Here is a 57,671-nt window from a genome sequence, read left to right on the forward strand (position 1 = left end):
ACAAGTGAAACACTCGGCGAATTCCACGCGCGGATGGAACGCCAGTCCGGCTGGCCAAGCCCGGAAAAAGGCAAAGGCGGCAAACGTTAGCATTCTGCCTCCGCAAACAATAGCCTTTTTTATTCCTTTTCGGGGTTGATTTGTTCGATGCTTTCCGCTTCCTCCGACATTGAAAGGCTTTTTTTTGAGGGCAGGGAAATTGTCCTGGTGGGCACGGCGCACATCAGCAGGAAAAGCGCGGAACTGGTTGCAAAAACCATTGAAGAGGAAAAGCCTGACGTGATTGGCGTCGAGCTTGACGCCGAAAGGTTTTTCCAGCTCAAATCCGGTGCCAAGTGGAGGGAAATGGACCTGTTCCAGCTCATAAAGGAAGGCAAAACCTACCTTCTGCTGCTGAACATACTGCTTTCAAACATGCAGCGCAAGCTGGGCCAGCAGATCGGAGTGACGCCCGGCGAGGAAATGATTGAAGCCATCGGCCTCGCTGAAAAAGGCGGCGTGCCCGTGCAATTGCTTGACCGCAGCGTGAAAATAACCCTGAAAAGGGCGATGGACCGGATGAGCCTGAAGGAAAAATTCAGGCTGGGCGTGTCGGTCATTTCCGGGATTTTTTCCGAGCACCCCGAAATAACCGCCGACACTGTTGAAGAACTCAAAAACGAGGACGTCATGAACAAGCTCATATCCGAGCTTTCAAGGGAACTGCCTTCGGTAAAGGAAGTGCTCGTGGACGAAAGGGATTTGTTCATTGCAAACCGCATTCTTGACGCGCCGGGAAAAAAAATTGTTGCGGTTGTCGGAAAGGGCCACATGGCGGGCATCAAAAGGCTTTTGGACAGGCGCAGGGACGTTTCAGGCATAAACCGCATTGAAGAGAAAAAAAGCCGGCTTGGATTCCTGAAATTCGCAATTCCCGCATTGTTCATCGCATTGCTCGGCGCCGGCTTTTTACTCAAGGGCCCTGGCACGACACTGCAGATACTTGCATACTGGATTCTCGTAACCGGCGGCTTTTCCGCGCTCGGAGTGATTCTGGCAAGAGGCCACCCCGCGTCAATCGCGACCGCGTTCCTGGCCTCGCCCATAACAACATTGCACCCGTTGCTCGCATCAGGATGGTTTGCCGGCGCAGTGGAAGCAAAATTCAACGCTCCGAAAGTCAGGGACTTCGAGGGCCTGAACAGCATCAACTCTTTCAGCGACTTCTATTCGAACAGGGTGACGCGCATACTCATCGTTACGGCTTACGCAAACATCGGCGCGACAATCGGAGTCATAATCGCATTGCCGGCGATTGTCTCGCTGTTCGGCTGAAAAAAACAGCCAAACCTGAAAACTCACTCAAGGAGAGTGCCGTTCGCAACGCTTGCATCAATCGTGGCAAGCATGTATTTTCCGTCATTGCCTTTCGCCGCCAAAAGCATGCCCTGGCTTTCGATGCCGCCGATTTTTGCGGGCGCAAGGTTTGCTACGACGATTATTTTCCTGCCCAGCAGTTCTTCCCCGGAATAAAACTGTTTGAGGCCCGCGACAAGCGTTATTTCGGTTCCGATGTCAACGCGCAGCTTGAACAGCCGGTCCTTGCCTTCAACGTCTTCAACTGAGAGTATCTGCCCAACCTTCAGCTCGATTTTCCCGAATTCGCCGAAAGAAACCACCAACAAAACCACCGGAATAAATGTGGGAAGCAAACTTTAAAACACGTCTGACAATCAAAAATGCTATGCGCATCGGCGTTGAAGCCTACTTCAACCTTGACAGGAAAACAGGAATAGCGAACTATGCTTTGAGGCTGATTGAAGAGCTCAAAAAAGCCGCGGCCGAAGACGAAGGCAGCGGCATTGAAATCGTCGAGTACCGGCCCAGGGAAAACTCGGTTTTCAATTTTTCAAAAATCAGGAACGGGTTGCTGAGGAAAATACTCTACTTCAAGTGGCTGAACGTTGTCCTGCCGTTCCTGGCCGCGAAAGACAAAATCGACGTGCTCATTTCGCCGAACTACGTGCGCCCGTATTTTTTGCCGTGCAAATCGGTCGCAGTGTTCCATGACGCGAACATGTTCGCCGCGCCGCAGTTCTTTGACTCGACAAACGCGCTGTTCCGCGGAATGATAAGGTATTCGGCGAAAAAGGCGGATGCCGTGATAACGCCGTCAGAATCGGCCAGGAAAGAGGCTGTTGGCCGCCTTGGCCTGCCGCCGCAAAAGGTTTTCTGCGTGCACCACGGCATCGACAAAAAATTTTTTGAAAAAATTCCTGAAAAACGCGTTGCGGAATTCAGGAAATCGAAAGGCTTTCCGGAAAACGCCTTTGTCTGCGTGGGCACGGTTGAAAAAAGGAAAAACCTTGAAAGCGTTTTCCGCGCAATGGAAATCCTTTCCGGGAACGGCATCGAATGTTTTCTGGCGGTTGTGGGCAAGGACGGCTTCGGCGCCGCGGAAATCAGGCGGAAGGCCCTGGCATCCGGCGTGCATGGAAAAGTGAAATTTTTCGGCTATGCAGACGATGAAGAGCTTCTGCTATTTTACCGTTCGGCGAAAGCGCTTGTTTACGTGAGCCATTACGAAGGGTTCGGCCTGCCTTTGCTTGAGGCAATGGCATCCGGAACGCCGGTCATTGCGGCAGACAACACTTCCATGCCGGAAGTCTGCGGGAACGCGGCGGTCTTTGTGAATGACGGCAGGCCTGAAGAGATTGCCTTTGCCATGAAAAAAATCCTTGCGGACGCAGGGCTGCGGAAACGCCTGTCGGAAAAAGGCGTTTCGCGCGCAAAAAAGTTCGGCTGGAAAGACTGCTGCCAAAAAACGATTGAAGCCGCGCGAAAAGCCCTTGCATCAGGGCAAAAATAGTTCTGCTGTTTCGCTGAAAATGCGTTCGGCTTCTTCCGCGCTTTCGGGCACGCGAAAGGCAATTTTGCCAAATGATTCCGCGAAAGCCATGCCCCGCCCCCGGAAAGCCCCCTGACGGGATGCCGCCTGCATAAGACGCTTTGGTTCAAGCAACACATCCCCGGTTTCGAGGAAAACCCTTGATGCAAGGGCCTCGAAGAAAAGCGTTGCCTCCTCCGCCGGGCGCTTCCTGAAAACCATTCTGATGAACGCGCGCGGCAGGATGAAAGTTTTGTGGAAGAAAAGGAATTCCCTGCATTTTGCCTTGACCCAGCCATCGGGCGGGCACAAAAAAACGAATTCCTTCGCTTCGCCTGAAACAAGAACGGCGTTTTCAATGAAATTCTGCAATGCAAACGGATCCGTGTGCGGCAGGAAGAAAAGCTCCCCGCAAAGCCAGCTTTCCGTCAGGACGGAAACCCCGGACTTCCGGAAAAGCGGGAAGTTTTCCTTCAGCGACAGGCAGAACCTTTCAAAGTCCGGCGCAGAAACTTTGTCGGGCAGAACGAAAACAACCGCCTGCTTTTCCGCATTGAATGCTTCAGGCACAACGAAAACCCTTGACCCGGCCGGCAGGAAAACTTTTCCGGCAAGACCGCCCCCTGCGGACGCAGGAAAAAAACTTTTTTTCACTTTTGCCGCTTTTCCGGCATGCCTTTTCAGCATCGCCGAATAAAAGGCGGTGTACGCCGAAGCAATGGAATGGAATGTTTTCGGCAGGAACTGCCCCGGCCGTTCGATCCAAAAACCGCTTTTTTCAATCGCCAGTGCGCTGTTTTCAGCTCCGGCAATTTCCGGCAGCCCGCCGGAAAGCCCTTCATAGCGGTGCAGGAAAGATGAAATGTTTTTGCAGATTTTGAAGTATTTCCTGGCAAAAATCTGCTTTGAAAAATCGTCGGCGAAAAAGTATTTGAGGAACAGCTTTTCGTGCCAGAACCCGAACTTGTGGCTGAAAGGCATGAAGGGCTTTTCCAGCTTTGCGATTGCGAAGCTTTTGCCGTGCACGCAATGCCACGTCGCGCCGGTATGTACGGCCGAGTCGAATACCCTTGAAAAGTTTTCCGTGTCAGAAAGCATTTTTGCGGAAGCGAAGGCCGGCACTTCGAGCATCGGGAAAAAAAACGAAAGGAGGCCGAACCTGAAAAAAAAGCCCTTCTGGAATTCTGCAAAAGCCTTTGCAGGCATTTCCTTCAGGACGACCAGGAAGTCGATGTCGCTGTCCCCGGGAAACCAGCCCCTGCCGCCCATGCCGTAATAGAGATAGACTGATTCGACCTGCGGCCCGGCGACCAGGAAAACGAAAAGGCGGGTGCACAGCGAATAATATTTTTTGTTCAGAAACGAGAACGGCCAGATGCCATTCGTTTTCACCAGGAACAGGCGGATGAAATCGTGCCATGCCGCAAAAATGCGTTTAAGAATCCAGAGCATGAAGGCACCATAAAACCAAACTAACTTTCAAACAGCGACTCGATTTTTTCAAGCGCCATCTTCCTGTCCGAGCCGGCGGAAAAAACAACGCATTTTCTGAACAGGCAGAGCCTGAGCGCAAGAAAGAAGCGGGAAACGTAAACTTTGAGCATGGAAATGCCTTGCCGCAGGCCCGGAAAATAAAAGTATGCGGGTTCCTGCACGAGCTCCGAGCCGAAAACGCTTTTCCTGAAAAGCCACCAGAAAACCGAAAGCTTTCCCGCGGGCTTCACAAAGGATTCCTGCGAAAGGTTGCGGCGCAGCAGGACGATTTTGGAGACTTTTGCCGGGCCTGAAACCTTTGCCTTGAATGCCAGCGCCGAAACAAGGATTTTCTGCGAGCCGTTCGGCAGGCTAATTCCGCGCAAAAACCGTTGTGGGAAATTGCCCGCAAAAGAATTCCTGCGAATTCCGATCCGTGTGAGGAACGGAAAGGCTTCAAGCCCCGGGCCGACAAAAACTATTTCGTCAGACAGAAGTTTCATGGACGGGCTTTCAAGGCAGTCCAGTGCAAGCGTGGTCTTGCCCATTCCTGCCTCGCCCAAAAAAAGGATTGCGTTTCCGTCCCGTGAAATGCCCGCACAGTGGATGCGGTGCATTCCCTTTTGGTCAAGCTCCCTGCCGAGGATTGCAAGAAGCGCAGTGTAAAACCTGGCGTAAGCCGTTTCCTGGCTTGCGGAAAAAAACGAGATTTCCTTTTTCCGGAAATCCCAGAAGGCGGATGCCTCGCCGAAAAAATCAATTGCCCTCATGCCGGGCGAATCGAAAACGCAGTATTCGGCGTTCGAAAAAACCGCTTCCGCCCCGGGAACGGTTTTTGCGCCCGGCGTTTCCCCGGATATTTTGAATGACAGGAAAACATTGTCGCGCGGTTTTGCAACAAACAGGCTGAAATCGTGCTTCAGCCAGGAAGCGAATTGTTCCGGGCATTCAACGGAAAAGGCGGTGCCGAAAAAATCCAGGAAAACGGTTTCTTGCGCAGACGCAGACTTCAATCCAACCGCCTTAAAGCTATTCTTGCAGACCTGCAAAAAAATCTTCGTATTGGCCGAGAATGTTCCGGGGGGAAAAGGCACGGCTTTTTTCCGCCGATTTTTGGCCAAGCGCTTTCCTTTCGCGCTCGTGCGAGAGCAGGAAAACGATTTTTCCGGCAAGGTCTATTGCATCCTTTTTGCACACCAGTTCCTTTTCGCCGACAAGCTCCTTTGCCGCGTTCAACGGCGAATCAAGCGTCAGTGCGGGAACCCCGAAATGCATTGCTTCCAGGCATGACATGCCGAAGCCTTCGCGTTCCGACGGCAAAACGAAAACCTTTGCGTTCGCGACTATTGAGAAGAGCAATTGCTCCGGCAGGTTTTCGAAGAAGGCGATGTTTTTTTGCATGCCCAGCATTTCGGCTGTTGCCTGGACGTTTTCCTTTTCCGGCCCGGAACCGATCATTGCAAGGCTTATGCCGGGCGCTTTCCTTGACGCGATTGCAATTGCTTCAATCAGCAGGCCCGGATTCTTGTGCGCTATGAGCCGGCCTGCGAAAACCACGTCAAAACTTGTCGCGGGGCGGGGAAAGCTTTCGGGCACGCAGACAGCCGGGGAAATTATCCTGATTTTTTCCGGCCTCAAGCCGAGCAGGGAGACAAGCCTGCGTTTTGTGTGCGCGGAATTCGCTAAGTTGTAAGGCGAAAGCCTTGTGCAGAATTTTTCCAGGGATTTGCCTAAAAAGCCGGCCGCGCCGAGGTATTCATTCCAATAATCCTGCCATGCCTCGACCCAGTAAACCACAAGGGTTTTGCGTTTCAATGCGCACGCAAGCTTGCAGGAAAGCAATGGCAGGAAAGGAAAAGACTGGCATTCCAAAACATCAAAGTCGTGCCTGAGCAAAGCGAAAAAGAGGCGGAAGGAAAATGCCATTGACGGCAGGATTTTCCGCCTGCCGTTTTCAGAGTAAAGGTTTTGCGGAGCGTCGGAAACGCCGTGCAAAAAAACCTTTCCCTGCATCCGTTCCGCGTTTCCATGCCAGGACTTCATTCCGAAAACGTGGACTTCATGCTTTTCCGACAATGCCTGTGCAATGCAATGCAAACGCTTTTCGTTCCCGCCCACGGAGAAAGGGTAAACCAAATCGTAAACGAAGGCTATTTTCACGTCGGACACATCAATTGCTTCAATTTTTCTTTTGCAGGTACGGCAGGATTGCGCCGTTTTTTTCGGCTTCAATTATGAGTTTGCGGGCGAAAAGCATTCTCTGCAGGAGACCTATGAACGAAATGATTGCAATAAGCCAAAGCGCGATTTCCATCGCGGCAAAACCTAGGAACGCAATGCCGAAAGCCGAGGCAAGCAGGCCCGCCAGCAGGAGCAGCAGCCTTTCCGCGTGCTCGCCGACTGCGGGCCAGTCGCGGTTATCCGTGATTATGACCAGGGCAACTCTCGGTTTGGCATAGCTTGCCAGGAGCGAAAGCGAAACCGCGCAAAACGCGGCGAGCGGAAATGACAGGGCGAACGGCGCGATGAGAATTATTTCCACGCCTTTGTCAACCATTGTCTCGAAATAGTTGCCGAAATTGGAGCGCTTTTTCAGCAGGGTTGCGACGCTGCCGTCAATCAGGTCGGTTGAAACCGCGAGCAAGGCGAAAAGAAATGCAAGAAAAAGGGACTGCTGCAAGGCAAAATAAGCCGAAACCACGGCAAGCGGAATGCCAAGAAAAGAGACAATGTTCGGATGAATGCCGAGCAAGGCGAAAGGCTTTGCCAGCAGGAGGGTAAGGCGGGAAACTTTCGGGCGCAGCTTGCCGAGCATGAAAGAATGAAGGTCGAAAGCATATTTTAATGTTAATTGCCGGCTTCTTTGCGCGCGCCCTTGCCGACAGGCTCTTTCAGGAAACCCCTTTTCGCAAACTGCGTTTTCACGTGCGGAGCCGAACGCCCGGCTGGTGCGAGTTGAGGGTTCTCGCTGCGCTCAAACCCTCTGTCTGCCAAACCAGTTCAATTCTTTTTCACGGGCTCTTTCAGAAAACCCCTTTTCGCAAACTGCGTTTTCACGTGCGGCCCCCAGCCCGTGATTTTGCCGTGCAAGGTCGCTTTCCCTTTGCGGACAAGCTTTTTGAACTCTTCCACGGAATCCGTGTCGGCTTGGGCGTAGGCCCTGCCGAACTCTTCCGGAAAGTGGGCGTCGCTGCCGGCCGTCATGGCAAGGCCATGCTTTTTTGCGAATGCCTGCGCCATTTCATTGAAGGATTGCGAGTGGACGCGCGAATTAAAGCCCTCTATGGCATCGATTTTCCGCGTTATTTGCTCCAAATAAGCTGTTTTGAAGGGTTTGCGCAACCCGTCGAACGGGTGGGAAACCGAAATGAGCGCATCCTGGCTTTTCAGCTCGTCCAAAACCCCGAAAAGCTGGTTGGATTTGACGGGTTCGAGCATGAACGAAGCGAGGATTTCGCCAAGAAAGGTTTTGCCCTCGAAAACCATTATTTCCTCGCCGGGCACGGCGGCAACGCCAAGCTTTTTGGCGTGCTCCGCAATGCTTTTCCACGCATCACAGCAGTCGTGGTCGGAAATTGCGAAGGCAATGCCCTTTTCCTTTGCCAATTCGACAAGCCGCTTTTCGTGCGTGCCGGCGTCAGGCGAATAGCGTGAATGCACGTGGAAGTCAAGCTTCATGCGAAAACCAAGTATAAAAGAAACAGAAAAAAAATATAAATGAAGCCGCAAGGGGTTTCCACAGGGGTTTCTGCAAAGCCTTATTTCCTGGCCTTTTTCGCCGGCTTCTTTTTAGGTTCTTTCTGCGTGGCTTCAGGTTCGGAAACCGGTTCTTCCGCCTTGGGCTTTGAAACCGGGGTCATGAAATAAATTCCGACTACACCCAAAACAACAAGCACAAGCAGGCCTATGAGAATCGCGGATTCGCCTGAAAACAGGCCTGACAGGCTGGACACGCCGCTCTTGTTCTCGTCTTCAGAGGAAAATCGTTCCCTGGCCGAACCCGGCACGGAATAATTCCTTGTGAAATTGCCGTCGCTTGTAACTATCCGCACTGGAATGTTGACGTCCGCCGCATCCGTTCCGGATGGAAGGGAAACGCGCATGTTCGAAGTGAAAACCGAGTCAGGCCCCACTATTGCAGGGGCATTGGCGTCAAAGTCGAAGTTTGCGTCAAAGCCGACTGCGCTGAGGCCGAAAACCGTTATGGCATCATTGGAGTCGTTCTGGAAGCTGACTTCGACGACTATTTCGCTGAGCCTTAAGCCCACATCGGCGCCGTTTTCCTCACGTTCATCCGCGCCTGACCCAAGCACATAAAGGCCGCCGGAAACATTGAAATCAGCCGACTTCCTGGCGGTAAAGCCGCTGTCGGAAGAAACAACGATCGCAGTGGAATAATTGCCGGGCCTTGTCTCGAAAGGCGGTGCCACGTAAACGAAAACGCTCTGCGATTTGAGCGGCAAAATTTCAAATGAGTCGGGAATGAAATAAACCCAGTCCGGCCCCCTCACAGAAACATTGACGCTCTGCGCCTTGGAGCCGAGATTCTTCACGATAACAGGATAGACGTTCTTTTCCTTTGCCTCGACCGAAGCCTTGTCCGGAACCCTTGAAAAGTCCACGTCCAGCTCAAGGCAGTTTTCAACGCTTACTCCAAGCCGTTCCTGAACGACAACACCGTCAGCTTCCGCCTTGAAGACAACGATTTTATTGCCTTTAACTTCCTGGCCCAAATCAAGGGAAACCGCAACTTCTTTCTGCGAATTGCTTGAAAGCGCAAATGTTTCCGGGTTGACTGTTGCTGCAATGCCTGAAACGCTTGCCTTGACATTCAGGTTTTGCGAGCCGTTGTTTGAAACCCTGAACCTCAATTCGCCGGGATTTCCGAGGCAGAAGCTTGACTGCGGTGAAACAGCCTCCGCTTTCAGGGAAAGGCAGTTTTCAAGCGCAATCGGCAAAGTGAAAATCTGGCTTGACGCGAACCTGGATGAAACAGCCTCGACTTTAAGGTCATAGCTGCCTTCGGCCTCGCCTGACGGGCTGAATTTGAGGGAAACGCTTTTGCTTTCGCCCGGAGCCAGGGAAAAAGGCGCATTGTCAACGCTCACCCAGCCAGGAGAAAGAACCCTGACCTTCACTTCGTCGGTCTTGGAGGAAACATTCCTTACAACAATCGTTTTCCCGGATTCCTTGTCATTGCATGCCGCAATCTTTCCGCCGGAAAGCGCCTGGCTGAAATCGATTGCGGTGGGCTGCGAGCCGACAATGTTGTAAAAGCCGAAAACGCTGGCCTGGATCGAGGATTCCCTGATCCTCGTGCTGACCATGAACTGCTTTTCGCCAATGCTTTCAGTGCAGGGCGCCTGGACCGAAAACTGCAGGGTCTTTGTTTCGCCCTGCTTCAACAGGAACGAGCTGGAGCTCAGGGAAAACCAGGACAAAGGCTGGCCTTCAACCAAAAATTCAATGAACTCGTCTTTTCCGGAATTGTTCGAAACTTCCGCAGAGTATTCCTTTCTTTCGCATTTTTCGGCATCCTGCCGGCCGGGTGAAAGGTTCAGGGAAATTCCGGCTTCCTCGAGAACCCGCACAGTGACGGTCTTTGAAACAGACTCCGTGCCCTTCACGGAAAGGGTTATGGCGTAGGCTCCTGCCTTGGTCTTGCAGCTTTGGGGGTGGACAAACGAGTACAATGTTTTTCCCTGCCCCGCGGCAAGCCTGACTTGCAACGGATTCGAGCCGATCCATTGGCCGTTGGAATTGACCCAGTTGGCATAAGGCCCTTCAGCATAAACCGCAAAAGTCTGCGCCGAAGAAGAATCATTTATCAGGTCCCATTCAACCGCTGCCGGCCTTGAACAGCTGGCTTCAAGGGAAAAGTTGCCGGTCAATTGCACTGCCTGTGCCTGCGAAAAAAGATTTAAGACAAAAAAGGAAAAAAAGAGAAAAGAAAAAGCTTTTTTCGGATAAGACAAAAAAATCACCTTTTGACCCAGACCTGCATTTCATCCCTGCCGGGCGACAAGGCGCCCGCCAGAAGAACAATCAATACTATCAGGGCAAGCAAAACTATTAAACCAATTACTGCATCCCTGCCCAAAGTGAAAAAGCCCGAAAAGGGGCCGTTTTGGCCGCCATTTCCGCCATTTTGGGCCGAAACAGCTTGTTCAACGTACAAAGTGAACGGTTTCGAGAAATTGAATTCCCTGTTCTTGACAAGCAATGTCCCATTGTAAGTGCCGGGCTTCACGTCCGATGAAACGCGCAAAACCGCTTCAACGTTTTTCGACTGGCCGGGCAGAACATCCACGGTGCCTGCAACCAGGGTTACGCCGTCAGGAAAGCCGATGAGCCTTGTTGAAACGCCTTCAACGGTTTCCTGGCGCGAGTTCCTGAAAGAAAACACCAACTTCTGCTCTTCGCCCTGCTTCAGCCTTGCCTGGCCGGGATAAGACGAAAGGGAAAAGCCTTCAGCGGACTCCGCGGATTCCACTACGACAAATGAAATGCTTGAAACAAACTCGTCCGCGCCAGTGACGCGCAAAGTGAGGCTTCTCCTGCCGAGTTCAGCGTCTGCAAGCGCAGAAACGCTGATGAACACGTCCCTTGACTCGTGCGCCCTCACGGTGAAACTCTGCGACAAAGTGTCAACTGAAATATCCCTGTACGGGTTTGAAATGCGCAGGTTGTAGCGCTCGTCGAAATCGCCGTCATTGGAAACGCGCAAGGTAAACACCCCATTCGTTTCACGCGCAATCCCGATGTCGTTTCCGAGCAGTTCGAACGCAGAATCGTGCACGCCCCTGACATTGACGCAGGTCGTGCGCTTCTGCTTGTAGTCGCCGGACCAGGCGAACAATGCTATGTCATGCGCCCCCGTCTTGTCTGATTTCCTTGCGACAACATTCAGGTCGAAAACCCTTGTCTCCTTGGCCGGCAAAAACACGGGTTCGGAAAGCCCGACCACAAGGCCGGATTCCGTTGCAAGGTCCACTGTCTGACTGGAATCTGACAGGCTTTCAAGCGAAAAACGGATTATCGCAGATTTGCCTTTCTGGACGGAAAAGCAGCCGGGCGACAATGAAAGATTGAATTTGGGGTTGGAGGCGACTGCGCAGTCAACCGCCCTGAAATAAACGCGTTTCTTGACCCTCAAAGAGCCGGAGTCAGCGAAAACATCGACAAAGTATTCGCCCTCGCTGATTGCGGAAGGCAAAGCCGCTTCGACTGTGACAAACCTTTCCTCGTTCGGGCCGAGCAAAAGCGATTTCGGCGAAACAACCGGCACGAAAAGCGAGCTGTCAGCGCTCAAATCGATTGACGCGAAAGAGCCAGACGTGTTCCGCACCAAAACGCTCAATTCGGCATTGTCGCCGAGGCAGACGTTCCTGTTGAAAGTGACAAGCTCAATCGAATTGCCCGTGCTTTCAACTTTCAATGAAAGGATTGCCCTGGACTCTCCGAAGTTGTGCCTGCCTACAACCTCGAAATCGTAAGTGCCTTGGGCGGCGTCAAGCGAAGTCGCAGTGACAGTGACTGTCGTCTGCTCGCCTGCATTGAGGCAGAAGCTTTCATTTGAAGCCGAAAACCTGAAAACCGGGCTGTAAGGCGAGACTGAAATCGTGATGCACGCCTGCGTGTCGGAATTGTTCTTGACAACATAGCCGAGGCCGAGCGAATCCCTTGAGCCGATTGAAGCCTGCCTGAAAGAAGGCTCGATTGAAACCCTCTGCTGGGAAAAGTTGAAGGAATCCGGAACGAAAACGCTTTTTTCGCCGGATGCAACGGAAACATTGCCTGCTCTGTCGACTGCCGCAACTTTGTAATAATATGTCGAGTTCCTGTCAACCGTGAAATCAGTGAAGGCGGTTGAGAAAACATTCGTTTTTGAAACGCGCGCAGCGCCAGTGTCAGAAATCGTGCTTGTGTCTTTGTACAAAATATAATGGTCAATTCCTGCCGTTTCGTCAAAGGCGGCGCTCCAGTAAAGCGAAACCTTTCCGTTGTCCGCATAAGCGGAAAAACCGTTCACTGCATTCGGCTGGACAAGGTCGATTGTGAAAGCCCAGCTCGAATTGTCGGAATTGCCGGCTGTGTCGGCGGAATAAACGGTTACATTGACAACCTGCTTGTCAGCGAAAGCAACCGTCGGAGTAAAAATGATGGTCCCCGCATTCCATGAAACATGCGAATCGCCGATTGCGTAATCGGTTCCCTCGACATTGATTCTGGTCTGGCCAGTGTTAATGTTCGAATCAGAGGTTATCCTGACCGAAACCTGCTGAAGCGCGTTGTTTGAATAGGCGTCAGCGACAGGCTGCCTGTCAAGGAAGTATGGCGCGGCAAACGCGGCGGAGCAGAACAAAAGCACGAAAACTATTCCGAGAATCCAGGCAAACCGTTTCATAATTTCACCTTGTCCAAAAACCAAATTTTCATCCTGTCCAAAAACCATTTTTTTCATCCGCTAAACCATTTATCCGTTTCCACGCCGTTTCATGCGACTCTGTTGGTGAACCTCGCAATGAAAGCGATAAGCAGCACTGCCGCTATGAGCACAAGCGCGAGGTTGACTGCAAGGTCTGAATCAGCCGTGAAAGCCGTGCCAAGCGAAAAAAGGCCGCTTGCAGGGCCCTGGCTGGCGGAACCGGAATCATTGGCTGTGACGGGCTTGCTGCCCGACACTGAAACCGTTCCGGAATCCTTTTCCTTGACTGCAATTGTTACGGGCACAACCTTTTTTTCGCCGCCGAGCCAGACCTCAAGCGAGGCGCTCTGGTAGGTGTTTTCAAGGCCGGGTGCGGGGTAAACGCGCAAAGTGAATTGCGCTGAACTCTGCGCTTTCACGGATTTCGGCGCGCCGATAACACTATAATTGAAGGGGGAGAAAAAGTTGGCTTCAAGGCCTTTTTCAGAAAAAGAGTCGTTGAAAACCTTTACGGAAACGTCCCGGGACTCGTTGAAAAGGGTAATCGAGCCGGGAACATTGACTGAAAATGCGAAAGCCGCGGATGCAAGGCAGACAAAGAAGAGCAGTGCAAGAAGCTTTTTCGCGAACAAAAAAAAACACCCGGTTAACTGGTTAACAATGCCCAGTTATTGCTATTATAACAATTAGGCCGCCGAAGTTTTTAAAGGTATCGTTTTAACGTAAATCAGTTATTAGCCGGTTTCGTCCGGCTGGTCCGACGACGGGTACTCTTCGCAAACCAATGGTTTGCGATGCGCCCAGAATCTTTGGATTCTGGTGCGTCGCTGCGCTCAGTACCCATCTGCCTAAATGTAATCCTGACCCACCCCACTAATGCAGATTGTAAAGGTGGTGACCTGCCAGTTAAGGCAATGATGCCAGTTGGCTTGTTTTTTGGCTTGAGCCAGGCAAGCCACCTTTGCCATCCTGCCTGAGCAAAGCCTTCAGCAAATCGGATTTAGAGACAATGCCGACAATCTGGCCTTTGCTTGAAACCAGGACTGCCGGAGAGTGGTCCAAAAGCGTGTTGATGATGTTGACGGGCGTGGACCCCAAAACCAGGGGCAGGGATTCCGCCATGACATCAGAAACTTTCAGCCTGCCAAGGTCGGCATTGCCAAGGTTGCCGAGCTTTGCAAGAACGCCTTTTTCCGAAATCGTGCCGATGCTTCTCCCGTCCAGAAGGACGGGCAGTTGCGACAGCGCCTTTGACTCCATGAGCCTGATCGCGTCCTTCACTTTTCCATCCGGCCCCACGAAAACGATTTTCTTTGTCATTACGTCCGCGGCCGACAAGGCATTCTTCGACTGCAGCTGTTCAAGGGAATCGAAAATGCGCTTTACCTTGTCATAGCTGGGCACAATCTGCCCCGATTCAAGCTTTGCCACAAGGCTCTGCGAAACATTTGCAAGCAAAGCAAGCCCTGACTGCGTGAGGCCGAGCTGCCTGCGCTTCATCTTTATCTCTGAAAGGGTGGGAAGCATAACCTACTCTGCGGGCAAAAGGCTTTTATTCCAATCCGAATAATCGCGGCAAAAAAAATTATTAAAATAGGCGGACAATTTCTTTATGACACTGGTTTATAATAATTAACCGGCATAATCGATGCGAAAATAATGCATGTTTGCTGACGCAATAAATTTCCATGGAGCGATTTTATGGCCGCAAAAAAATTCCTTTTCACGAGCGAATCCGTAACTGAAGGGCACCCCGACAAGATCTGCGACAGGGTTTCCGACGCATTCCTTGACGAGGCGCTGAGGCAGGACCCGAAGGCACGGGTTGCAGTTGAAACCCTCACGACAACCGGCCTCATCCTCATCGCAGGCGAGGTTTCAACCAAAGGCTACGTCGACACGCAGAAAATCGTCAGGGAAGCACTGCGCGACATAGGGTATACCAACCCCGAATACGGCATTGACGCAAGCGACTGCTGTGTCCTTACGGCAATCCACGAGCAGAGCGGAAACATTGCAGTCGGAGTCAACGACCGCGACGAAAAAGGCATGGAAAAAGAACAGGGCGCGGGCGACCAGGGCCTGATGTTCGGATATGCCTGCAACGAAACTCCCGAACTGATGCCCCTGCCTATCATGCTGGCGCACAGGCTTGCAATGCGCCTCGCCGAAGTGAGAAAGAAAAAAATCCTTGACTGGGTGAGGCCCGACGGCAAAACGCAGGTAACCGTGGAATACGTCGACGGCAAACCCAAAAGAATCGACGCAATCGTCATCGCAGTGCACCATTCCCCGCGCATGGAAAAGGACGGCAAATTTTCCATCGACGCCAAGGAACAGATAATGGAGCACGTCATCAAGCCCATCTGCGCAAAATGGATTGACGGGGAAACAAAAATTTTCATCAATGCGACGGGCATTTTCGAAAAAGGCGGGCCGGAAGCCGACACCGGCGTTACGGGAAGAAAAATCATTGTGGACACTTACGGCGGAATGGGCAGGCACGGCGGAGGGGCTTTTTCGGGCAAAGACCCGACAAAGGTGGACAGGAGCGGCGCCTACATGGCAAGGCACATAGCCAAAAACATCGTTGCCGCGGGATTGGCGGAAAAATGCGAAGTGCAAATCGCCTATTCCATCGGCCGCGCGGAACCGGTCTCTGTTTTCGTTGACACGCTTGGAACCGGAAGGGCTGAGGATGAAAAAATCGCAGACGCAGTGAAAAAAATTTTCCCGCTCAGGCCCGCGGAAATCATAAAATACCTGGACCTGCTCCGGCCAATCTATTCCAAAACCTCGGCTTACGGGCATTTCGGAAGAAACGACCCCGACTTCACGTGGGAAAAAACGGACAAGGCGGAAGAACTCAGAAAAGCGCTGGCGTGAAAAACCAAACTGGAACCCCCGTTATTTTGGTGGCAATGAAATTGAACCCACCAGGTCAAAACCCCGTTTGCCTTCAAGCCAACAAGAATCTGCCATTTCCAACCAAAAAAAATAGTAATTCAACTAATTTTTTTCCCGCAGGAGCGGAAAGCGTGAACGACACGGGATTGGACCTGTAAACCCTGTTGTCTTTCACGCCGACAACCCAGTAAGAATAAGTTCCTTTGCGGACAAACCCGCGGTATCGTGGAGTCTGTTTTACGCCGAGGCTCACTTTAAATTATTTTTTGTCCAAAATTGTTGCATGCTCGAAGACTTCATCGAATCAAACCAATTGCAGGCGCATTTCTCGGCAACCCCGGAAGGGCCGAAAATAAAGTGCGGGGTCGCGAACTCCGGAAACTCCACAATAATCGTCATCAGTCTCAAACCCAAGGCTGTTTCGCTTGAACGCCTGCGCGAAATCGCAGACGACAAAAAACTCGAATGGGCAGTCGGCAAGGAAGTCGAGCAGATAACCGGTTACGGGGAAGGCCTTGTGCCGCCAATCTCGGTTTACGGCGCAGCGGTTTTCATCGATGCCGAAATAATGAGGCTTGACATCGTTTCATGCCAGGTCGCGGAAGAGCTGTTCCTCAACATTTCGCCCAAAGAAATAGCCGAAGCGAACATTGAAAACGACGTTGCCGAAATAGAAATCTGAAACTTTCCGAATGCCTCTTCGTTCATCGCCTTAAACCGGCAAAAATTTAAAAAGCCGTGCCGGGACAATACCATTAAATCCGCCCTTAAGCGAAGTATATTTGCAGGCGAATCAAAATGAAAGGCGTTTTTCTTGTCAAATCCGTGGAAAAGGACATTGTCCAAAACAAGGGCGTCCGGGCATTCATCCTTGAACGCATTCTTAACGACCCCGAAATAAAAAAGGGCAACGCAACAAACCTTGGGGACGGCAGAACCGTCGAAGTCAGCCTTGAGGGCAGTCCGCGGGCGGTGAGGAAGTTCATCGAAAGGCTGAAAATGGAAATAACAAACGAATTCGGAAACCCTGCAATAACATTCACGGAATTCGAGGAAAACGAAGACATTGAAATTCCAAGCCTGCATAGGTCAAGCCAGGCACTTGTCCTGAACCAGTTGCAGAAAGGAATCAACGTGCAATTCAAAATACTCGAATCGCAGTCAAAGCTTTTGGAATCGCAGTCAAAACTCATTGAATCGCAAACAAAAATGGCGGACTCGCAGGCAAAAATACAGGGTTCGCAGTCGGAAATTGCGGGCTCACTCAAAACACTTCCGAAAGACATTGCAAGGGAACTGAAGGCGGGCGGTTTCTAGCCTGGCCGAAATGGTTTTCCGAACCGCTGCTCTGGCCGGACAGCAGGAACTACTCAGGCAACTTTGACAGCCACATCTTCTGCCGGCACGGCAATGCCATCATCAGTGCCAATAGAGTCTGCCGCGCCTGAAACCAGTTCAAGCTGTTTCCTCAAAACTTCCTTGCCCTGCGGATCATACAGCGCAATGCCGTAACCGTCGCGGGGTTCGCCTGCCGGCAACGCAATGCCGAAAGCTGCAAAGTCATCCGGGTCATTCAAGTTGATTTCCGCGTCAGGCGAAACCGACAAGCGCGCAAAATTCAATGCAGAGGGTCTGCCAATGGAAATGTTCACGGCCGAATGCAGCAAACCGTCTTCTCCGGAAATGTTTGCCACGAAAGCCGTGAGGCCATCGGCTTCGCCTTCAGGAACCGGGTTCTCGCTTGTCCTCCTCAGGGGCGGAGCCATGATTTCGGCAAGGCGCTTCATTCTCCACAAAATCACGTTTTTCTTGACTGTGTTGATGTAAAGTGCAGTGTCGTTTTCGACGCGCGGCGCAAAAACCGGCACAATCGTGTCGACGGTTTTTTTGCCGCCGGCCATATAACTGTTGCTGTTCGCGATGAGCCTGAACCATGAATAAATGCCCTTGTCCCAGGTCGCATAACCGCAATAGCCCCTGCAATTGAAAGAGCAGATTGCCGGGTTAATTCTGGAATTGTAGCGGATGTTGCCGATGCTGTGCGAACCATAAGACGAATTGCCGCACTGTGCATCGGGAGCGCCGCGGGCCCTGCCGACCCAATTCGGGTCGGTGCCATAATCGGACTCCCTCTCGAAAAACGCCAACGCTGCAGCGGCGTCAATGTTGTCAGCTGGAATTGCAGGGTTTAAGTAGTTGCCCCATTTTATGAACGATGCGCCGGTTCCCTGCGCCGGAGAACCATTTTCTTTCAGAACCGAGTCGATGAATGTGCTGGTAACGCACTGCTTGGGCGAACCGCTCATTTGAATCCGCAGTTCGCCTGACGCGCTTGTCTGGTCGACGACGCCGCAATCGCCGCCAAGCACTATGTCGCCGGAAATGAAAACGTCGTTGATTGTAAGCCTGCCGGCCTTTATCTGCGAAGGATTTGTTTTTGAATTCGCGAAAAGCCGCAGGTAAAGCATGTACTCAAAACCGGAAACAATCATCCAATTTTTCTCGCCGGCATCCCGGTAATAGCCGCCCTCGCCGCCATTCAATGCCGACCGCAGCTCAATCAGGTACATTGGCCCGAACGCTTCCTTTACTTCGGCTTTCCTGTCCTTTTCGCGGGGGTTAGCCAGATTGTATTGTTTGACGTCTTCAATCAGGCCGGCATTGACCAGGAAATCCTTTATTTCATATTTTCCTGCGGAACCATTGCCAAGCCTGACAACAATGTGCTTTGACAGTTTTTTCGGCCGGGGCTGCTGGCCGGCAATGAGATCGTCAGACAGGAATTCAACAGCCAAATCGAAAGAGCCCCTCGTATCAGAATCGAAGCGGACATTTGAAACAATGATCTTGAACGGGATTTTCCTGTCGGCCTTGTCAAGCTTGAATTTCCAGACAATCTCGCTTGTGCCCCTTGCCCAGCCGTTGAAGGAAAACCTTCCGACAGGCTGTACCTGGTCCGTGCGGATGGAAAGCCTGGCGGAGGCAAAACCCGCGAACAATGACAGGAAAAGCACGAAAAAAACGAAAAGCGAAAATGCGCGCATAAAAAAAACAACAATAACACTTTTGGCGTTCGGAATATTTAAGCATTATCACGCGCGGATTCAGCCGAAAGCCGAAGCGATTTTGCGAAGCGCCTGCGCAAAAATTTCAATTTCCTCGTTTGAATTGTAAAAGTAAAAACTTGCCCTCGCCAGGCCGTCCCTGTTGAATTTCGAGACAAGCGGCTCCGCGCAGTGCATTCCGCTCCGGATTGCGACATTCGCTGTTTCATCCAATGACAATGCAACGTCATGGCAGTTCATTCCCGGAATGTCGAAAAGGACGATGCTGCCCTGCTTTTCAGCGTCCAGCGGGTTGAAGAATTTTATTCCCTTGATGCCTGAGAGCTTTTCAAACGCAAGCTTTGTCAGCTTTTTTCCATGCGCCCGGATGTTTTCCAGTCCTGCTTTGCGGATGTAATCGGCGGCCTCGCCGAAGCCGATGCCTTCCGCAATCGCGGGAGTGCCGGCCTCGAACTTGTATGGAAGCTTGTTCCACGTCGCGGAATGCTCCTGCACCGAAAAAATCATGTCGCCGCCGAAAAGGAACGGTTCCTGTTTTTCCAGCAGTTCCTTTTTCGCGTACAATGCTCCAACTCCGGTGGGACCGCACATTTTGTGCGAGGAAAAGGCGAGGAAATCGGCGTTGATTTTTTTCACGTCGACCGGCATGTGGGGCACGGATTGCGCGGCGTCAACCAAAAACAATGCGTTTGCGTCATGGCACACTTTTCCCATTTCCCTGACCGGATTGATTGTCGCGACCGTGTTTGATGCATGCGTCACGGAAACCAGCCTCGTGCGCGCGGACATTTTTTCCTGCAAATCAGCCATATCGATTTCAAAATTTCCGGTGAGCTTCGCTATTTTCAATTTGATCCCGTGCTTTCTTTCAAGGAACTGCCACGGCACGATGTTGCTGTGGTGCTCCATTCCCGAAATGACGATTTCGTCGCCCTGCCGGAAATAGCCGCTGTTCAAAAGCGAATACATCACAAGGTTCATGGACTCGGTTGCATTGCGCGTGAAAACTATTTCGCCGGGCTTCGCATTGACGAGCCTTTCGACTTTCGAATGCGCTTCCCCGTACAGGCGCGATGATTCCCCGCTCAGATGGTGCACTCCGCGGTGGATGTTCGCGGTGCAGTCCTCGTAATAATGGCGCATGGCCTCAAGTACCGGCCTCGGCTTGAGGGAAGTGGCTGCATTGTCAAAATAGATTATTTGTTTGCCGTTCACGCTTTTTTCAAGCAGGGGAAAATCTTTGGCGAGGGCTTCCAACGACATGCAAACCAAAGAAAAGTTGTAAGAAAAAGAATTTATAATTAGGGCGCCGGTTCAGCCCGGCTCGAAAACGCTGTCCTTGAACTTTTTGTCGATTTTTGCAAGGCAGTGCGGAACGTTCTTGCAGTCTTCCTCGCCGAACGTGACGGTGACAGATGCCATGTCAGTCCTCGGGCTCCCGTCGCTTGTGCTGCCGAACTGGCACGCAACGAACTTGTGCTGTTCATTGAGGCCCATTTCGGAAACAGGCCTGCCGTCAATGGAAAACACGGGCCAGAAATAAGCCGCAGTCCTGTTGCCGAGCGAAAATTCCGACAACCCTTCCCTTGAAAAAATCTGGGTCTTGCCGGTTGAAACCGCGCCGTTGTCGCCGGAAACTACAAATGATGCGTTCGAGAAAGTTATGGATTGCGTGGCAAACACTTCAACCTGCACCACTTCAGCTTCGGAGGAACTCGGAGTGGTTGCCGACGGAACCTGCTGCGTTGAACCTGCGGATGTGCCGGTTCCGCCGCCAACAATGCTTGCCTGCTGAGGCGCCTGGTTCCAGCCCTGCCTGACTCCCTGCACAAAAGACGAAACCGCGTTGACCGCACCGATTACAACGCCTTTGACTGCCGAGCCAAGCCATGCGCCAAATCTTCCGGTCGCCCTGCCGGCCGAGCCTGCGACATTTGAAACCGTGACATCCTGCTGCAGTCCTGCAACCAAAACCTTGGCCGGGCCGATGGCAACAGTGAATTTGGAAACGCCGCCAAGCAATGCCTCACTGTAAGCCGGGCCTGCCAATGGCGCGGCATTCGCGGTCGCAAGAATGCCGGTGTCGGCGCCCGCCGCCGCAAAGTCCTTTTTCACGTTGTCCGCTTCATCGCCTGAAACGGTTTCAGTGAACAGATTAGGGTCCAGCCCGGTGTTCGAGGCATCGGGTTTCTTTTTCACAGTATCGTTGTTTTTCGCGTCAATCAAATACCTTGCAACCGCGGCCGGATTCTTGTAGTAATACGTGACATACTTGTAATCCACGCTGTCCGTCTTCTGCTCAGATGTTTTTATCTGGTCGATTTTTTTCTGCCCGTTCTCCTCGTAAGCCGATCCGTCTGCAAGGGCGCCGGAAACGTCTGCCGGGTGCGCATAGGAAATGGGCGTTTTTTTGTCGCCGGCAATTCTCAAAACCTGCCTGGGATAAACCGCGGTTATTTCATAAGCCGCATTTGCCGGGACGGCCGCGCCGCTTCCGCCAGCGCCCGTGCCTTCAGCTGTGCCGCCGGCGCTTGACGGCTCAACGCTTGAAATGTAGTCCTCGCGGATTTTCGAGCGGATGTCCGAGCAAATCTTCGTGGAATCCGCGGTTGCGTCGGCAACAGACAAATAAAGCTCCTTGTCGGTGTCGGCGCCGTCCAATTTCAAAAAGAATGGTGCAAGCGTTTCAAGCCTCGCATCCTTCCACTCCTTTGTGCCGGCAAGATTTCTTGCCCCGACCTTGAAGGAGTCCCCTGACTGGACTATGATCTGGTCAAAAACCAGGTTGCCGTTAAGCTGTGTCGGATACTCTATCGTGCCTTCGGGGGTAAGCCTGAACGTCACAAAGCCCCATGGGTCGGCGTCATCATCCGACGGTATTACACTGCAATTGCTTGAACTCCACTTTGTTCCGGCACCGATTTTGCCTGCATCCATGCCAACACAATAAGTGTAAATGCCGGGCTGAGGCGCCTGAACGCTTGACATCCCATCGAAAATATTGCGGATGTTCGCAGAACAGCCGTGCGTCACTGCAGTGCCATTTTTCAGGCCGGTTTCAATTTTGCCCCACAGCATCTGCTTCCAGTCGTTCGGCCCGAGATTCAGGAAAAAGCCCTCGCTTGCAATGACCGGCCTGGAAACGCCGTTGTCCGTCAAAACCCTTGCATCGGCATAGCCCTGGTAATCGTCCTTTATTATGTCCTGCTCGGAATCCGGCGTGAAAATCTTGTTCGCCCTTTCATCCTCCCTGAAGCAGGTGCTGCCGTCAATGCTGGGCTGGGCGGCGCGCCACAAAAAGATTTTTGCCGGAAGCTTTGCCTTTACCTCGCTTTCAAAGCCCGTTGAAGGCCTGACGGCAAAGGCAATCGTCCGCTGGTCCGCGCGCTTTGTCGCCCTGACGTCAATGACATTGTGCCCAAACGGGGCGCCGGCGGCATCCCTCAATTCCGGGTCGAACTTTCCGGTAAAAACGCCCGGCGAAAACGCCCTCTTGCCTCCCGAACTAACATCACAATAGCATACATCCGTTCCGGAGCAGGCCCAGCCGTAAGCCTTTTTCTCTTCCTTGCCCCAGACAACATTCCAGTTTTCGCCCGGCGAAGAGGAAGCGCATTTTGCATCCGTGCCCGAACCGTTCCAGGCACCGCATTGGCCGGAACAGGTCAGTTTTGGCGCGGGCGCAACCGAACGCGAAGAAGAACCGGAAGACCTTGAACCGCCGCGCTTTGTAACAGTCCTGGCAGAGCCGGAAGAATCAGGCTTCGGCGCAGGAGCCACGGCAGGAGAAGCCCCAGCAACGGTAAAAGCGGTGGGCGTTATATTCACTATTTGAACAGGGGCGGGGGGAGTTGTAGCACGCGGGATTGCGGATGGAGCCGGCGGTGCCTGTCCTTGGACAAAAATGAAAACCGCGGAAAATGCTGCGAGCGCAAGCAAAAGCGCCAAAAAGTGTTTTCGATTGAAGCCGGACAAACGCGACATTCCAACGCACTCCGCAAAAACCTTTCCACACCAAAGCCGATAAAAACCAAATTAACTGATTAATGCAATAAGACTATTAGCGATTTTCTGTATAAAAATGTTTTCCCTGCAAATCAAATCCATCCCGAAGACTTACCCTGGCATGATCCTGAAGTGCCGGACTTTGTGCACTCAAATGATACCCAGAACCCGCCACCGCCATCATATAATGTCTCCAACTCGAAATAGCCGGTCCACGCCCTCGCACTGTAATACCTCCAAAAATATCCTTTAGGAAGCCCCGACGCAGTATACCGTGCAACAACCCCGCCTTGAAGCTCCGGCGTAAGACTGCCCGGATACTCGGCAACCTTGGTCCGCGCACGGGTTCCATTGGAATTCTGCACCAAAAAAAGCGTTGCCGACGTGATTGTTTTGCCCGGCGCCTCCAGGGAAGGCAAGAGAACCAGGAAAGAATTCGCGGGCGGCGCAGAAGGGGCAGGACCCGGCGAAGGAGAAGGGCCCGGAGCAGGACCGGGGGAAGGCGCTGGCGCGGTTCCGCCAAGACCGGCATCAACCATTGCTTTGGCCGCGCCGTCTTTGGTCCCATACCGGACATATTCAATGTTTGCAATCAAGGTTTCGCCAAGACCGGCAGTGCCGGCACGGTAATTTGCAGCCAAGATCCGAACGGTCAGGACAATGGTGTCATTCGGATAATCGGGGCTTATGAAACTGAAAGGCGCTGAACGCGTTGTCTGGACATATTTTGGGCCAGCACTGGTTGGATACGGAATCCTGCCGGTAACAGGGTCCATCTGCGCTTTCAACCGGCTTGCAATGACACCCACATCATCGCCCATTTCAAGCCAGGCGAACCGTTCCATTGGCGCGTTAGAACCGGAAAGCGTTGGTGCAGGCGCCTGCTTGAAAGTAGTCAGTATGCGCGGGTCGCGGTAATGCGTGTCCAATCCCAAGTCGAAGCCTTTGACATTCACTTTCGGCGTCCAAGTCCCGTAAACGCCAATATCAATGCCGCCCTTTCCGCCATCGGGATGAGAACCAAGACAAAATGACAGGTAAAGCTCGCCATCATTGGCCTGGGGGGCGCCCCTATAGCGGTCGGCGCATCCGGGAAGTATTCCTGCAACCACGATTTGGCTTCGTTTGATTTCAGTTGTTTGGGCAAATGCGGCGGAAGCGAACAAAACAGTGGCGAAAACCAAAACCGCAATCTTTTTTGTTTGCCCGGCCATTCCACACACTTTGAAATTATTGTTGCTTGTTGTTTTATGCGTTTTCATCCGCGCACAATTCCTTCAAATCCGCGGCGTTTGCATGCACGACAATGAAAGAATCCTCCGCATTTTCAACCAGGACAAAATCCGCGCCGAAAACCGTTTTTTTCGCCTCATCCGGAAACGACTTGTTGAATTCCGAAATTTTTTCCGAAAAGGTTTCGGCTTTGTCCAAAAAAACCGCGAACGCCAAGTCAAGTTCCACGAAATCCGAAAGCCTTCCGCAGGCGGAAACATCTTCCGGCTTTGAATCCATGAAAGCCTTCAGCACAGCCGCCTTTGCGCGCGCATCCTTTTTGGTTTCAAGATAGTCAACAAGCAGAAGGTTTAATTCCTTGAACTGCGCAAAGCCATTGCTGTTGCCGCTGGCCGCGGAAAGCTCGGCCCTCAAACCCGAAAACCGGTCGGGCAAAATGTTTTCCGCGGCTTCCGGCCCGGCCGGCGAAACCTTTCCAATGTCAACGCCGTATTTGAGCCAGACGCCCTTGATTGCGTTGTAATCGCTTCCGGCATTCTGCACGAAAAAGACTGCAAGCAGGGCAAGCGCAATCACAAGCAAAATTCCGGCCAAGAATATTTTGCGCAAGACAAAAACCTCCAAACAAAATGCCAGTAAAAACTATTATTGAATTCCAATATAAAAATCTGCCTTGAACGCCGGAAACGCCAAACATCATTTTGCCGTGCCCGGCTTTGGCGAAGGCAGGCAGTCGCCGACCGGATTGCAGCCGCCGCGCTCGTTGCCGGATGAAAAGCATTCGAAACTGCAGGCATAGCCTGAACCATCATCAAAAGTCGTGGCGACCGAAAATACTCCGGTGGACATTTCAGCGAGGTAATAGCGCCAAAAAATGCTCGTAACTTTTTTGTCGCGCTGCCTGTAGACGCCGCCGGCGGTGTCAAGCAGGCGCTCTGTGAGGCTTGAAAAATTCACAAGGCTTTCGCCCTGTTTTTTAAAAACCGCGACCGGCTCGACAATCGTCCTTCCTTGAGGTTCCGGAACAGGGAGGTAAATCAAAAAATTGGCCGGCACGGACGGGTGCCTTGTTGCTGCACCGCCGGCAGGCGGAGTCGTGGAAGAACCTCCAGATGGTGCCGGCGCAGTTCCGCCGCCGGGGGGAGCAGGCGCGGGAGCAGGCGTAGTGCCGCCATTGTTTTTCTCCGCTTCTTTCATTTCATCAAGAATCTTTTTCGCTTCAGCCGCTGCTTCGGGGGAAACTTCGCCGCAAGGCCATTGCCCTAAAAAACTCGTTTTTGGGTCTATTTCAAGGTCGTCAAAGCTTATGCGCCCTGCCTTTCCCCTGCTCAGGTAAAGGTCCAATGTGACAATGCCATTGTACCTTGACTTGAACTTCAAAACATGGCTCTCATCGGCTTTTATGTTAACATTCCCCAGGCTGCCGCGTGAAACTATCGTGAAATTTATTTTGTTGCTTCCGGGAGTTTCAGGCAGCAATGTGGCATCATCCTTCCAAGACCTGCCGTCCGACTGCCTTGCTTCTGTGACAACGATTGTGGCGCTTCCGGAAGCGCCTTGCCTTGGAATGTTAAGGGTTCCTTTTTGGGTATGAATCCGGTAAATTGAGCTTATGCCCACAACGCTTGTTCCGCCGCCTGAAACGCCCGGGCACAAAACCAGATAGTCTTTTGTGTGAAGCACCGGCGCAGGCGTCGAACCCGTGGCGCCGACCGCGCGCAATCCAAGGTAAGCAAAAAAAGCATACACTCCGCCAACTGCGGTTATGCCTGCAAGTTTTACGCCAACAGGGATAAGCTTAGCCTTCCAAAGAAGCCTTATTGGTGCCCAGAACCATCGGGCCGTGCCGGCTATTGCCCTGCCTGCAAACCCTAAAGCTCCGCCCGCGGCTGTTTTGGCGGCAGCGCCCGCGCCGGCCGCGGTAACGCTGGCCGCTGGAAGCGCCCACCACAAAACCAATGCCAAAACAATTGTCCCGATTATTCCGACGGTCCAGTTCCTGCCGGAATAATTCCTGATCCAGCCTTTCACGTTTTTCACGGTGTTCGGGCTTGAACCCTGCGTGTCGCCTTCAACGGTCGCAAAGGCGAAGTCCGCGGACAAAAGAATGAAAATCACGAACAGGCAGTAGAAAAAAGCCCTGCAAAAAAATTTTTTTGCTGCCATTCAGCCAGCCTCCGCAATGGCTTTTTCTTCCTCGCAACCGGCCTTCAGCCATGAAAGCATTTCTTCCAAATCCGAAACCCTCTGGCCGTCAACCGGCCACAAAACATCGCTGTTTGAAATGTTGCCAAGCCCGGAATAAACCGCAGGATAGTTTGATTCCAATGACACCATGCCCGCTTCAAGTTTTTGCGACGAGGACAGAGCGCTTTTTGCGTTTGAAACGGTTTGTTCAAGCAAAGGAATGCTGGGGCACAATTCCACGGACTCATAAGCGGAATCATATGCTGCTTCAAATTCCAGCGAAGACGCGACAAACTTTCCAGTGTCCTGCCCCGCGTCAACCGCGCTTGCGGCAACCTTTGCCGCTTCTGCCCATCGGCCCCGGTTGGTTGACGCAAAACCCTCAAGCCTTTTTTTCAAGGCAGATGCTTCGGCATCATCCAAAAGCATTGCGGATTCCACAACCAAGCCTGATGCAGGGCTTACGCCAGCATCGGAAAGAATTGCCTGAAACTTCTGTTCCGCGGACATTGGCTTCGTTGGCGGCAGGAAAAAAAAGTATAATCCCAAAAGCAATGCTATGACCGCGATGCCAACCAAGGCTTTTACAAGAAAACCCATCTGCTCAGCCTATTAATCTACCGCTTTCGAAAGAACGCCTTGAGTACGTGCCTGACAAGAAAGCGCGCCATCTGGGTTGGCACAATTAAAGGTGGCACCGGAATAAACCGCGCCATTGGAATATAATGCCCCAAGCTTCCAGCCGCCCAGCGGCACTGACACAGTGTATTGATAGAATTTCTGGCCGCCAAACGTGAAAATCTTTGCCCTGCCGCTCGCATCAGTCCTCGCAAATTTGTCGGTCTCCACAATAGGCGTGTCATCCGAATTGCGAATCCTCAAAACATCAACCGTTACACTGCCGCCTGGCGCAGGCACATAAACGTAAGCAGGGTAAATCGGTTGACCGCTAGTCTGCTGCAAGGCCGGCGCGGCGGGCGCTGGCGTGGAACCGCCGGACCCCGGTGCATTGCCTGCCGGCGGAGCAGAAGCCCCGGCATTCTGGGCTTTGGCAATTGCTGCCCCTGCCTGAGTCTTAAGCGCTTCAGAAATCGCAGAACACGGATTTTGCCCCGAAATTGTCGAACCCTGAGCCAAAAGGAGGTCATTCCAGCGTATCCCGCCTTTTGCCTGCGAAGCGTTCAGCACAATGGTTATTTCGCCGTTCAAATTAGAAACATATTTGAGAGTAGCCGGATTGTTTTTCAGATTGCTTATATATCCGTGCACGCCACCCCTTGATTCCGCCCACGTTGCAATGGTGAAGCTTACGGGTTGCGTTCCAATCGAAGTCCACCGCGCATCAGCACCCGCTTCCTGAACTTCAATATTCGCGGTAACTGGCGCATTTGTGTTGAACGTCCAATCACGATAAGAAGGCATGACCACTTGCCGGGCAATTATCTTATAGAATCCGGATTGGCCTTTCCCGTCTTCGGAAGGTGAAAAAGGGCAAATGTTTGCAAAGCCGTTTGCGACAAAGGCTTGGTCCCCCGTGGGCCTTGCACCATAACGATAACCCAAAAAACCCAAAGCGCCGACTAAACCGGATCCAACAAGTCTGCCGATAACAGCCTTTGCGGTCAGTCCGGCTGCCCCTTTAGCAAGACCGCTTGCCAGCCAGCCGCCGGGAATAAAAACACCAACAAGGACAGATACGCCAGTAACACCCCACGCAACGTACCTTTCACCCTGATTTATCGTCCAGCCCGTCACGTTTGCAGTGTGCGCGTTATCAGGGTAGGTCACGCCTTTTATCGTGGCAAACGCGTAGGAAGAACTCAACAGGATGAAAGCGGAAAAAAGGACCAAAAAGTTTGTGAAGCGCATTTTCATAATAATTCACGTTGCATAGTTTTTTTATTCTTGATTGGCGTCAAAGTTAACTTCCGGGTTTTCGCAGTCGGCTTTGAGGCCCGCATTGAAAGTTTCGGATTCCGAAATCGTTTCCTGCGTCGGCGCAACAAGCCCGTCGCCCTCGGCCAAAATCTTCACTGAAGAAAGAACATTCGGATAATTCTTTTCAAGCGATTTTATTTTCGATTCAAAAACGGTTTTTGACTGCGCCAGCTTTTTTGAAACATCAACAAAGCTTTGCAACGAATCCATGCCGGGGCACAGGTCGGGCCAGTCCGACATTCCTGTAAAAAGCGCGGCGCGCCCGTTCGACGAATTGATGAAAACCGCGTAATTTTCTGAATAGTCCACCAAAGATGAAAGTGCGGAGCCCATTTCCTTCCATCCCCCGCTTTGCCCGGCCGAAAATTCTTCCAAATCAGCTTTCAATGCCAGGCGCTTTGAAGATTCAAGCACCATGGTTTTGTCGGCAAGGTAATCGGATTCCGCGTTTACGCCGTATTTGGCGTAAACCGATTTGAGTTCAGTGAAAGCGCCTGCAGGACCGGAAAAAAACAGCACGTATCCCGCGGCCAAAACCGCCAAGACAACGATTGCAACCAAAAATTTGTTCGCCATTTTCCCGCCGTTTTGCTTTTCGTTAATTACATTGGTTTGCAAGTATAAAAATATTCGTTTTTTCAGGGCACGCGCCTTTGCATTCTAATCGGTTTTTTTTTGCCCCACAAGCCTTTCACTATTGCCTGCCTTCCGCGCACAGCCGAAACCCTTGGCGTCAAAACGGTCCTGCCGGCGGTGCGCACGGCGCCAGTAATTGCCCTTCCGGTTCCCCTTGCAAGCCTTCTTCCAAAACCCGGACCGGATGGCGCGGCTCTGACTGTTCCAGGCAAATCAACGTATCTTCCCCGGATTCCATTCATCCGCGCGTCAACTCCTGCAAGCGCCCGCCTGAAAGCTGACATGTGCTTTGGAGCGTAAGACCTTGGGCCTCTTTGTGCGATTCGTTCGCGTTGTGCGCGCAACGCATTGTAGGCTCTTGCATCCCTTGGACTCATTGTCAGGCCATGCTGCGTGCCAACGTAATGCGAGCCGGAAAACTGCCTTGCCGGATTCTCGGCCGCCTTGCCTTGCTCGCCGCGCTCGCCCTGCAGGCCTTGGGGACCGGGTTCGCCTTGCACGCCCTGCAAGCCCTGCAAACCTTGTTCACCACGCTCACCCTGCAGGCCAGGCAAGCCGCCACCGCCTCCACCGCCAGCAGGCGCAGGACCTGGAGCAGGACCACCACCAGCAGGAGGGCTTGACGCCGGAGCAGGCGGCATAACGGGTGGCACTGGTGCCGGAGCAGGAGGAACAGGAGTCGGAGTTGGCGCAGGCGCTGGCGTGCGCGCGGCCCGTGCAGCCAAGGCAGCTTGCCTTTTCTCACGCCAAACAGGCCTTCGCCCCTTAAGCCCAAAAACCGGGCCGACCGGCGTCTTGGACAAAGCCCAGTCAACCGGCGCGGTTACAACCTTGGCGCCAAGCTTAGCAGTTTTCCACACCGCACCAAGAATGCCCAAAAAAAACCACCAAACCTATTTTTGCTACACGGGCCTCTAGACGCCCCCACTATCTTGTTCGCGTTCCAGTTGAGCCTTTAATGTATCCCTGCGTTGCCGCAAATCTGCAAGCGCGGCTTTAGCAGCATCTACGTTCGCAGGCAAAACAGACAACTGCTCATCCAAGCGCTGCTTAGTGCCCGGAATTGCCTCCAAAGCCTGTTGAGCCAGCTTATACCGGCGTGCACCCTCTTGCTTCCACTGTCCCGCCAAACGCACCCGTTCCTCCGGACTTGAAACCGCCCACTCCCACCGCTGCCTCAACCAACGCCCATCAGCAAACGCCAGTGCAGCCACTTGAGCACGATGCGCATCCGCCCCTCTCTGCAACAAGCCATCCGATTCACGCTTAACCCTTGCAAGAGTAGCCTCCAAATCCTGCAAAGCCCTATCAGCACCCGCAACAGCCCTGTCGGCTTCCCTTAACGGCGCCAATCGGTCGCGCTCAGCCCGGCCGGCCCGCACAGACGCAGTGGCACTTGCAACACCGCTTCTCGCGGCAGTCAGCAACTTGCGCGCAGGACCCTGTTCGCCTGCAGGCCTTTGCCTTCTGCTCTGGTCTTCCAATAATGGCGGTGGTGCAGGAGATTCGATTCCAGCCCGCGCACTATGCTCTAGCAAGCCAAGCTGGCCGCCCAAAGCCACGACTCGTCGGCGCAATTGCAATAGTTGGTGTAACGATTCCGCGGGAAGCTCAGTCCGGGAAACATCCCGAAGCTGGCGTTCTAAATCTATAAGCGTAGTAATAGCCATTTGTAACTCAGAGCCTATTTGCTGGCGTTCCTCATTCCGGCGCTCCGATTCAAGCATCCGCCGGCCGCTTGAAGTAAGCCGCATAACAGCCACTTGACTGGAAGTGCGATTTGGAATGGGTTCCATTAGTGTCGGAGCAATTTGCTCCCAAGCACTCATCACTTCCCAGGCACCGGCGCGTAGCTCGCGCACAGCAGCCAGCCTAGCATGCGCTTCAGCGGCACCAGACTCAGCGACATGCTCGACATGCGCTTCAGGCTCTCCCAAATCCTCGCCCCGAAGATTGGCGCGAGCCCACGCCGCTGCAACATCCGGATCCCAATGTTCAGTGAAACGCGGGTCGCTCACATGCTGCCTGCGCCTTCTTCCGCCTTGGCCCTTGCCAGGACCCCCGCCTTCACGCGGCGGTTCACTAGCCATCCCGGTTCACCAGCCGGATTAATTCACTAGTCATCTTACTAGTCATCTTATCACATGATAAATGGTTTAATCTCCTATTTAATTCTTGGCGTGAAAGCCAAAATTGGCAAGCCAAAACGAAAACGATTTCAGTTTCGTTCGCTGTCTTTGACTCCAAGCTCGGCGCGCAAAGTCTCTCTCTCGGACTGCGATTGTTCTAGCTTGGCCTGTGCCTCGGCTATTTTCGAGGGCAGTTCATCCAATTGTGTTTCCAATCGCGCCCTAAGCCGCGGAATTTCAGCCAATTCCCGTTCGGCTAAAGCGTGGAGCCTTTCACCTTCGCGCATCCATTGCTCCGCCAAACGCGCCTTTTCCTCCGGATTTGAAACCAACCGTTCCCATCGCTGCCTGAGCCAGTGCCCATTCTTCCATGCCCGTGCCTTAACCAAGGCACGGTTCGCATTAGCCTCCCGTTGCGATAAACCATCAAATTCAAGCCGGGCTCTTTTGAGAGTAGCCTCCAAACCCTGCAAAGTTTTTTCAGCGCCTGAAACGGCCCTGTTGGCTGCCCTCAGCGGCGCCAATCGCCTGCGCTCAGCCAGCCTGCCTCTCACAAAAGTGCCAACACCTCGAATGCCGCGGCCTGTGCCGGCCAGGAGATCGCGGACGCCACGCTTGGGTGGCAATAAATTTAATCCCCTTGCCGTTCCATTGCGCGGGCGGCCCCTGCCTTGGCCCCTGCCAGGCGTCACACGCATGCCGGGTTCCTGATGCACACTAGAAAAATCCCCTGGCCCGGGAAAAACGGGTGGAATGTAAGGCGGTTGCCTTCTCCTTTCGCCCGGTAATGGTGCGGGTTCAAACCGGATAGGCGCCGTTGCGGGGTCCACGGCGCGCTGTCTGGGGCGCTGCCGGAAACCTGTTGCCGGACGGAAATCTGATTCGCTTATCACGCCGTGGTCAACAAGCACTTGACCCAAAGTCTTCCTAGGCCTTTGGGGAGGAGTTTCAGCCAAGCAAAATCACTTCAAAAAAAACCACGTTCTGCAATATCAACTTCCTTTCTGCCTATTTAATTCTTGTGTCGAAAAATTCCGTTTGTTTAAAAACCGTTTCATGGCAATTCTTTTCCGGGCTGGCAATGGCGCGGATTGAAAAAAATGGCAACTCCTTTTCACTGAAATTGTCCGAAGCCGAGGCGAAAAGCCTCAATATTGCAGAAGGCAAAAACTTTTCCGTTGCCAAAGTGCGCGACGGCCTGTTTGTTTTCGAGGAAAGCGCGGGCGAAAAGGAAAAAAATGCTTTGCTGGCGGGCAGAGGGTTCGAGCAACAGCGAGAACCCTCAACGTCGGACCCGGCGGACGAAACCGCCGAAAAAAGCAATCCTTTCGCGGAGCAGGACCGGAAAATCTTTTCCCTGCTTGAAAGCCTGCCCGCAGCCGACATAGTGGAAGGGAAATTTGAAAAGCAATTGAACAAGGAAGAGCTGGAGCGCTTCCAGTCGCTTTTGAAAGGCGGCGGAATCGAAAGGTTCAAGTCCTCGCCCAAATATTTCAAGTTCTTGTACAGGCAGGCCGCAAAACCGGCCAAAAAAAAGGAAAGCGAAAATCCTGCCGCGGAGGAAAAGGCGATTGAAGAGTATTCGCTTGAAAAGGACGGCTTTTTTGTCGCAAAAAACGAGGAGCGCGTGAAGAGAATTTCGCAGGAGTTCGAGGAAAAAATCAAGAATGGCGAAATCCGCGGCATGAAGTCGTTTGACGGAAACTATTACATTGTCGAGGACGCCCTGCTGCAGAAGCACAGGCAGAAGGTTTTGGACTGCCTGAAAGCGGAAAAGCAGGCGAGCGTCGAAACCGTTGCGCAAAAAACTTCCATAAGCAAGACGCTTGCGAAAATCTGCTGCGAGTTCCTGAAAGAGGACGGCGAAATAATGGAAAAGCGCAGGGACATGTACTCGTTCATCGAATGAAAAAAAATCGCGTTCTCATGGGAAACTTGCCCCGATTACCCTTTTATTGGCTTTCGGGCACACTCTTTTCATGGAAGTCGAATTCAGGGGCAATGAAATCGTTTTCAACCGGCCGTTGTCTTATTTGGACAAACTTGTTCTCAGGTTCGTGAAAATACTCGAAAAATCAGGCATAAGCCACGTGATAATTTCCGGCTACATTGCAATCCTTTTTGGCAGGAGCAGGAACACAGAAGATGTTGACCTGTTCATAGAGGAAACCGGTTTTGAAAAATTCTCCGCGTTGTGGTCGGAGCTTGAAAGGCAGGGCTTTGAATGCATCAACGCGTTTTCCGCGGAAAGCGCGTACAACGATTACCTGAAAGGGAAGCTTGCAATCAGGTTTGCGGAGAAAGGCGAAATCATCCCGAATTTTGAAATAAAATTTCCAAAAACAAGGCATAATGAATACTCTCTGAAAAACAAGCTGGTTGTCGTGCTGAACGGCGAAAAAATCAGCACTTCAGAATTGGAAATGCAGATAGCATTCAAGCTGAAGCTTGGAAGCCAGAAGGATTTCGAGGATGCAAGGCACTTGTACAAATTGTTTAAAGAACAACTAAACACGGGTTTATTGCAGTTGCACATATCAGACCTTGGCGTTGAAAAAGAGGCTGAGAGGATACTATGGAAAAAGTACTGAAGCTCACAAAAGATGAGCTGAAAGAGCTTGAAGAGGAAAAAAAGCGCAACTTCGAGCAGAGAATGCAGTTTATAGACCTGTACGTGGAATGGCTCAAAAAAAAGCCGAACAAGGCCTGGGCGAAAGGCCAGAACAGGCTTTTGAGCAGGGCAAAGGCTGAAACATGAAAGACGTGAAAGTGCTCATTCCCTTGCTGTCAAAACTGGAAAACAATCAGGCTTTCCTTGACAGGGCATGCGAAGGCGCAAAGGAAATAATCGTTCTGGCGGTAATCGACCGCAGTCTGATGGTGGGGCAATTCGGTTTCTGCGCTTCGGAAATGATGGCCGCCAATGACGTCATGGAGGAAATGAGGAAAGCGATCGGCCAGAAGCGCAAAACGTGCAACGACATAGTCGAATGGGGCGACACGCTCCAGAAAACCGTGAACATCGCAAAAATCCATTCGGCCGACAAAATCTTTCTCGCACGGCAGGACAACAGGTATTTTGAGGAAATCGCAGGCGGCCTGGAAAGGGAACTGGGAAAGAAAAAAATCGAAATAGTTGAAATCGCGGCGCCGCAAGCGTAAAAAAATAAAATCCCGCGGCAAAAAAACGCAAAAGCAAAACGCCTACTTTCCGAAAACGATTTTTTCGGCTTTTTTCATGTTGTCCGCGCGCTTTGCCTGGTGCGATTCAAGGAAGTCCTTGAAGTGTTCAACCGCAATCTGCTTGAGTTCGCCTGAAAGCATTCTTCCCGAACGGAATTCCTCGACGGTTTTCTCGTACTTTTTCCTGTTCGGCTGGTGGAATTTGAGCAGTTCGCATACCTTGCAGATTTCCGGGATTCCGCCCAGCCTGCGGTGCTCTTCAACCGAAGGCCTGCCGCCCGTGAAAGCCTTCTGGATTTTCTTTTCAACTTCTTTCAGGGAATCGTTGAGGAAAATCGCGGTGTGCGGCTCGGAAGAAGACATTTTAGTGCCCTCCTGCAAACCGCTTTGGTGCTCGAAGTAAACGAATGACGGAACTTCCATCGGATAGGGAAGCCTTTTCGCTATGTCCCTCACCGACCGCGCATGCGGGTCCTGGTCGAGGCCGATGCCCGTAACGGAAGGCATTTTTCCGACAAACTCCGCAAGCTGCGGATGCAAAATGTCGGCATACTGCAAAAGGTTGGCGGAAACCTTGCCCAGGTCGATGTGCCCGTAAATCGCCTCGAAGGTGTTGCGCGTGATCTTCTTGCTCAATTCGAATGCAAAATTGTAGTAGCGCGGCTTCTGCCGGCTCTGCAAATAAATGTCATCCTCGGACAGGCCGAGGGCAAGCAGGTCAGCGACATTGCTTACAGCGAATTCCCTCGCCTTTTCAAGCGATGGCACTTTCGCGTCCGGCCTGCTCACGTACGCGTCGATGTCTGAAACCGAAAAAAAGTTCACTGCGCCGTGCCTTTTGAAAAAAACGAACAAATCGACGTCCGCCTTGTGGCCAAGGTGATAGTGCCCTGACGAGGCGATGCCGGTAATGTTGATGAACGGCTTCTGGCTTTTCATCCTCGCGAAAACCTTTTCGAAGTCGCGGTGCGCAATGACAATGCTGCGCTCGAAAAAATGGTGGCCGATCTGCTTTGCCAGCCCGGGAGGAAAGGGCGTGAGGCCGAATTCCTTGAAGACGTGCGCGTAATCGGATACCTGGGCGGAACTCCATGGGTCAAGTTCGGTCATTGGAAATCAAATATAAATTACTTTACAATATTTAATAGTTGTTTTGGAGTGAACGTTTAATAGTTGTCTTGGAGTGAACGCATGGCCGGAGATTTCGTGCAGCAGCAGACAAGCCGCTTTTTCAACAGCGAAGGCGAACTGAACAAGTATGCGAGCGCGGAACGCGAATGGCTTTTCAGGGAACCGAAAAACGGGTTCCTGGACCACATAAAAAAACTGCCAAAAAATTCAAGTGTCATAGACATAGGCGGGGGCGGCGGAGTGCACTGCAACCTCATCAAAAAAACGAGGCCGGACATTGACTGCACGGTAATCGACAATTCCGGGGAAATGCTGAATTCCTGCCGGAAAAACTTTCCGGGAATCAGGACCATTCACGGCGACATCCTGAAGACAGGCCTGCCGGAAAAATACGACGTGATAATGGCGAATTTTATCCTGCACCATCTGACCGCAGACGGCAGGGAACAGACAATGCGGAATATCGGGATGGCGGTGGAAAAGATGGTTGCCGCGTCAAAAAAGGAAACCGTGTTTTTCATAAGCGAACATATTACGGGCACGCCGTTGCAGGCGCGCCTTGTCTATTTTCTCACAAAATTGTCGGGCAGAACCGGAATCAGGACGCCGCACAACAGCGGGGCGGTGGTCTACTTTTTGTCAAAAGCCGAATTCGACGGCCTGATGGAAAAAAACGGCCTCAAAAAAACAGCCGAATTCGAATACCGCTACAAAAAAGGCCTTGTGAAGACGGCGGTGGAAAAGCTGTTCGGAATGAAGACAGTTTCATTCATCCTGAAAAGAACTTCCTGAATTTGGCCGGGAGGTTGCCGGGCATCCAAGCATTTAACAATCTTACCGCGAAGTATACAAATACGGCAACCGGTGATGAGAATGGCTTTGCTTTTGCAGGACAAGGTCCTCGTGAAGGAAATGAAACTGCGCGACCAGCTTATCGGCAGGGGCTTCGGCGAACTCAAAAACCAGGTGCTTGTACTGGATTTGCACGAAGCACTTTTCCTGTCGGCAAAGGACAGGCTGGAAATCGAAAACGAAAGCGGCAAAAAAGCCGACGCCGAAGAACTGCTGAAGCTCGGGCAGAAAGCGGACAAGAAATTCTATTCAACCCACATTGTTTTCGCGGATCTGCGGGAAAGGGGCTTTGTCGTCAAGACAGGCCTGAAATTCGGCTTCGATTTCAGGGTCTATCCGCGCGGAAAAAAGCAGGGCGAAGCCCACACGCAGTGGGTCGTAAGCGTCAGCGCACAGGACGAAAAGTTTTCAATGCCGGAGCTTTCGCGCATGGTCAGGCTGGCAGGCAACATCAAGACCGAACTGCTGCAGGCAATCGTGGACGCGGAAGACGACATAAACTATTACAAGATAGAGCGCATCGTGCCATAAAGAGTTATAACAAAAAAGAAATGCCGAATTTCGCACAGCGCAAAAAATTGAAAAGCCGGAGGCATTCGCCCCCAGCCAAGAACGCATATGCGCAAAATAGCGCACCCGGCCATCACGCAGTGATGCGCCCTGGTTTCGCTCCACCAGCCGAAACCGCGTTTAGATGTCTTCCGGCCTCACCGTCTTGCGGCCGTTTGCCTCGCATCTCTTGACCGCTTTCTTTATGAGCAAGTCAACTTCAGCGCTCAAGGCATCCGGAAAATCGCCCGCGCAGTTGCAGCCTGCTGCCTTGACAGCATCCTTTACCTTGGAAGTTACAACCAAAATTTCCGCCATTCGAAATCACCCCGGAAATTAACAAAAAGTTAATTTTCAAATTAAATTGGGCAGAAAAACTATTTAAAACAATCATAACGGGCGTTCTTCAGGCTGCAGTGTCGCCGATAAAAAGGCTGTCGGACAACTGGCGGCGTTTACTGTTTCCTCATTTTTGACGGCATAATTCTCATAAATTACAACATCATATTTTCAGGATTTGGGCATAAAGCTTTATGTAAGCCGCGGCATTCTTTTCAACACTAAACAATTTAGCAGATAAAACTGAATCCGCGCACAATTTTGAACGCCTGTCAGAATCCAAGCCCATAACCCAAGCAAGCCCTTCAGCCAAACTTTCAGCATTTCCTGTTTTGGCGATAAAACCGGTTTTTTTGTGCCGGACAATTTCCGGTATGCCCCCGGCACCAAAAGCAATGACCGGCTTGCCGCATGCAAGCGCTTCCAATACCGCCAATGGCTGATTATCAACCAGCGAAGGGGCAACAAATGCGTCGCTTGCGGAAAGCAATTCCGCAATGCGGTTCTCATCAGAAACAAATCCGGTTTTCTCGCCGGTTATGCCAGCGTTTTCAAAGTCAAAATCTCCTTCGCCAATCAAAAGCACTGTCGGTTCAAGGCCCTCGGATTTTATAATTTGAAGTGCCCTCACAAGAAATGGGAGGCCCTTGAATTCATTGCTGAGGTGCGCTGCCATAAACGACAGGACAAAAGCATTTTTTGGCAGACCAAGCCCTGCCCGAACCGAATTTCTGTTTTTACGCGGGAAAAATGTTCTCGTGTCAACGCAATTCGGAATAACCGAATGGGAAAGCGGCGAAAGCAGACTTTTGCGTGCAAGGCCGCACATCCAATTCGACGGGGAAACGCACCAGACGCGCCCGGCGCATGCTTCAGCATCATTCTTCTTTATTTTCCACAAGAGCGATGCCGTGTCAATTAAAATAGGCGGGTATTCGCCCAAAAAAGGACACTTTTTACACCCGGAGAGCCATTTCTCGCACCGCCCCCCGCCCGCATAAACGCAATGGCCGGTGAAAGCCCACATGTCCCGCATTGACCAGACAACCGGCTTTTCTTTCGCTGCCTGCCGGATTATCCCAATATTCAAATAACCCCCGAGCGTGTCATGAAAATGCAGCACATCCGCTTTTCTGACAGCATCGATTTTCATCAGCCGGCTAAAAGACGGCTGAAAAAAATACTGAAGACCCGAGACATCCTCCATTTTGCTGTAGATTCTTTTCCACAATCCTTCGAAACCAAAACCGGACAAGGGAATAACATCCGGGTCGGCGGTGTATTTTGCCCCCACGACAAATTTAGAATCGTGACCAAACCCTCTCAATGCCGAATGCAGCAGGTAAGCCGATTTTGACGAGCCGCCGCCCCCCCAATCACGATTGTGAATTTGCACTATTCGCATATACGCCGCCTTCCTAGCCCAAAACTTCACCAACGGGTTTCTCCAAAAAAAACGGCCCCAATTGCACAAGCCACAATCGAAAATTTTGGTAAGCCGTGAAAAAACATTGTCCGTTTTATAAGTTAAAAATATGCATAGGTGGCATCAGAGAACATGCGAAGGTTTTTCATTCTCAAGGAAAATTTTGTTCCAGACCGCAAAAGACAAAAAGAGCCATTTTTGTGGGCCGCCCATGCGTTGTTTGTTTGCAATCATTCTTCTGACCACCGGCATATCAAAAAAATTTTCTAGCGTAGAATCTCTTTCGAAGAAAAACCTGCCCAACTGGCCGTCAAGGAAAGATGAAACCCACGGCAATTCCGGAAAACCAAAACCGGTTTTCTTGTCAAAAAGAATTGTTTCCGGAAGTTTTCCGGCAAGCGCTTTCCGGAAAATTATTTTCCTGCGCGAACCAGAATGCTTCAAATTAAATGGTATTGACATGGCATGGCTTGCAAAACCCTCATCCAAAAGCGGAACCCTGACTTCGAGCGAATTGTTCATTGACATCCTGTCAACCTTCACAAGAAGGTCATCGGGCAAATAAGTTTTCAAATCCTGGAAAAGCACCCTGTTCAGTCCCTCGCGTTTCGGCAAAGAATCACCGTATGCAAAAACAGCCTTTTTGGTCGAATAGCTTTCACGCGGCACGCCGTAAACAAACTGGTTTTTGCCTAAATCAAATTGAATTTTGCGGTAAAAATGCAAATCACGCGGGCAATGTGAGTGAAACCTAAAATATTCATATAGCCGTGAGTTAAGCCCCGGAGAAACTTTGCCTAAAATGCGGCGAAAAAAAGCATTATACGTCAGGGAAGCCCCGCCCCACAACCGCCGAAACTTGTTGGAAAATAGCACATCATAGTTCGGATAGCCTGCAAAAAGCTCGTCGCCGCCATCACCTGCAAGAACACATTTGACATGTCTGGCCGCCAGTCCGGAAACTGCGTTTGTCGGAACCGCGGAATCGTCATAAAAAGGCTGGCCAAACCTGGCGATCAATAATGGAAAATCTTCCAAATGTTTTTTCCCAACCAAAATCTCGTGGTGTTTTGTGCCTAAAGCGGACGCGACAAGCCTTGCGTTCGGGAGTTCGCACTCATCACCTTCAAAGCCTGCTGAAAAGGTATTGAGATTATCAGCATTCTGGGTCGCCGCCCATGTCACCGCGCTGGAATCAACCCCGCCACTGAGAAAAACTCCGACAGGCGTGTCGGCAACCAGTTGGCTTTCAACCGAACGTGAAAGCAGTTCAGGAATGCGCGCAATCGACTCGGCTTCACCGCCAAATTTTGACGGACCAGATGCAAGATTGGAGAATTGCCCCCGCCCAACCGTTTTTTCGGCTACATTGATTTCCAGGAAATGCCCCGGCAAAAGCGACCGTATCCTCGAAAAAATCGTTTTGGGCGACAAAACGTAACCCAAAGTAAAGTAATCGGCCATTGCATCCGAATCTATTGATTTGTCAAACTGCGGGGCAAGCGTAAGCGGCTTTATTTCCGAGGAAAACAAAAATGAATCGCCATAATCTGAGTAAAACAGGGGTTTTATCCCGAACTGGTCGCGTGCAAGCAGGACACGCGTTCTACCGGAATCAAAAAGTGCGAAGGCAAACTGACCGCGCAGTTTCCCAAAAAAGGAGTCGCCGAACTCCTCATAAGCGTGAACGATTGTTTCGGTGTCGGTTTTTGTGTAAAATCTGTGCCCACTGTCTTCAAGAAGTGCCCGCAGTTCCACGAAATTGAAAATTTCGCCGTTGAAAACAACCGCAATGCTTTTGTCCTCATTGAAAATAGGCTGGTTTCCGCCGGCAATGTCTATTATGCTCAACCGCTGGCTCGCCAAACTGACCTTGGCGTCATAAAAAAAACCTTTTCCGTCCGGACCGCGATGCTCCTGCAAGCTTGCCATCCGCTTAAGCAGACCCTTGTCCTCAAACCCGACAAAACCGCAGATGCCGCACAAAATCAAACACCTACTTTACCATACGCTCAAAAAATTCTTCAAATTGCCTTACAACCAAGGGAACATCAAAATCTTTTGCCCTTTTTTTCGCATTGGCTGAAAGGCGGCGGTGAAGGCGTTTGTCCGACAAAACCCTGACAACAGCTTTGGCCATGGCATCCGGATTGCCAACAGGGACGAGCAAGCCATTCCTGCCATGCGAAATAATTTCCTTTGGACCGGACTTGCAGTCGGCTGAAACCACCGGAATGCCCAAAGCCATTGCTTCAAGAACAACGTTGGGAAGCCCTTCATAACGCGAGGATAGAACAAAAACATCCGCTTTCGAAAAAAACTTCCACGGATTCGATTGCCACCCCACAAAATCGACAAAATCCCGGACACCAAAACGCTCAGACAAAGCCAAAAGCGCTGCCAACTCAGGCCCCTCGCCAACAATAACAAGCCTGCAGTCAACATGACGGCGAACCAAACAAAAAGCATCCAACAAAATATCAAAACCCTTCTGCGGGACAAGCCTGCCGCACGCGACAATTATTGGCGGGTTATGTGCGGAAACCCGGGAGCGGTCAACTTTTTCTTTGCCGGCTTTTAAAACTGCGCCAATGTCAACAGGGTTGTAAATAGTGAAAACCTTGGCTGACGGCAAACCATAAACGCTGACAAGGGCGTTCGCAGTTTCTTTTGAATTTGTGATAATCGCATCCGCCACGGGATAAAGCTTGCGGATAATTGCCGGCTCACTATCAGGCTCAAGCGGAGAAAAAGCCCTCTCGCTGACAATGGATTTGTATCCAAAAAACGGGGAAGAAAAAACAGCCAAAAAATTTGGCAAAGGCAAGAGGCTGAAAACAATATCTGGCTTATCCCGCCCAAAAAAGTCGATAAGAGACCTTATGTGGAAAAAAAAACCAAAACTCAAATAGGCCGGGTAAGCGGCCTTTTTGGAGTTAGTATAACAAAAAACTGCACGCAAATCATTAACAAATTTTAAACAAATAGAATAAAGTTTCAAAAAAAATTTCAGACAAAAAAACTTAAAGCCGACATTAAGGCGGAGAAACTTCACCCCGACATCAAGCGGATAGTGTTTCCCGCTAACCAAGGCAACAATTGTAACATCGAATTTTTTTTTGTCGAGGTTGTTAGCCAAAACCTGCACAAACCGTTCAGCGCCTCCGGAATAGAGGTCATATAAAAAAAATGATATTTTGATTCGTTTGCTCGCCATTCAAGTTAATTTAAAAGCCTTAAAATTTAAAACACATACCAAGAAATGCGTTAAAATACTAGTTTAAATAACAAAATTCCAATACAACGGGGAAAAAAGACGGCAACATGGGCGTCAAGGCAGACATGCTTTCCGGCAAATTTCCGCGGGCAACACTTTTCACGGTCTCCATTTTGGGCATATTTCTAATTTCAGCCATATCCGATCCGATGCTTGCTATTGCAACGGGGGTGGCATTTTTTGCGCTCGCATTCCATGACCGGAAAACAGCCATGCTTTTGACGATATTTCTCACACCAGTATCAATCGAAACAAAAACATCATTCGGGCAGACTTTTTTTATCCTGCCGGAAATAATGCTTTTCGCAATTGTGTTGGCGTGGGTCTTGAAATCGCCAAAACTGGCATAACAGGCATATCGCAAAAAATGTGACCAAAAGGGAAACGCTGAAGGCATATTTGTCAGAATTTTGCCAAACATAAAAGGCGGCAATTTTTATCCAATCGAAATAGAAGTCTACGACAATAGCATCCGGGAGGGAATACAATTGGACAAGATTTTCCTGTTCAAAAGGCTTGCCAACACAGAAGAAGATTTTGCGACAAGAAATCTTGTCTTCGAAAAATGCTTTGAAAGATTCCTGAAAAGCCCCATTGCCGGGCCCGATAAAGAGTCGTTCAACCAGGAATTTTTGGCCAAAAAAATCGACGACATTGTTTATCTTCATCCGTTCATTTTGACATGGCTTGGCAACTGGGAAAAAAGCGCAGAACAAAAAACCTGTCCGCCGAATTCGCACAACGTTTTCATGCAAATGCTGATTGACGGCGGAATCATTGCACTTATTGCGTTTCTGTGGCTGTTTTTTGAAGCCGTAAGAGGCGTTTAAAATCATTAAAATATGCTGAAACCAGCGGTGAGTTGGCTATTTCTGCTGCACTGGCAGCAGCGCTCGCCGCATTTATTATAGGCGGCATGTTCGAGAACGTTCTTTTCTGGCAGAACAACATCCTGCTTTTCTGGCTCGCCCTTGCCATTATTGAAATAATCCAAAAAAGAAAGAATAAATAACCAGAAAACCAATTATTTTCCCGGATGAAGCTTACAAAAGCGGAAGCCGGCACAATAATTCTGCTGGCCGCCACAATAGGGTTCTTTCTGCCCCTTGAAATGGCGTTAGCCACGGTTGTTTCCGCGGTCGTGGCAATACTCCTCTTCAAAAACTACCATTTCGCGGTTCTTCTCCTTCTGATAGTCGGCTATGCGGGAATAACACCGGCAGGCCTTCTGCAATCCGCGGTACCGCTGAACAAAATAATATTTGCCATCCTGGCTTTTTTCTTTGTAGCGGAGTATTTCATTAAAAAGGAAAAAAAACTTTTTTTCCCAAACCAGCTTTTTGCGGTCATCGGATTCATGTCGGTTGCTGCAATATCAACGATTCTTGGCACGGCCGGCGGAACTCTTAGCTTTTTTTTGGATCCGAAAATGGCACTCACCCTGATTTTCATGATATACCTGACAAGAAACATGAAAGCGGCAAAAAACACTTTTTGGGTCCTGTCGGCAATAATAATCATTTTCGCCGGCTTGAGCCTTGCCAGCGGCGGAATATTTGAAGGCGGAGGCATAGAATTTATCGACAGATTAGAAAACCGGAATACGCTTGGCATAAACCTCTTGCCGCTGATGCCATTGGCTTTTGCGATGCTACTCATAACTAACAAAGAAACCAAGCCGTTTGAAGGAATACCAAAAAAAGCGTTCCTCCTGCTGGCAGTCCTTGCGGTATTCGTCGTGATATTTGTGACAGGTTCAAGAGGCAGCATTATAGGTGTCGCGGCCATGCTCCCAATGCTTTTCTACTATTTTCCAAAACAGAAAATATGGCCGGTCATTGCAATAATTCTGCTTGTTTCTGCGCCATTCTTTTATTGGAAAGTCGAAGACGTTGTGAGCCGGGTCCAAGGCTTGGGTGCGCTAGCAGGCGAAACCGGAAATTCGCAATTCACGGGAGCCCATTCGATCGAAGAAAGAAAAAATATGCTTTTTGATGCGCTTAGCATCTTCTTAGCAAACCCTTTTATGGGGGCCGGCTATGACACATCAAGATATCTATTAGGGCTTAAAGGGTACTATAAAAATCTGGAAAAAACAGGGGAACTTGTCAACTACCAGGATGCGCACAACATTTACGCGGAAGTCCTCGCCGAAACAGGCATAATCGGATTCATATTCTACGCAATGATAATAGCGTTCTCGTTCTGGGATATTGGCCGAGCGGAAAAAAATTTCACAGAAAAAGGCGAAAACGATGGCGCCACCATGGCAAAATGCCTGCGGGTTTCACTTGTCGGAATGCTTGTTTTAGGGTTTGCCGGAAACGAACCGTTCTATCTAATATTCATTATTTTGGTCGCGCTTGGAATCATCCTGAGGCAGGTTTCAATAGATTTAAATAAGGAAAAACAGTATGAATTAGGGTCGGCTGGGCACTTTTAGGCGGGAACTATGGAATTGGTGGACAAACACGGCAAACTGTTCGGCAAAGCAAATGTTGTCGACGTTCTGATAGTTGTTGCACTTATACTGGGAGCCTATACAGCATACACATTCCTATTCGGCTTGGACAAGCCCACATATGTGACAATCCTTTCAAAAAACCAGCCGAGCTGGGTTTACAAAAACATACGTGTCGGAGACAAAGAACTCGGATATTTCACGGGCAGGGAGCTCGGCGAAGTTGTCGGCATTGAGCAAATACCATCGTTCCAGAACAAGGCCGATCTAGTGGTTGTAATGAAAATTGACGCTTCAAACAAGAACGGGGTTTTGTTTTACAAGGATGTCATAATCAACATAGGCAAACCCATCAAGATAAGCCTCGGAAACGTTTATCTGAATGGCCAGATAATCGGATTGGGCGAAACAAAGCCGCAGACCACGGTCCAACCAGATGAAAAAATAATCGAAGCCCGGGCCGAAGGCGTTTCATCTGAAGTCGCCGCGGAATTCTTCAATGGCAAGACTATTGAGCAAGGCGGGCAAAAAATTTTCGAAATATTGGACATAGAAAAAATCGCGACCGATTATAAAACTTATAACATCGTCATGAAATTTTTGATTGAAACAAAACGTTTTGACGAACGGCTTGTTTTCGGCGGGCAGACGATCAGAAAAGGCGACAATTTCGAGATTGACGATGGCGGCATTCAACTTAAAACAAAAATAGTCGACGTTTTGCCTTTTGAGGAAAAAAACAAGCGCCTTGCTGAAACTAAGACCTTCAAGATAGTTGATTTGGAAGCCTGGGATTTCCCGCTTAGCACAGCCAGATACCTTCTTCCAGGAAGCGGCGAAACTGACTCTGACATGGAAAAGGTTTCTGAAATAAAGGAAATAAGCGGCGAGAAAACAACGGACGGGATTGCACACGTGAGGCTCAAAGCAGAAATACAGGTCGAAATTAAAAAGGGAGTTCCGATGTACAAAAACGAGCAGCTCAATATTGGCGACACCATCAGCATAAATATACCAAATGCAACGATTTCCGGCGCCATACGCGGAATTTACAATAGCATGGAAGAAATACCGAAAAGCGAGACATTTTACAAAACCGTGACACTGAAAGCCAGAAATATAAATCCTTGGACTGCCGGCAAAATAGCTGCGGGTGATACCGAAACCAGCCTTGGCGGCGGCATAATTATAAGCAAAATCTTGGAAAAGTCTGAAAAGCCGGCTGAAATAATAACAACATCCGACAGCGGGCAAATATTGAAAACTATTCACCCGGAAAACAAGGATTTGGATCTGAAAGCAGAACTGCTTCTCAAAAAAGACGAATACGGCCAAACCACATTCAAGGGAAAATTCATAAAAACCGGGTATGAAATTTTCCTCAGCTTTGATAACGCCAACATAACCGCGGCAATTGTGGATATAAAATGAGCATGGAAAGGGCGGTCGAAGACAGCCGGATAGTAAAAATGGTTTCAGAGGCATCAGAAGCCTACGAAAACTCATTATTTTTGAAAAAAATACTCTGGTTAAAACATTTATCGGGCGGCTACTCGGAGAAAACTGCTGGGTGGCGTCCGATTGCATGGGCAAAAAAAAGCATTGCGAAGTTTTATGCGATGAACGCCTTTGAAAACAGCCGCATAGTAAAAAGATCGCTTCAAATTATTGAATCAACCGCAGAAAACACGTTTTGGGTGCTGTCAAAGGCTGCGAGACCAAGTTTGGGTGCAAAAATCTCAGCAGAACTTGAAAAAAAACCATTTACATATCTTGGGCTTGTATCTCTTACGATACTTGCAATCAACACTATTGCCAGCGTAGCCTTTGACAACCAGGGTTTTCCCAGAGATGCTAGAATGAGAATTATCCTGGCGCTGCTTTTTTTTGCATGCACAAAAATAAGGTACAGCTACCAAGAAATAAGAAAACACAGCAAAATCGTTTCTGTTGCGGACGCTTGGTGGCAAAAGCAAAAAGCCGCTTGTTGAAGCGCCCATTACAAAACTTTTCTTGGAAGCGCACGATGGATAAGCTCTTTGAGAAACGCTTAGCTGGCGGCAAAACAAAAAACCGATGACGCTTTTCCGCCGACCAAGCATTTAAAATCCATTCGCCAGACAATTAAATTGAAGAAAAAACCGGCATTCTTTGCTTTTTTTATGGGGGTATTTTATGACTGATTCGAAGAACCAGACCGAGGAAATGGCCAAGGAGATAGTCGAAGGCGAGCTGAAAGCAGAAGAGCAGGCCGCGGAAGCATCGGGCGAGGAAGATGAAGGAACCGTTGATGAAAGCAAACTGCCTTTCCCGCGCGCAACCATCGTCAACATGATGAGAAAGCACCTGTCGCAGGGCAAGCAGATAAAAGGCCAGGTGAAGGACGAGATGAACATCTGGCTCGGAAAAATGGTTGAAAGGATTGCGAAAAAAATGGACGCATACCCGTACACTTATGTGGACTATTCGATGTTCAGGGAAGCCGTTGAAACCTATGAAAAAGTGCAGGACATCGAGCTTGAAAAGGAGCGCATAATAAAATACCTTGAAAAAATCAAGGCGGACTGCGATTCATTGGCAAGGGAAGTCGACAGGAAATTCGAACTCTGAAAAAAAAAAGAATTCACTTGCTTTCTTTCAGGCGCCTGAACCTGCGCTTCAGCCGCCGGCCAAGCCTCCCGAACAGCACCGAAAACTGGGCAAATATTATTTTCAGGTCAAACAAAAAAGACCGCTTTTCAAGGTAGAGCAGGTCAAGCGCGAGCTTTTCCTTTGGCTTCGTGCTTGAAACGCCTTTCGCCTGCGCCAAACCCGTGAGACCGGGTTTCGCTTCAAGCCGCTTTTTCCAGCCGGACAATTTCCTGGCAAACCGCCGGTGAAAAAACGGCCTTTCCGGGCGCGGGCCGACAAAGCTCATTTCGCCAAGCAGAATGTTCCACAGCTGCGGCAGCTCGTCAAGGTAGTAGCGGCGCAAAAGCCTTCCGGTGCGCGTCTGCCTCGGATCATTCCATTTTGAAAGCCTCGGCCCTTCATCCTCGGCGCCCTCGACCATGGTCCTGAATTTTATGCACGAAAATTTTTTGCCCCCGAAACCAAGGCGCTCCTGCACGAAAAAAACTTTGCCATGCGAGTCAAGCTTTATTGCCATGCCGATTACGGCAAATGCCGGCAGGAGAAAAACCAGCGAAACCAGCGAAACCGAAAAATCAAAAAACCGCTTCAGCAACCGCACCACGCAGACACATTGGAAAACAGAAGAAAAGAAATGCTTTGCCCTACGCCGGCCGGGCGGGGATTGACTCAAGTTCGCGCGCATACCTGCGGAGAAGCTTTTTCCGGTCAAAATGCGCTTCAGCAAAAGCCCTTCCTTTCCTGCCGAGCCGTTCCCTGCGCCGCGCGTCTTTTTTGATGCGTATTACGGCATCAGCAAACCCGCGCGCGGTTTCCGCAACAACGATTCCGGAACTCCTCTTCAAAATTCCGGAAAGCGCCCCGGAATTCGAGACAACCGGCTTTCCGCAGGCAAGGTATTCAAGGCACTTGTTAGGAATGAAACTCAGGCCGGAAACCTTTTCAATCATTGAATTCACGCAGACATCGGCCTGCATCAGAAGCTCCGGAAGGGCGGCTTTGGGGATGACCGGCAGGAAGAGCACGTTGCCTAGACGATTGGTTTTTGCAAAAGCCTTCAGGCCGGCTTTTCCGCTGCCGTCGCCCACAAGCACGAAAAGCAGTTCCTTATCATGGCGCAAAAGGACCGCGGCTTCAAGCACGCGCTGAAGACCGTAAAACCGGCCCATGGGTCCCGCATACATCACGACAAACTTTTTCCAGCGCCGCTTTGCGGGCTTTTTGCCTGCAAACAAATCCAGGCTGACGCCGTTCGGAATCACAAGCACTTTTCCCGACCCGATTCCGGTTTTCAGGATTTCTTTCCTGAATTCATTGGTGACGCAGACAATCCTGTCAGCAGACCTGTACAAAAGCCGCTCAATAAAGTTCCCAAGCCGCGCTAACAAGCCATTGCGCAGGGCGCCCATCAAGACAGGCACAAGCGGCCACAGGTCCCTGACCTCTAAAACAAACCTGGCGCGCCTAGCCTTGGCAATGGCCAGGCCCGCAAGCCCGGACTGCAATGGCGGGGAACTCGCCAGGACAACATCAATCCGGGGGATTTTAAAGGAGGCAAAAAACGCGCCCAGCATGAAAGACTGCTGCGCCAAAAGCCTTCCGAAAAAGCCAGCGTGATGCGAACCTAGAACATTGCAATAAATGACCTGAAGGTTCCTGCGCAGGACAACTTTTGTCACGCCGCGCTTTTTGTCGGTCATATAGTTCCTGTTTCCGGCCAGCACCCAGACAGTGTGACCGGCTTCCGCAAGAAAAACCGCCAAATCAAATGGCTTCGACGAACCCGGCTCGCCGGGAAGCGTGAAATGCTTGTGAATAATCAGAATATTCAAAAAAACCACCAAATAAGGCAATGTATTTAATAGCAACAATCTAAAAAATTATTAGGATTGACTCAATGACCCGTATGCATATTACCTGTTTGAATGGCTTTTTGATGGGAAAAGAAAGCGGCGGAGCAAAAAGAATCAATTATATTACACGGAATCTTTCAAGGCATTTTACCGTGACCAGAATGGACTTTGCCAGCACCATAAAACTGGTGAAGCCAGCGGAGGAAACAATCTTGAACAAAAGCCTCACAAGATATGGCTTGCCACAAAGTCCAATTCTTAACGGGAGCCTGAAGGCAATTGGCGTGCCGTATGGCGTGAGACAGCATTATTGCTCTGGCGGATGGTCGTTGCCTTCGAAGGTCATGGAAAAGGCAGGCAGCCCAGACATTATACAGGTTGAATTCCCGTACCTGTTCGAATTCGCGGCAAAAAAATTCCCCGGCAAAAAAATTGTGCTTTCCGAGCATAACGTGGAACTTGACATGCAGCCCATCATCGCAAAAGAGCACAAGATTAGAAAATTTTTTTATGCAAAAATTGAGGAAATAGAAAGAAATGCCGTTCAAAGTTCCGACGCAATTGTCACGGTTTCTGCGGAAGACGGACGAAGGATTTGCAGGCATTACAGCATAAAAAAAGGCAAAATAATCGTTTGCCCGAACGGCGCCGATACAAGGGAAATCGTGCCGGCTACAGCGGAACAAAAAAATGATGCAAAAAAAGCAATCGGAATAGGCCCGGAAAAAAAAGTGATACTATTCTGCGGCTCAAAATATGCCCCGAACAACGAGGCTGTGCGGGTCATCGAGCAAATTTCAAAGTCCGCGCCAAGGGAATACGTCTTTCTGATTGTCGGGCAAAGCGGGCTGCATAAAGGGCGGGAAAACAAAATTGTCAGGACTGGCTATGTCCCAGACATCAAGCCGTATTTTCAGGCGGCGGACCTTGCAATAAACCCAGTTTTGGATGGCGGGGGCTCAAACGTAAAGATGTTCGAATACATGGCCGCCGGTCTGCCGATAGTTTCTACACCCGTCGGGAGACGTGGCATAGAAGCCAAAAACGGAAAGCATTTGGTCCTGTCGGAAGAAAAATATTTTGCAGAAAATATCGAACTAATTGCATCTGACGAAAACCTGTGCGACAAAATAGGCAAAAATGCCAGAAGGCTTGCTGAACAGAAATATGACTGGGAAAAAACAACCTATCCGCTTGTAAAAAAATACAGGCAAATGCTGAAAAAATAGCAGAAGGCAGAAAATGGGAAATGAGATAGCCAACCTGGAAAAAAGCGGCCGTGGGGCGTTCGTAACGGCAGTCATCCTACTTTACAACAGCCGAAACCATGTAATGAATTGTATTGAATCTTTCAGAAACCTGGATTACAAAAACTTTCAAATAATTGTTGTTGATAATTACTCTGTTGACGGAAGCCTTGACGTTGTCAGACAAAAATACCCGTCAATAAGGACAATAAAAAACGAAAAAAACCTTGGCTATGCTGCCGGAAATAACATCGGCATAATGGAGGCTCTCAAAGACAAAAAAACAAAATATGTTTACATTACCAACCCGGACATTTTACAGGAAAGGGGCACACTTGGAAAACTCGTTAGAAGAGCCGAACAAGAAAAAGACTGCGGCATCATCGGACCAGTCATATACGAAAGCGCTTCCGGCGGGGTGGAATTTGCCGGCGCCACAATCGACAATGCGACTGGAAAAATAACTTTTTTACATCAAAAACCGAAAAAGGCGCTTGAAAGCCTTTACGCGATGGGCTGCGCAATGCTTGTAAACAGGAAAGTGTTTGAAAAAATAGGCTTGTTTGATCCCGACTATTTCTGCTACTGGGAAGAAACGGATTTTTGCATGCGTGCAAAAAAAGCAGGATTCAGAGTGTTGGTGACACCTGAAACCACAATAATCCACAAAGGCATTGAAGAGAAAGAAAAGGATTTATGGCACAATCTGGAAAAAAACTATTTTTTGTCAAAAAACTATTTTCGTTTTGTCAAAAATAATATTGAAAAACGCAGGCACAAGGAATTTATACTGGCTTTTTTAACCACGACATTTCTGAAAAAAATTAAAGCCGGGGCATTAAAAGCTGACTTTGCTACAATTTTAGGGACGCTTGCAGGAACCACTAAAGGGGCGATAGAATTCTGCCTACATTAAGTTCAATGTGGGTTGCATGACTATCCCCTTAAAAAAAAAACGGAAACTGACTGCGATGACCAGAAATCACCTGATCCTCTCGAACACGCTTCCGGAAAGGCACCCGTACGCGCTCCTGCTTTACTCCGGACTCAGGAAACACGGATTTGAAGTGCAAAGCCCGCAGAACAGGGCGGGCGTGCGCCTTTGCGCGGAGATTGCGGCAATTTTCCCTAAAACCCGCATCGTGCATTTGCACTGGATAGAGCACGTTTTCAGCGGCGGGCCCGGAAAATTCCCCGCCATGGCCGGGATTGTCATGGCATCGGCGTTCCTGTGCTTTCTTGCGCTCGCAAAGTTTCTCGGCAAAAAAATCGTCATAACAATCCACAACGTCGAACCGCACAGGACGCTTTTTCCGCGGCTGGAAAAAGAAGTGTTCGGCCTCGCCATAAGGATTGCCGACGCGGTGATAGTGCACAATGCCTGGAGCAAAAGGAAGGCAGTTGCTGTTTACCGGCTGAACGGGCGCCAGGCGGGAAAAATCAGCGTGATACCGCACGGTAATTTCATCGGATACTACAAAAATTCCGCGGGCAGGAAAAAGGCGAGGGCATCGCTTCAAATCCCGCAAAACTGTTTTGTGCTCCTGGTTTTCGGCGAAATGCGCGAACAGAAGGGCATTGCCGTGTTCCTGAAGGCGGCCGGGAACGCCATAAAAAAGGACAAGGGCATTTTTGTGGTGTTTGCCGGCAGGTGCCTCGAGGACAGAGTGAAAGAATCCATTTTGTCGTTTGCGGAAAAGTTTAAGGGAAACTGCATTGCAAGGCTTGAATTCATTCCAGATGCGGAAGTGCGGGCGTTCATCAACGCGGCCGACGCCGGAGTGCTGCCATACGAGAGGGTTTCAACGTCTGGCGCGCTGATACTGTTCATGTCCTGCAACAAGGCGGTAATCGCGCCAAAACTCGGGCCGGTGACGGAACTGCTCGGCGCATATCCGCTTCTTTTCAAGCCGAAAAACGCGAAAAGCCTTGAGAGGGCAATCTTCAAATCTAAAAAATTGCGTCTGGAAAAAATCGGGGAAGGCCTCCGCGCAAAATCCAAACGGCTCGGATGGAAAACAATTTCCGGGTCGACGGCCAGATTATTCGAAAAAATCCTGGACAGAAGGCGGGGCGGGCAGAAACCGGGCCGGCGGAAAAGCCGGCGGCCGGCTGGAAAACCAAAAACAATGCTTAAAGCCAGAACGGCCAAGAGCATAACCTAAGGTGGCGCAATGGAAAAAACCAGAATCTGCATTTTCGACGCGGTTCACAAGGCGAACGACTCGAGAATTTTTTACCGGGAGGCAAGGAGCCTCGCAAAAAGGTTTGCCACCAGCATGATAGCCCAAAGCGACTGCCAGAATCCGGAAAGCCGGGAAATAAAATTTGTGTTCATAAAACCGCAGAAAAACCGCCTTTTGAGGGTGCTGTTCACGGACTTTGAAATTTTCAGGAAAGCGCTCGGGCAGAACGCCGACATATACCACTTCCACTGCCCGGAAATGCTCGGCTATGCCGTGATGCTCAGGCTACTCGGAAAAAAGGTCATTTACGACGTCCACGAAAACTATACGCAGTTCATTCTCTACAAGCACTACCTACCAAGGCCGGCAAGGAAGCCCCTGGCGTTCCTGTTCCGGCATTTTGAGGACTTTTGCTGCGGTTTCTTTGACACCATCATTTTGTCAGACGGGGTTTACCTGAAGCGGTTTGAAAAATTCGCGGACAAATGCGTTTTGATAAAAAATTATGACGTGCCGGAAGACCTGGGCGCTTTTGCCGGAAAGCGCAGGGGCAAAAAAACTTTCGGAATCATTTATGCCGGAAGCGTGCAGGGGATTCGCGGCATGCAAAACATGCTCAACGCATTCGCCGAGGCCTCCGCACGCATTCCGCAGGCGAGGCTTTCAATAGTCGGCTCGCCCGAATCCGAGGAATACGCGCGGTGGCTCAGGGGATACGCCGAAAGCCTCGGCATCGGCGCAAAAACCGGGTTTTTGTGCGATGGGTTTGTCGACCACCGCGAAATAGAGGCGCATTACAATGCCGCCGACATCGGGCTTGCATTGTATCCGCGCATAAGGATACACCGCCACAAATTCGTGACCAAATTCTTCGAATGCATGAAGCACGGCGTTCCGATAATCGCAAGCGACTTTCCGGAGTGGAAAAGCTTTCTGAAAAAATACGGCTGCGGGACCACCGCCGACCCCAAAAAACCCGCCGAAGTGGCCGAAAAGATCGTTTGGCTCGCTAAAAATCCCGCCGCAAGGAAAGCGATGTCGGAGGCCGGAAAAAAGGCGTTCAGGGAAAAATTCAACTGGTCGTCGGAGGAAAAAAAGCTCTTTGAATTGTATGAAAAACTGGTTGAATCCACCCGCAATAAAAGCGCCGTGGGAGATGCTTCCAGATGAGCGCCGCAAAAAACCGGCCGGATTTTGTCGTAATCGGCGCGCAAAAGGCGGGCACGTCGTTTGTGGCCAGGTGCCTTGCCGGGCATCCGCGGATTTTCATGCCTGAAACTGAGATTCCTTTTTTCAGGAACGAAAACGCGCCGGTGAAGGACGCGGAAGATTTCAATGCCCTGTTTGCCGGACTCGATGGCGGGACCATTGCCGGCGTAAAGGACCCGCTGTATTTGGCCACTGCGGGCTGCGCCGAAAAAATTGCGGAGAACAATCCCGGCACAAAAATCATTGCGGTTCTGCGCGACCCGCTTGACAGGATGCTGTCCGCATATTACATGAACATGTGCTGCAACCAGCTGCCGGTCGTGGAACCCGAAACAGGCATTGCAAGAATCCTTGAAAAGCGCGGCCGCGACAAAAGCGGACCGGAGCGCCGCCTCACGGAATGCGGCTTTTACCACCGGCATCTTTCAAGGTATTACAGGAATTTTGACAGGGCACAGGTTATGGTCCTGCTTTACGACGACCTGAAAGCCAGCCCGCTTGCGGAAATCCGCAAAATCTACGGGTTTTTGGGAGCGGAAAAAAACTTCAAGCCAGGCTGCATCGGCAGAAGGGAAAACGCGGGCACGTATTCCCTGACAGCAATCCGGCTGTTCGCCCTGGCGCAGGCGGCCCTCTTTGTGCGGAACACGTCATTCGGCCTTGCGGATGGCGGCGTGTATTTGCATTGCCGCCCAAAAAACCGGTTTTGCGGGGCAATAGCCGGCGCCGGAAAAGGCATTTACAGGGAACTGCTGCCCTGCATCGGAAAAAAACCGCGCTTAAGCCGCGGCCTGTCCGAAAAAATCAGGAAAATGTATGCGCCGGACATCCGCAGGCTTGAAAAAATACTCGGCAGAAACCTTTCCGGATGGAAAGCCAACGGCGGCGAAAACAACGGCTGACCGGCCGGTTTCCGATATGGCCACGGCATCTTGCGGGGCACTGCGGGAAAAGCCGCTTGGGCAAATGTGCATTATAACCGCCACGGCCAGAAAACAAGCATTCCCGCCGAAAGCCACAAAATCCTTTGCCCGGAAAAGTCAAAGCTGAACTGGGCCTCGACAAGCCCGATGGCAAAGGCTACAAAAAAAAGAATAAAAAAATCCCTTTCATGCCCGGCCGCCATCGGCTTCAGCCGCAGGAAAAACGAATAAATGGCCAAAACCAGGAACACTGCAAGCAACGCCAGGCCGGCTGCGCCCAGTTCGCTTGAAGCCTCAAGGAAAATGTTGTGAGGATAAGGAACGGGCCTGTTTCCCAGGACAATAAGGGAATACTCCGGCAGCGTGGAACCGTACTCTTTGGAAAAAGCGCCCAGGCCCCATCCCAAAAGCGGCTTTTTCATTGTGAGGCCAATCGCGGCAGAATAAAGTGCGCCCCTGGCCGAAATGCCGCGGTCCTCGGACAGAAAATCAGGCGAAATGAAGACGAATGCCTGCGGGAAAAGAAAAAACGCCAGGACGCAGAACGCGGCGGCTAACGCGGAAAAAACCAGGAACGCCCTGCCGAACCTTTTTGCAAAAAACACCGCGAACAAAACCGAGCCCGCGAGCAGGCTCAATATCGGCCCGAGGGACTGGGAAAAAACCGCCAGCAGGAGAAAGAACGCGGCGCAGGCGCCGAAAAAAAGCCTCTTGGCCGGCGGGCCGGGCCGCATGGAATAAAAGGCGCTTATGAAAAAACCCAGGGCAAAAAAAATTCCAAGAAGGACTATGTTGCGGGCGAGGCCAAGGGTTGCCTCGCGGAAATCCACGAAAAACAGGAGCGAATAAACAAACAGGCCGGAGCCCATTCCGAGTATGCCGAAAAAGACCGCCTTGAAAAACCGGTCGAACTGCCCCGAACCAGTGCCCACGAACGCGGGAAACAGGAAAACCGGGACTGCCATGACCAAGAAACTCGAGAATTTTTCGGCTCCCTGCGCGGCATCCGACGACCACATAAGAGACAGGCCCATTAATGCCGTGAAAAGCGCGAAAAAAATCGCTGGCGCGGAAAAAATTTTTGCGAAAAAATCGTTTTTCCTCACGGGCGACAATGCCACGGCAAGCGCAAGCACCGGCAACACGACAAAAACGGGGTTTATTATGTGCTCGAAGTTTTCCGGAAAAAGCGCGAACATCGGCGACAGGAAAAACACCGCGAACGCAATCCCCGGATTCCTTGCAAGGACGGGCAGGTTGACGAGGCAAAACAGCGCAAGCAAAAAAACCGTTTCGGGCAGGCGCACCACGCCGGAAACGAAAAAGACCGCGCACAAGCCCGCCAAAAAAAATTTCCACCACAAGCCGGAAACGCCCGGCTCCTGATGCGTGACTGCGGCGGGCATAAAACAAAAATATGCGGAGCGCGAATATAAAGCTTTCCGGCTAACCGGCCTTTTCGATCGACATGTCGTCGACAAGAATCGTGCCCCGCCCTGAAAGGTTTGAAGACGTGATCACTGACGGCCTGACGCCCGCGATTTCCCCGCCCGTCCTGAAAACAAGGCGCCTTTCAAACCACCCGCCTCTTGGCGCGGAACCGTCAACAAACTGGTCCAAACCCGAAAAGGTTATGCCGAGGCATTCCGGCGGCTTTCCCGCGCATTCCTTGCGGCCGAAAAAAAACGCGGAAAGCCGGAACGTTCCTGAAAAATCGCCGTTTTCTGGTACGAAAAAAAATGCGGAAAGCACATAATCCGAATCCGGTTCCAGGCTCACGGCATAAGCGTTGAAAGTCGAAAGGCCCGCCCAGCTTTTAGTCGGGCCTTCAACGCGCAGGCCCATCGAACGCTTTCCGGAGCGCGCGTTTTCGGACAAAAATATTTCCGAGTTGTTGAACGAGTCCCAGCCCTTGAAGCCGTCTTCAAAGCCAGGATTCACAAGCCCGCCCTTCAACTCATGCGAAATGCCGGATTCAAGCGCCTGCTGCGCCTCCAAAAGAAACGGCGCAAGGGAAAAGGCGGCGAAAACAACCGAAAAAGCCGAGGCCAGTGCAAGCAGATGTTTCCATGAAACCTGCTTTTCGGGGGAACCGCCGCCTGAAGCGCCAATCGACATTCCCGCAAAAAGCCAGAACACAAAGGCGTTCCTAGCCGAAAACAAGGCGAATTCGAAAAAGCCGCCCGCAAAAAAAATCAGGGCGGAAAGGAAAAGCGCGGCGCAGGCGCCGGAACTTTCACGCCGCGACAAAAGCCGTTTGGCAAGCAGGAAAACAAGCGCGGCCTGGAAAAAAAGGAAAAACAATCCTGCGGGAACCCCGCGCTCCAGCGCAAAATGCAGGAAAGAATTGTGCGCATTCTTCGGCCCCCCGAAGTCTTTTCCGGCCAGGCCGAAATAGGCCATTTCAAACGAGCCGAAGCCGTTGCCGAAAAAAGGCTCTTGAAGCGCGGCTCGGGCGCTGACCGAAAAAACCTGCGCACGGATTTCCGGACTGCGGTCCACAACCGAAAGCCTGTTGAAAAAGGAATACTCCGAAGGCGTGGCTTCCCCGGAATTGCCGAAAACCGTGCCGTACAATATTGCGACGGAAAACATCAGCAGGAGGCATGCGGCGGCCGACAAGCCCAAAGCCAGCGTGCGGCCCCGCGCCTGACGGGCCGTTGATGGCCAGTTATGCAGTTTCAAAAGCATTGCCGCCAGCACGCCAAGCAGGGCAAGAATCCAGGCGCCGCGCGAGTACGTGTAAAGCAGTGCAAGCAGCAGCGGCAGGCACGAAAAAAGGAAAAGCATTCTTTTCCAGCCATGCGAAAACAGTGCAAAAGAAAACGCGGAGGAAAAAAAAACCGCGAAGAACAGCCCCGCGGCATTCTCATAAAAAAACGGGAATTCAAGCCGGTAAAAGGAAGCCGGGCCCTGGAACCCCAAAAAAAGGCCCGCGCCGGGCGCCGAATGGAAATTGAAAAGGATTATTCCGGAAACCGCGAGAAAAACCGCCGCGGCAAGCATTGCAATGAAAGATTTCCGGGGCGAAACCGCGAACGTGAAAAACCCGCGTCCGATAAGGTAAAGCAAAATGAACTCGAACGAGAGGACCGCCAGCCTCAAGGGATAGGGTTCAAAGGCGTTTCCCGCAAAAACGCCGGCAACAAATGCCGCGCCTGAAAACAAAAAAAAGCCGCCCGCAAAAAAATCGGCAATGCCCGCCTTGAAGGCAAAGCCCTTTTCCGAAAAAAAGGCGCGCGACAGCGCGGAGGCCGCAAAGCCAAGCAGGGCGAACTCCGCCAAAAGGATGTTTTCGGCGGAAAATCCGTTCTGCAAAAAAGGCGACAGCGCGGCAAAAACCGCAAGGGCATAAAACGCCGGAACGGGCCGCAAAAGCGCGGCCGCGAAAAACACCGCAAACACCAGCAATGGAACCGCAAAATCCCCGGAAACCCATAACAGCGCCGCCGCGGAAACAAGCGAACAGAAAAACAGGACCGTGAAAAAAATCCTGAAAACCGTGGCACGCCCAGAAAGTTCCATCACATTAAATCA

Annotated in this window: 56 protein-coding genes (1 of these 56 only partly in view); 23 read left to right on the forward strand and 33 right to left on the reverse strand. The window is 50.9% G+C overall.

The window, feature by feature from the left end; translation table 11 throughout:
• A protein-coding gene (locus HY394_04355) for a hypothetical protein (protein ID MBI4053243.1) crosses the window boundary here: on the forward strand, positions 1 to 90 show its 3' portion. Its footprint begins 189 nt before the window's first position; only the last 90 of its 279 coding nucleotides appear in the window; its start codon lies beyond the left edge, outside the window; it ends in the stop codon at positions 88 to 90.
• Between the two features lie 57 nt (positions 91 to 147).
• On the forward strand, positions 148 to 1,314 hold the full coding sequence (locus HY394_04360; protein MBI4053244.1) for a TraB/GumN family protein: 1,167 nt from the start codon (positions 148 to 150) through the stop codon (positions 1,312 to 1,314).
• Between the two features lie 23 nt (positions 1,315 to 1,337).
• Here the strand turns inward: HY394_04360 and HY394_04365 are convergent, their stop codons facing one another.
• Positions 1,338 to 1,670, reverse strand: coding sequence for a methionine--tRNA ligase (locus HY394_04365; protein ID MBI4053245.1), 333 nt, complete (start codon positions 1,668 to 1,670; stop codon positions 1,338 to 1,340).
• A 53-nt stretch (positions 1,671 to 1,723) separates the two neighbouring features.
• Here HY394_04365 and HY394_04370 point away from each other — a divergent pair, with 53 nt between their 5' ends.
• Positions 1,724 to 2,848 (forward strand): glycosyltransferase family 4 protein, encoded by a 1,125-nt coding sequence (locus HY394_04370; protein MBI4053246.1) that lies wholly within the window; start codon positions 1,724 to 1,726, stop codon positions 2,846 to 2,848.
• Here the strand turns inward: HY394_04370 and HY394_04375 are convergent.
• The 10 genes from HY394_04375 to HY394_04420 form a co-directional block, all read right to left on the reverse strand.
• Entirely contained in the window at positions 2,834 to 4,318 is a 1,485-nt protein-coding gene (locus tag HY394_04375) for a hypothetical protein (GenBank protein MBI4053247.1), read from the reverse strand. The two genes, HY394_04370 and HY394_04375, sit on opposite strands and share 15 nt — an antisense overlap.
• A 20-nt stretch (positions 4,319 to 4,338) precedes the next feature.
• Positions 4,339 to 5,352 carry a hypothetical protein gene (locus HY394_04380; GenBank protein ID MBI4053248.1) on the reverse strand — a complete coding sequence of 338 codons (1,014 nt, stop codon included), beginning with the start codon at positions 5,350 to 5,352 and terminating at the stop codon, positions 4,339 to 4,341.
• 16 nt (positions 5,353 to 5,368) lie between these two features.
• The gene (locus HY394_04385) at positions 5,369 to 6,499 is read right to left on the reverse strand and encodes a glycosyltransferase family 4 protein (protein MBI4053249.1); all 1,131 of its coding nucleotides are present in this window, start codon (positions 6,497 to 6,499) and stop codon (positions 5,369 to 5,371) included.
• Between the two features lie 19 nt (positions 6,500 to 6,518).
• Positions 6,519 to 7,154 carry a CDP-alcohol phosphatidyltransferase family protein gene (locus HY394_04390; protein MBI4053250.1) on the reverse strand — a complete coding sequence of 212 codons (636 nt, stop codon included), beginning with the start codon at positions 7,152 to 7,154 and terminating at the stop codon, positions 6,519 to 6,521.
• Between the two features lie 32 nt (positions 7,155 to 7,186).
• On the reverse strand, positions 7,187 to 7,333 hold the full coding sequence (locus HY394_04395) for a hypothetical protein (GenBank protein MBI4053251.1): 147 nt from the start codon (positions 7,331 to 7,333) through the stop codon (positions 7,187 to 7,189).
• Between the two features lie 6 nt (positions 7,334 to 7,339).
• On the reverse strand, positions 7,340 to 8,017 hold the full coding sequence (locus HY394_04400; GenBank protein ID MBI4053252.1) for a PHP domain-containing protein: 678 nt from the start codon (positions 8,015 to 8,017) through the stop codon (positions 7,340 to 7,342).
• Positions 8,018 to 8,097: 80 nt separating this feature from the next.
• Positions 8,098 to 10,236, reverse strand: a complete 2,139-nt coding sequence (locus HY394_04405) for a hypothetical protein (GenBank protein ID MBI4053253.1) — start codon at positions 10,234 to 10,236, stop codon at positions 8,098 to 8,100.
• A gap of 83 nt (positions 10,237 to 10,319) precedes the next feature.
• Entirely contained in the window at positions 10,320 to 12,746 is a 2,427-nt protein-coding gene (locus tag HY394_04410; protein ID MBI4053254.1) for a hypothetical protein, read from the reverse strand.
• A gap of 89 nt (positions 12,747 to 12,835) precedes the next feature.
• Positions 12,836 to 13,399: a hypothetical protein gene (locus HY394_04415; protein ID MBI4053255.1), complete on the reverse strand. Its 564-nt coding sequence runs from the start codon at positions 13,397 to 13,399 to the stop codon at positions 12,836 to 12,838.
• Between the two features lie 274 nt (positions 13,400 to 13,673).
• Positions 13,674 to 14,294 carry a CBS domain-containing protein gene (locus HY394_04420; protein MBI4053256.1) on the reverse strand — a complete coding sequence of 207 codons (621 nt, stop codon included), beginning with the start codon at positions 14,292 to 14,294 and terminating at the stop codon, positions 13,674 to 13,676.
• 174 nt (positions 14,295 to 14,468) lie between these two features.
• Between HY394_04420 and HY394_04425 the strand changes: the two genes are divergently transcribed.
• On the forward strand, positions 14,469 to 15,653 hold the full coding sequence (locus HY394_04425; GenBank protein MBI4053257.1) for a methionine adenosyltransferase: 1,185 nt from the start codon (positions 14,469 to 14,471) through the stop codon (positions 15,651 to 15,653).
• A gap of 73 nt (positions 15,654 to 15,726) precedes the next feature.
• On the opposite strand, the gene HY394_04430 is transcribed toward HY394_04425, so the two are convergent.
• Positions 15,727 to 15,927, reverse strand: coding sequence for a hypothetical protein (locus HY394_04430; protein ID MBI4053258.1), 201 nt, complete (start codon positions 15,925 to 15,927; stop codon positions 15,727 to 15,729).
• A gap of 30 nt (positions 15,928 to 15,957) precedes the next feature.
• On the opposite strand from HY394_04430, the gene HY394_04435 reads away from it, so the two are divergent.
• Positions 15,958 to 16,356, forward strand: a complete 399-nt coding sequence (locus tag HY394_04435; GenBank protein MBI4053259.1) for a hypothetical protein — start codon at positions 15,958 to 15,960, stop codon at positions 16,354 to 16,356.
• Positions 16,357 to 16,472: 116 nt separating this feature from the next.
• The gene (locus tag HY394_04440; protein ID MBI4053260.1) at positions 16,473 to 16,991 is read left to right on the forward strand and encodes a hypothetical protein; all 519 of its coding nucleotides are present in this window, start codon (positions 16,473 to 16,475) and stop codon (positions 16,989 to 16,991) included.
• Positions 16,992 to 17,044: 53 nt separating this feature from the next.
• Here HY394_04440 and HY394_04445 read toward each other — a convergent pair whose 3' ends face one another.
• The 11 genes from HY394_04445 to HY394_04495 all read right to left on the reverse strand — a co-directional run bounded on the left by HY394_04445 (position 17,045) and on the right by HY394_04495 (position 31,391).
• The gene (locus tag HY394_04445) at positions 17,045 to 18,718 is read right to left on the reverse strand and encodes a hypothetical protein (GenBank protein MBI4053261.1); all 1,674 of its coding nucleotides are present in this window, start codon (positions 18,716 to 18,718) and stop codon (positions 17,045 to 17,047) included.
• Between the two features lie 60 nt (positions 18,719 to 18,778).
• Positions 18,779 to 20,002: a cysteine desulfurase gene (locus HY394_04450; protein MBI4053262.1), complete on the reverse strand. Its 1,224-nt coding sequence runs from the start codon at positions 20,000 to 20,002 to the stop codon at positions 18,779 to 18,781.
• A gap of 51 nt (positions 20,003 to 20,053) precedes the next feature.
• Complete coding sequence (locus HY394_04455) at positions 20,054 to 22,519, reverse strand: hypothetical protein (protein MBI4053263.1); 2,466 nt, start codon at positions 22,517 to 22,519, stop codon at positions 20,054 to 20,056.
• A gap of 317 nt (positions 22,520 to 22,836) precedes the next feature.
• Positions 22,837 to 23,958 carry a hypothetical protein gene (locus tag HY394_04460; GenBank protein MBI4053264.1) on the reverse strand — a complete coding sequence of 374 codons (1,122 nt, stop codon included), beginning with the start codon at positions 23,956 to 23,958 and terminating at the stop codon, positions 22,837 to 22,839.
• A 34-nt stretch (positions 23,959 to 23,992) separates the two neighbouring features.
• Positions 23,993 to 24,586, reverse strand: coding sequence for a hypothetical protein (locus HY394_04465; GenBank protein MBI4053265.1), 594 nt, complete (start codon positions 24,584 to 24,586; stop codon positions 23,993 to 23,995).
• 87 nt (positions 24,587 to 24,673) lie between these two features.
• Complete coding sequence (locus HY394_04470; protein MBI4053266.1) at positions 24,674 to 26,143, reverse strand: hypothetical protein; 1,470 nt, start codon at positions 26,141 to 26,143, stop codon at positions 24,674 to 24,676.
• A complete protein-coding gene (locus HY394_04475) occupies positions 26,144 to 26,764 on the reverse strand; it encodes a hypothetical protein (GenBank protein MBI4053267.1) in 621 nt (206 codons plus the stop codon).
• Between the two features lie 12 nt (positions 26,765 to 26,776).
• A complete protein-coding gene (locus tag HY394_04480; protein ID MBI4053268.1) occupies positions 26,777 to 28,015 on the reverse strand; it encodes a hypothetical protein in 1,239 nt (412 codons plus the stop codon).
• A 48-nt stretch (positions 28,016 to 28,063) separates the two neighbouring features.
• Positions 28,064 to 28,678 carry a hypothetical protein gene (locus HY394_04485; protein ID MBI4053269.1) on the reverse strand — a complete coding sequence of 205 codons (615 nt, stop codon included), beginning with the start codon at positions 28,676 to 28,678 and terminating at the stop codon, positions 28,064 to 28,066.
• A 62-nt stretch (positions 28,679 to 28,740) separates the two neighbouring features.
• Positions 28,741 to 29,256, reverse strand: coding sequence for a hypothetical protein (locus tag HY394_04490; protein ID MBI4053270.1), 516 nt, complete (start codon positions 29,254 to 29,256; stop codon positions 28,741 to 28,743).
• A 1,700-nt stretch (positions 29,257 to 30,956) separates the two neighbouring features.
• The gene (locus tag HY394_04495) at positions 30,957 to 31,391 is read right to left on the reverse strand and encodes a hypothetical protein (GenBank protein MBI4053271.1); all 435 of its coding nucleotides are present in this window, start codon (positions 31,389 to 31,391) and stop codon (positions 30,957 to 30,959) included.
• 557 nt (positions 31,392 to 31,948) lie between these two features.
• Here HY394_04495 and HY394_04500 point away from each other — a divergent pair.
• The 4 genes from HY394_04500 (at position 31,949) to HY394_04515 (ending at position 34,029) form a co-directional block, all read left to right on the forward strand.
• A complete protein-coding gene (locus HY394_04500) occupies positions 31,949 to 32,776 on the forward strand; it encodes a hypothetical protein (GenBank protein MBI4053272.1) in 828 nt (275 codons plus the stop codon).
• Positions 32,777 to 32,846: 70 nt separating this feature from the next.
• On the forward strand, positions 32,847 to 33,458 hold the full coding sequence (locus HY394_04505) for a nucleotidyltransferase (protein ID MBI4053273.1): 612 nt from the start codon (positions 32,847 to 32,849) through the stop codon (positions 33,456 to 33,458).
• Positions 33,443 to 33,625, forward strand: a complete 183-nt coding sequence (locus tag HY394_04510; protein ID MBI4053274.1) for a hypothetical protein — start codon at positions 33,443 to 33,445, stop codon at positions 33,623 to 33,625. Before HY394_04505 ends, HY394_04510 begins: the two co-directional genes overlap by 16 nt.
• Positions 33,622 to 34,029, forward strand: a complete 408-nt coding sequence (locus HY394_04515; protein MBI4053275.1) for a hypothetical protein — start codon at positions 33,622 to 33,624, stop codon at positions 34,027 to 34,029. The genes HY394_04510 and HY394_04515 overlap by 4 nt, the downstream gene beginning before the upstream one ends.
• Before the next feature lie 42 nt (positions 34,030 to 34,071).
• Here the strand turns inward: HY394_04515 and trpS are convergent, their stop codons facing one another.
• A complete protein-coding gene (trpS, locus tag HY394_04520; GenBank protein ID MBI4053276.1) occupies positions 34,072 to 35,160 on the reverse strand; it encodes a tryptophan--tRNA ligase in 1,089 nt (362 codons plus the stop codon).
• 81 nt (positions 35,161 to 35,241) lie between these two features.
• Between trpS and HY394_04525 the strand changes: the two genes are divergently transcribed.
• Positions 35,242 to 35,973, forward strand: coding sequence for a class I SAM-dependent methyltransferase (locus tag HY394_04525; GenBank protein MBI4053277.1), 732 nt, complete (start codon positions 35,242 to 35,244; stop codon positions 35,971 to 35,973).
• 81 nt (positions 35,974 to 36,054) lie between these two features.
• Positions 36,055 to 36,564: a tRNA-intron lyase gene (endA, locus tag HY394_04530; protein ID MBI4053278.1), complete on the forward strand. Its 510-nt coding sequence runs from the start codon at positions 36,055 to 36,057 to the stop codon at positions 36,562 to 36,564.
• 159 nt (positions 36,565 to 36,723) lie between these two features.
• On the opposite strand, the gene HY394_04535 is transcribed toward endA, so the two are convergent.
• The 5 genes from HY394_04535 to HY394_04555 form a co-directional block, all read right to left on the reverse strand.
• Positions 36,724 to 36,900, reverse strand: coding sequence for a DUF1931 domain-containing protein (locus tag HY394_04535; GenBank protein ID MBI4053279.1), 177 nt, complete (start codon positions 36,898 to 36,900; stop codon positions 36,724 to 36,726).
• Positions 36,901 to 37,084: 184 nt separating this feature from the next.
• Positions 37,085 to 38,074 (reverse strand): glycosyltransferase, encoded by a 990-nt coding sequence (locus HY394_04540; GenBank protein ID MBI4053280.1) that lies wholly within the window; start codon positions 38,072 to 38,074, stop codon positions 37,085 to 37,087.
• Positions 38,075 to 38,470: 396 nt separating this feature from the next.
• On the reverse strand, positions 38,471 to 40,339 hold the full coding sequence (gene asnB, locus HY394_04545; GenBank protein ID MBI4053281.1) for an asparagine synthase (glutamine-hydrolyzing): 1,869 nt from the start codon (positions 40,337 to 40,339) through the stop codon (positions 38,471 to 38,473).
• Positions 40,340 to 40,343: 4 nt separating this feature from the next.
• A complete protein-coding gene (locus HY394_04550; protein MBI4053282.1) occupies positions 40,344 to 41,564 on the reverse strand; it encodes a glycosyltransferase in 1,221 nt (406 codons plus the stop codon).
• 58 nt (positions 41,565 to 41,622) lie between these two features.
• A complete protein-coding gene (locus tag HY394_04555; GenBank protein MBI4053283.1) occupies positions 41,623 to 42,045 on the reverse strand; it encodes a hypothetical protein in 423 nt (140 codons plus the stop codon).
• Here HY394_04555 and HY394_04560 point away from each other — a divergent pair.
• From HY394_04560 to HY394_04585, 6 genes are all read left to right on the forward strand, one after another.
• Positions 42,035 to 42,454 (forward strand): hypothetical protein, encoded by a 420-nt coding sequence (locus HY394_04560; GenBank protein ID MBI4053284.1) that lies wholly within the window; start codon positions 42,035 to 42,037, stop codon positions 42,452 to 42,454. The genes HY394_04555 and HY394_04560 overlap by 11 nt on opposite strands.
• Positions 42,455 to 42,486: 32 nt before the next feature.
• Positions 42,487 to 42,636 carry a hypothetical protein gene (locus tag HY394_04565; protein ID MBI4053285.1) on the forward strand — a complete coding sequence of 50 codons (150 nt, stop codon included), beginning with the start codon at positions 42,487 to 42,489 and terminating at the stop codon, positions 42,634 to 42,636.
• A gap of 345 nt (positions 42,637 to 42,981) precedes the next feature.
• Positions 42,982 to 44,067, forward strand: a complete 1,086-nt coding sequence (locus HY394_04570; GenBank protein MBI4053286.1) for an O-antigen ligase family protein — start codon at positions 42,982 to 42,984, stop codon at positions 44,065 to 44,067.
• Positions 44,068 to 44,076: 9 nt separating this feature from the next.
• On the forward strand, positions 44,077 to 45,516 hold the full coding sequence (locus HY394_04575) for a hypothetical protein (protein MBI4053287.1): 1,440 nt from the start codon (positions 44,077 to 44,079) through the stop codon (positions 45,514 to 45,516).
• Entirely contained in the window at positions 45,513 to 46,076 is a 564-nt protein-coding gene (locus HY394_04580) for a hypothetical protein (protein MBI4053288.1), read from the forward strand. The genes HY394_04575 and HY394_04580 overlap by 4 nt, the downstream gene beginning before the upstream one ends.
• 184 nt (positions 46,077 to 46,260) lie before the next feature.
• Positions 46,261 to 46,695, forward strand: coding sequence for a hypothetical protein (locus HY394_04585; protein ID MBI4053289.1), 435 nt, complete (start codon positions 46,261 to 46,263; stop codon positions 46,693 to 46,695).
• Positions 46,696 to 46,708: 13 nt separating this feature from the next.
• Here the strand turns inward: HY394_04585 and HY394_04590 are convergent, their stop codons facing one another.
• Positions 46,709 to 47,320: a sugar transferase gene (locus tag HY394_04590; GenBank protein ID MBI4053290.1), complete on the reverse strand. Its 612-nt coding sequence runs from the start codon at positions 47,318 to 47,320 to the stop codon at positions 46,709 to 46,711.
• Between the two features lie 40 nt (positions 47,321 to 47,360).
• Positions 47,361 to 48,548: a glycosyltransferase family 4 protein gene (locus HY394_04595; protein ID MBI4053291.1), complete on the reverse strand. Its 1,188-nt coding sequence runs from the start codon at positions 48,546 to 48,548 to the stop codon at positions 47,361 to 47,363.
• Positions 48,549 to 48,730: 182 nt separating this feature from the next.
• Here HY394_04595 and HY394_04600 point away from each other — a divergent pair, with 182 nt between their 5' ends.
• From HY394_04600 to HY394_04620, 5 genes are read left to right on the forward strand one after another with little or no spacing between them, the layout of a single operon-like run.
• Positions 48,731 to 49,798, forward strand: coding sequence for a glycosyltransferase family 4 protein (locus tag HY394_04600; protein ID MBI4053292.1), 1,068 nt, complete (start codon positions 48,731 to 48,733; stop codon positions 49,796 to 49,798).
• 13 nt (positions 49,799 to 49,811) lie between these two features.
• Positions 49,812 to 50,732 carry a glycosyltransferase family 2 protein gene (locus HY394_04605; GenBank protein ID MBI4053293.1) on the forward strand — a complete coding sequence of 307 codons (921 nt, stop codon included), beginning with the start codon at positions 49,812 to 49,814 and terminating at the stop codon, positions 50,730 to 50,732.
• Positions 50,733 to 50,787: 55 nt separating this feature from the next.
• Positions 50,788 to 51,981, forward strand: coding sequence for a glycosyltransferase (locus tag HY394_04610; GenBank protein ID MBI4053294.1), 1,194 nt, complete (start codon positions 50,788 to 50,790; stop codon positions 51,979 to 51,981).
• A gap of 9 nt (positions 51,982 to 51,990) precedes the next feature.
• Positions 51,991 to 53,172: a glycosyltransferase family 4 protein gene (locus HY394_04615; GenBank protein ID MBI4053295.1), complete on the forward strand. Its 1,182-nt coding sequence runs from the start codon at positions 51,991 to 51,993 to the stop codon at positions 53,170 to 53,172.
• A complete protein-coding gene (locus HY394_04620) occupies positions 53,169 to 54,113 on the forward strand; it encodes a sulfotransferase domain-containing protein (protein MBI4053296.1) in 945 nt (314 codons plus the stop codon). The genes HY394_04615 and HY394_04620 overlap by 4 nt, the downstream gene beginning before the upstream one ends.
• A gap of 71 nt (positions 54,114 to 54,184) precedes the next feature.
• Here the strand turns inward: HY394_04620 and HY394_04625 are convergent, their stop codons facing one another.
• Both HY394_04625 and HY394_04630 read right to left on the reverse strand, forming a co-directional pair.
• On the reverse strand, positions 54,185 to 55,540 hold the full coding sequence (locus HY394_04625) for an O-antigen ligase family protein (GenBank protein ID MBI4053297.1): 1,356 nt from the start codon (positions 55,538 to 55,540) through the stop codon (positions 54,185 to 54,187).
• Positions 55,541 to 55,580: 40 nt separating this feature from the next.
• Entirely contained in the window at positions 55,581 to 57,659 is a 2,079-nt protein-coding gene (locus tag HY394_04630) for an O-antigen ligase family protein (protein ID MBI4053298.1), read from the reverse strand.
• Between the last annotated feature and the right edge of the window lie 12 nt (positions 57,660 to 57,671).

This window comes from Candidatus Diapherotrites archaeon, from assembly GCA_016205145.1.
Classification (GTDB): domain Archaea; phylum Iainarchaeota; class Iainarchaeia; order Iainarchaeales; family JACQJH01; genus JACQJH01.

Bases quoted from the DNA above. Each gene is read 5' to 3' on its own strand.
- HY394_04360 (MBI4053244.1), top strand. From the start codon at position 148: ATGCTTTCCGCTTCCTCCGACATTGAAAGGCTTTTTTTTGAGGGCAGG.
- HY394_04370 (MBI4053246.1), top strand. From the start codon at position 1,724: ATGCGCATCGGCGTTGAAGCCTACTTCAACCTTGACAGGAAAACAGGA.
- HY394_04375 (MBI4053247.1), bottom strand. From the start codon at position 4,318: ATGCTCTGGATTCTTAAACGCATTTTTGCGGCATGGCACGATTTCATC.
- HY394_04390 (MBI4053250.1), bottom strand. From the start codon at position 7,154: ATGCTCGGCAAGCTGCGCCCGAAAGTTTCCCGCCTTACCCTCCTGCTG.
- HY394_04400 (MBI4053252.1), bottom strand. From the start codon at position 8,017: ATGAAGCTTGACTTCCACGTGCATTCACGCTATTCGCCTGACGCCGGC.
- HY394_04410 (MBI4053254.1), bottom strand. From the start codon at position 12,746: ATGAAACGGTTTGCCTGGATTCTCGGAATAGTTTTCGTGCTTTTGTTC.
- HY394_04420 (MBI4053256.1), bottom strand. From the start codon at position 14,294: ATGCTTCCCACCCTTTCAGAGATAAAGATGAAGCGCAGGCAGCTCGGC.
- HY394_04425 (MBI4053257.1), top strand. From the start codon at position 14,469: ATGGCCGCAAAAAAATTCCTTTTCACGAGCGAATCCGTAACTGAAGGG.
- HY394_04435 (MBI4053259.1), top strand. From the start codon at position 15,958: ATGCTCGAAGACTTCATCGAATCAAACCAATTGCAGGCGCATTTCTCG.
- HY394_04440 (MBI4053260.1), top strand. From the start codon at position 16,473: ATGAAAGGCGTTTTTCTTGTCAAATCCGTGGAAAAGGACATTGTCCAA.
- HY394_04445 (MBI4053261.1), bottom strand. From the start codon at position 18,718: ATGCGCGCATTTTCGCTTTTCGTTTTTTTCGTGCTTTTCCTGTCATTG.
- HY394_04450 (MBI4053262.1), bottom strand. From the start codon at position 20,002: ATGTCGTTGGAAGCCCTCGCCAAAGATTTTCCCCTGCTTGAAAAAAGC.
- HY394_04460 (MBI4053264.1), bottom strand. From the start codon at position 23,958: ATGGCCGGGCAAACAAAAAAGATTGCGGTTTTGGTTTTCGCCACTGTT.
- HY394_04470 (MBI4053266.1), bottom strand. From the start codon at position 26,143: ATGGCAGCAAAAAAATTTTTTTGCAGGGCTTTTTTCTACTGCCTGTTC.
- HY394_04475 (MBI4053267.1), bottom strand. From the start codon at position 26,764: ATGGGTTTTCTTGTAAAAGCCTTGGTTGGCATCGCGGTCATAGCATTG.
- HY394_04485 (MBI4053269.1), bottom strand. From the start codon at position 28,678: ATGGCGAACAAATTTTTGGTTGCAATCGTTGTCTTGGCGGTTTTGGCC.
- HY394_04500 (MBI4053272.1), top strand. From the start codon at position 31,949: ATGGCGCGGATTGAAAAAAATGGCAACTCCTTTTCACTGAAATTGTCC.
- HY394_04505 (MBI4053273.1), top strand. From the start codon at position 32,847: ATGGAAGTCGAATTCAGGGGCAATGAAATCGTTTTCAACCGGCCGTTG.
- HY394_04510 (MBI4053274.1), top strand. From the start codon at position 33,443: ATGGAAAAAGTACTGAAGCTCACAAAAGATGAGCTGAAAGAGCTTGAA.
- HY394_04515 (MBI4053275.1), top strand. From the start codon at position 33,622: ATGAAAGACGTGAAAGTGCTCATTCCCTTGCTGTCAAAACTGGAAAAC.
- trpS (MBI4053276.1), bottom strand. From the start codon at position 35,160: ATGACCGAACTTGACCCATGGAGTTCCGCCCAGGTATCCGATTACGCG.
- HY394_04525 (MBI4053277.1), top strand. From the start codon at position 35,242: ATGGCCGGAGATTTCGTGCAGCAGCAGACAAGCCGCTTTTTCAACAGC.
- endA (MBI4053278.1), top strand. From the start codon at position 36,055: ATGGCTTTGCTTTTGCAGGACAAGGTCCTCGTGAAGGAAATGAAACTG.
- HY394_04535 (MBI4053279.1), bottom strand. From the start codon at position 36,900: ATGGCGGAAATTTTGGTTGTAACTTCCAAGGTAAAGGATGCTGTCAAG.
- HY394_04540 (MBI4053280.1), bottom strand. From the start codon at position 38,074: ATGAAAATCGATGCTGTCAGAAAAGCGGATGTGCTGCATTTTCATGAC.
- HY394_04550 (MBI4053282.1), bottom strand. From the start codon at position 41,564: ATGGCGAGCAAACGAATCAAAATATCATTTTTTTTATATGACCTCTAT.
- HY394_04555 (MBI4053283.1), bottom strand. From the start codon at position 42,045: ATGTTTGGCAAAATTCTGACAAATATGCCTTCAGCGTTTCCCTTTTGG.
- HY394_04570 (MBI4053286.1), top strand. From the start codon at position 42,982: ATGTCGGTTGCTGCAATATCAACGATTCTTGGCACGGCCGGCGGAACT.
- HY394_04575 (MBI4053287.1), top strand. From the start codon at position 44,077: ATGGAATTGGTGGACAAACACGGCAAACTGTTCGGCAAAGCAAATGTT.
- HY394_04580 (MBI4053288.1), top strand. From the start codon at position 45,513: ATGAGCATGGAAAGGGCGGTCGAAGACAGCCGGATAGTAAAAATGGTT.
- HY394_04585 (MBI4053289.1), top strand. From the start codon at position 46,261: ATGACTGATTCGAAGAACCAGACCGAGGAAATGGCCAAGGAGATAGTC.
- HY394_04600 (MBI4053292.1), top strand. From the start codon at position 48,731: ATGGACTTTGCCAGCACCATAAAACTGGTGAAGCCAGCGGAGGAAACA.
- HY394_04605 (MBI4053293.1), top strand. From the start codon at position 49,812: ATGGGAAATGAGATAGCCAACCTGGAAAAAAGCGGCCGTGGGGCGTTC.
- HY394_04610 (MBI4053294.1), top strand. From the start codon at position 50,788: ATGACCAGAAATCACCTGATCCTCTCGAACACGCTTCCGGAAAGGCAC.
- HY394_04615 (MBI4053295.1), top strand. From the start codon at position 51,991: ATGGAAAAAACCAGAATCTGCATTTTCGACGCGGTTCACAAGGCGAAC.
- HY394_04620 (MBI4053296.1), top strand. From the start codon at position 53,169: ATGAGCGCCGCAAAAAACCGGCCGGATTTTGTCGTAATCGGCGCGCAA.
- HY394_04625 (MBI4053297.1), bottom strand. From the start codon at position 55,540: ATGCCCGCCGCAGTCACGCATCAGGAGCCGGGCGTTTCCGGCTTGTGG.
- HY394_04630 (MBI4053298.1), bottom strand. From the start codon at position 57,659: ATGGAACTTTCTGGGCGTGCCACGGTTTTCAGGATTTTTTTCACGGTC.